At 65.2% G+C, this 56,017-nt stretch carries 55 protein-coding genes and 1 tRNA gene (2 of these 56 only partly in view); 27 read left to right on the forward strand and 29 right to left on the reverse strand.

All coding sequences use genetic code 11. The annotated features are described in order from the left end of the window. A protein-coding gene (locus DPM35_RS18755; protein WP_425373392.1) for a sensor histidine kinase crosses the window boundary here: on the reverse strand, positions 1-325 show its start. It extends 1,175 nt beyond the left edge of the window; 325 of the gene's 1,500 nt are visible here — the first part of the coding sequence; it begins with the start codon at positions 323-325; the stop codon falls past the left edge of the window. 59 nt (positions 326-384) lie between these two features. Then, positions 385-1,083 carry a response regulator transcription factor gene (locus DPM35_RS18760; RefSeq protein WP_112128757.1) on the reverse strand — a complete coding sequence of 233 codons (699 nt, stop codon included), beginning with the start codon at positions 1,081-1,083 and terminating at the stop codon, positions 385-387. Between the two features lie 530 nt (positions 1,084-1,613). Between DPM35_RS18760 and DPM35_RS18765 the strand changes: the two genes are divergently transcribed. Beyond that, positions 1,614-2,492, forward strand: coding sequence for an HpcH/HpaI aldolase/citrate lyase family protein (locus DPM35_RS18765; protein ID WP_112128758.1), 879 nt, complete (start codon positions 1,614-1,616; stop codon positions 2,490-2,492). Positions 2,493-2,582: 90 nt separating this feature from the next. Then, positions 2,583-2,789 carry a DUF1737 domain-containing protein gene (locus DPM35_RS18770; RefSeq protein ID WP_095820644.1) on the forward strand — a complete coding sequence of 69 codons (207 nt, stop codon included), beginning with the start codon at positions 2,583-2,585 and terminating at the stop codon, positions 2,787-2,789. A 284-nt stretch (positions 2,790-3,073) separates the two neighbouring features. Here the strand turns inward: DPM35_RS18770 and DPM35_RS18775 are convergent, their stop codons facing one another. After that, positions 3,074-3,511 (reverse strand): metallopeptidase family protein, encoded by a 438-nt coding sequence (locus DPM35_RS18775; RefSeq protein WP_112128759.1) that lies wholly within the window; start codon positions 3,509-3,511, stop codon positions 3,074-3,076. Between the two features lie 183 nt (positions 3,512-3,694). Between DPM35_RS18775 and DPM35_RS32860 the strand changes: the two genes are divergently transcribed. The 3 genes from DPM35_RS32860 to DPM35_RS18790 are packed head-to-tail and all read left to right on the forward strand — an operon-like array spanning position 3,695 to position 9,454. After that, positions 3,695-4,687 carry an ImuA family protein gene (locus DPM35_RS32860; RefSeq protein WP_112129097.1) on the forward strand — a complete coding sequence of 331 codons (993 nt, stop codon included), beginning with the start codon at positions 3,695-3,697 and terminating at the stop codon, positions 4,685-4,687. Beyond that, positions 4,629-6,119, forward strand: coding sequence for a DUF6504 family protein (locus tag DPM35_RS18785; RefSeq protein ID WP_112128760.1), 1,491 nt, complete (start codon positions 4,629-4,631; stop codon positions 6,117-6,119). The genes DPM35_RS32860 and DPM35_RS18785 overlap by 59 nt, the downstream gene beginning before the upstream one ends. Beyond that, complete coding sequence (locus DPM35_RS18790; protein WP_112128761.1) at positions 6,116-9,454, forward strand: error-prone DNA polymerase; 3,339 nt, start codon at positions 6,116-6,118, stop codon at positions 9,452-9,454. The genes DPM35_RS18785 and DPM35_RS18790 overlap by 4 nt, the downstream gene beginning before the upstream one ends. Positions 9,455-9,580: 126 nt before the next feature. Here DPM35_RS18790 and DPM35_RS18795 read toward each other — a convergent pair whose 3' ends face one another. From DPM35_RS18795 to DPM35_RS18810, 4 genes are all read right to left on the reverse strand, one after another. Next, positions 9,581-9,829 (reverse strand): Trm112 family protein, encoded by a 249-nt coding sequence (locus tag DPM35_RS18795; protein WP_112128762.1) that lies wholly within the window; start codon positions 9,827-9,829, stop codon positions 9,581-9,583. A gap of 89 nt (positions 9,830-9,918) precedes the next feature. After that, on the reverse strand, positions 9,919-10,590 hold the full coding sequence (locus tag DPM35_RS18800; RefSeq protein WP_112128763.1) for an LON peptidase substrate-binding domain-containing protein: 672 nt from the start codon (positions 10,588-10,590) through the stop codon (positions 9,919-9,921). 325 nt (positions 10,591-10,915) lie between these two features. After that, a complete protein-coding gene (gene trxA, locus DPM35_RS18805) occupies positions 10,916-11,908 on the reverse strand; it encodes a thioredoxin (protein ID WP_112129098.1) in 993 nt (330 codons plus the stop codon). A 103-nt stretch (positions 11,909-12,011) separates the two neighbouring features. Then, positions 12,012-12,506: a prolyl-tRNA synthetase associated domain-containing protein gene (locus DPM35_RS18810; RefSeq protein ID WP_112128764.1), complete on the reverse strand. Its 495-nt coding sequence runs from the start codon at positions 12,504-12,506 to the stop codon at positions 12,012-12,014. Between the two features lie 219 nt (positions 12,507-12,725). On the opposite strand from DPM35_RS18810, the gene DPM35_RS18815 reads away from it, so the two are divergent. The 3 genes from DPM35_RS18815 (at position 12,726) to DPM35_RS18825 (ending at position 14,481) form a co-directional block, all read left to right on the forward strand. Further along, a tRNA-Gly gene (locus DPM35_RS18815) sits at positions 12,726-12,800 on the forward strand. Between the two features lie 467 nt (positions 12,801-13,267). Next, a complete protein-coding gene (locus DPM35_RS18820; RefSeq protein ID WP_112128765.1) occupies positions 13,268-13,639 on the forward strand; it encodes a hypothetical protein in 372 nt (123 codons plus the stop codon). Positions 13,640-14,091: 452 nt separating this feature from the next. Next, on the forward strand, positions 14,092-14,481 hold the full coding sequence (locus tag DPM35_RS18825; protein WP_112128766.1) for a hypothetical protein: 390 nt from the start codon (positions 14,092-14,094) through the stop codon (positions 14,479-14,481). A 155-nt stretch (positions 14,482-14,636) separates the two neighbouring features. Here the strand turns inward: DPM35_RS18825 and DPM35_RS18830 are convergent, their stop codons facing one another. Next, the gene (locus DPM35_RS18830) at positions 14,637-14,936 is read right to left on the reverse strand and encodes an adenylate cyclase (RefSeq protein WP_112128767.1); all 300 of its coding nucleotides are present in this window, start codon (positions 14,934-14,936) and stop codon (positions 14,637-14,639) included. 166 nt (positions 14,937-15,102) lie between these two features. Further along, positions 15,103-15,543 (reverse strand): Lrp/AsnC family transcriptional regulator, encoded by a 441-nt coding sequence (locus DPM35_RS18835; protein ID WP_095820631.1) that lies wholly within the window; start codon positions 15,541-15,543, stop codon positions 15,103-15,105. Between the two features lie 132 nt (positions 15,544-15,675). Between DPM35_RS18835 and rocF the strand changes: the two genes are divergently transcribed. Together rocF and DPM35_RS18845 are read left to right on the forward strand one after the other, a co-directional pair. Next, positions 15,676-16,608: an arginase gene (gene rocF, locus DPM35_RS18840; RefSeq protein ID WP_112128768.1), complete on the forward strand. Its 933-nt coding sequence runs from the start codon at positions 15,676-15,678 to the stop codon at positions 16,606-16,608. A 2-nt stretch (positions 16,609-16,610) separates the two neighbouring features. Then, positions 16,611-17,669, forward strand: a complete 1,059-nt coding sequence (locus tag DPM35_RS18845) for an ornithine cyclodeaminase (RefSeq protein ID WP_112128769.1) — start codon at positions 16,611-16,613, stop codon at positions 17,667-17,669. A 328-nt stretch (positions 17,670-17,997) separates the two neighbouring features. On the opposite strand, the gene DPM35_RS18855 is transcribed toward DPM35_RS18845, so the two are convergent. From DPM35_RS18855 to DPM35_RS18875, 5 genes are all read right to left on the reverse strand, one after another. Beyond that, on the reverse strand, positions 17,998-18,996 hold the full coding sequence (locus DPM35_RS18855) for a LacI family DNA-binding transcriptional regulator (protein ID WP_112128770.1): 999 nt from the start codon (positions 18,994-18,996) through the stop codon (positions 17,998-18,000). 22 nt (positions 18,997-19,018) lie between these two features. Then, the gene (locus DPM35_RS18860; RefSeq protein WP_112128771.1) at positions 19,019-20,035 is read right to left on the reverse strand and encodes an ABC transporter permease; all 1,017 of its coding nucleotides are present in this window, start codon (positions 20,033-20,035) and stop codon (positions 19,019-19,021) included. After that, the gene (locus DPM35_RS18865; protein WP_112128772.1) at positions 20,032-21,534 is read right to left on the reverse strand and encodes a sugar ABC transporter ATP-binding protein; all 1,503 of its coding nucleotides are present in this window, start codon (positions 21,532-21,534) and stop codon (positions 20,032-20,034) included. The genes DPM35_RS18860 and DPM35_RS18865 overlap by 4 nt, the downstream gene beginning before the upstream one ends. 136 nt (positions 21,535-21,670) lie before the next feature. Continuing rightward, the gene (locus tag DPM35_RS18870) at positions 21,671-22,636 is read right to left on the reverse strand and encodes a sugar ABC transporter substrate-binding protein (protein ID WP_112128773.1); all 966 of its coding nucleotides are present in this window, start codon (positions 22,634-22,636) and stop codon (positions 21,671-21,673) included. 79 nt (positions 22,637-22,715) lie between these two features. Beyond that, positions 22,716-23,582, reverse strand: coding sequence for a LysR family transcriptional regulator (locus DPM35_RS18875; RefSeq protein WP_181592067.1), 867 nt, complete (start codon positions 23,580-23,582; stop codon positions 22,716-22,718). A 98-nt stretch (positions 23,583-23,680) separates the two neighbouring features. On the opposite strand from DPM35_RS18875, the gene DPM35_RS18880 reads away from it, so the two are divergent. Beyond that, positions 23,681-24,325: an FMN-dependent NADH-azoreductase gene (locus tag DPM35_RS18880; protein ID WP_181592068.1), complete on the forward strand. Its 645-nt coding sequence runs from the start codon at positions 23,681-23,683 to the stop codon at positions 24,323-24,325. After that, positions 24,322-24,648: a DMT family transporter gene (locus DPM35_RS18885; RefSeq protein WP_112128776.1), complete on the forward strand. Its 327-nt coding sequence runs from the start codon at positions 24,322-24,324 to the stop codon at positions 24,646-24,648. Before DPM35_RS18880 ends, DPM35_RS18885 begins: the two co-directional genes overlap by 4 nt. Positions 24,649-24,682: 34 nt before the next feature. Here DPM35_RS18885 and DPM35_RS18890 read toward each other — a convergent pair whose 3' ends face one another. After that, positions 24,683-25,702: an LLM class flavin-dependent oxidoreductase gene (locus DPM35_RS18890; RefSeq protein WP_112128777.1), complete on the reverse strand. Its 1,020-nt coding sequence runs from the start codon at positions 25,700-25,702 to the stop codon at positions 24,683-24,685. A 163-nt stretch (positions 25,703-25,865) separates the two neighbouring features. On the opposite strand from DPM35_RS18890, the gene DPM35_RS32460 reads away from it, so the two are divergent. The 3 genes from DPM35_RS32460 to DPM35_RS18900 are packed head-to-tail and all read left to right on the forward strand — an operon-like array spanning position 25,866 to position 26,964. Beyond that, positions 25,866-26,009 (forward strand): hypothetical protein, encoded by a 144-nt coding sequence (locus tag DPM35_RS32460; RefSeq protein ID WP_181592069.1) that lies wholly within the window; start codon positions 25,866-25,868, stop codon positions 26,007-26,009. Beyond that, positions 25,997-26,752, forward strand: coding sequence for a COG4280 domain-containing protein (locus tag DPM35_RS18895; RefSeq protein ID WP_112128778.1), 756 nt, complete (start codon positions 25,997-25,999; stop codon positions 26,750-26,752). The genes DPM35_RS32460 and DPM35_RS18895 overlap by 13 nt, the downstream gene beginning before the upstream one ends. Further along, positions 26,749-26,964, forward strand: a complete 216-nt coding sequence (locus tag DPM35_RS18900) for a hypothetical protein (RefSeq protein ID WP_112128779.1) — start codon at positions 26,749-26,751, stop codon at positions 26,962-26,964. The genes DPM35_RS18895 and DPM35_RS18900 overlap by 4 nt, the downstream gene beginning before the upstream one ends. A gap of 271 nt (positions 26,965-27,235) precedes the next feature. Here the strand turns inward: DPM35_RS18900 and DPM35_RS18905 are convergent, their stop codons facing one another. After that, on the reverse strand, positions 27,236-27,868 hold the full coding sequence (locus DPM35_RS18905; RefSeq protein WP_112128780.1) for a methyltransferase family protein: 633 nt from the start codon (positions 27,866-27,868) through the stop codon (positions 27,236-27,238). 209 nt (positions 27,869-28,077) lie between these two features. Between DPM35_RS18905 and DPM35_RS18910 the strand changes: the two genes are divergently transcribed. From DPM35_RS18910 to DPM35_RS18950, 9 genes are all read left to right on the forward strand, one after another. Further along, positions 28,078-28,335 (forward strand): hypothetical protein, encoded by a 258-nt coding sequence (locus DPM35_RS18910; protein WP_112128781.1) that lies wholly within the window; start codon positions 28,078-28,080, stop codon positions 28,333-28,335. Positions 28,336-28,361: 26 nt separating this feature from the next. Then, entirely contained in the window at positions 28,362-29,147 is a 786-nt protein-coding gene (locus tag DPM35_RS18915; RefSeq protein WP_112129099.1) for a COG4705 family protein, read from the forward strand. 195 nt (positions 29,148-29,342) lie between these two features. Next, positions 29,343-30,020 carry a winged helix-turn-helix domain-containing protein gene (locus DPM35_RS18920; protein WP_112128782.1) on the forward strand — a complete coding sequence of 226 codons (678 nt, stop codon included), beginning with the start codon at positions 29,343-29,345 and terminating at the stop codon, positions 30,018-30,020. Positions 30,021-30,065: 45 nt separating this feature from the next. Then, positions 30,066-31,454, forward strand: coding sequence for a sensor histidine kinase (locus DPM35_RS18925; protein WP_112128783.1), 1,389 nt, complete (start codon positions 30,066-30,068; stop codon positions 31,452-31,454). Positions 31,455-31,570: 116 nt separating this feature from the next. Then, the gene (locus DPM35_RS18930) at positions 31,571-32,176 is read left to right on the forward strand and encodes a hypothetical protein (protein WP_198419720.1); all 606 of its coding nucleotides are present in this window, start codon (positions 31,571-31,573) and stop codon (positions 32,174-32,176) included. A 1-nt stretch (position 32,177) separates the two neighbouring features. After that, positions 32,178-32,840: an ABC transporter ATP-binding protein gene (locus DPM35_RS18935; RefSeq protein WP_112128784.1), complete on the forward strand. Its 663-nt coding sequence runs from the start codon at positions 32,178-32,180 to the stop codon at positions 32,838-32,840. Further along, complete coding sequence (locus DPM35_RS18940; protein WP_112128785.1) at positions 32,833-33,501, forward strand: ABC transporter ATP-binding protein; 669 nt, start codon at positions 32,833-32,835, stop codon at positions 33,499-33,501. Before DPM35_RS18935 ends, DPM35_RS18940 begins: the two co-directional genes overlap by 8 nt. Beyond that, entirely contained in the window at positions 33,498-36,149 is a 2,652-nt protein-coding gene (locus DPM35_RS18945; protein ID WP_112129101.1) for an ABC transporter permease, read from the forward strand. The genes DPM35_RS18940 and DPM35_RS18945 overlap by 4 nt, the downstream gene beginning before the upstream one ends. 180 nt (positions 36,150-36,329) lie before the next feature. Beyond that, a complete protein-coding gene (locus DPM35_RS18950) occupies positions 36,330-36,584 on the forward strand; it encodes a DUF1344 domain-containing protein (protein WP_112128786.1) in 255 nt (84 codons plus the stop codon). Between the two features lie 242 nt (positions 36,585-36,826). Here the strand turns inward: DPM35_RS18950 and DPM35_RS18955 are convergent, their stop codons facing one another. Next, a complete protein-coding gene (locus DPM35_RS18955) occupies positions 36,827-37,693 on the reverse strand; it encodes a helix-turn-helix domain-containing protein (RefSeq protein WP_112129102.1) in 867 nt (288 codons plus the stop codon). A 190-nt stretch (positions 37,694-37,883) separates the two neighbouring features. Here DPM35_RS18955 and DPM35_RS18960 point away from each other — a divergent pair, with 190 nt between their 5' ends. Next, positions 37,884-39,911, forward strand: coding sequence for an aldo/keto reductase (locus DPM35_RS18960; RefSeq protein ID WP_112128787.1), 2,028 nt, complete (start codon positions 37,884-37,886; stop codon positions 39,909-39,911). 223 nt (positions 39,912-40,134) lie between these two features. Here the strand turns inward: DPM35_RS18960 and DPM35_RS18970 are convergent, their stop codons facing one another. Beyond that, positions 40,135-40,563, reverse strand: coding sequence for an Lrp/AsnC family transcriptional regulator (locus DPM35_RS18970; protein WP_112129103.1), 429 nt, complete (start codon positions 40,561-40,563; stop codon positions 40,135-40,137). Between DPM35_RS18970 and DPM35_RS18975 the strand changes: the two genes are divergently transcribed. After that, a complete protein-coding gene (locus tag DPM35_RS18975; protein ID WP_281004615.1) occupies positions 40,556-41,800 on the forward strand; it encodes a saccharopine dehydrogenase family protein in 1,245 nt (414 codons plus the stop codon). The two genes, DPM35_RS18970 and DPM35_RS18975, sit on opposite strands and share 8 nt — an antisense overlap. 172 nt (positions 41,801-41,972) lie before the next feature. Here DPM35_RS18975 and lpdA read toward each other — a convergent pair whose 3' ends face one another. The 4 genes from lpdA to DPM35_RS18995 all read right to left on the reverse strand — a co-directional run bounded on the left by lpdA (position 41,973) and on the right by DPM35_RS18995 (position 47,142). Then, the gene (gene lpdA, locus DPM35_RS18980; protein WP_112128788.1) at positions 41,973-43,370 is read right to left on the reverse strand and encodes a dihydrolipoyl dehydrogenase; all 1,398 of its coding nucleotides are present in this window, start codon (positions 43,368-43,370) and stop codon (positions 41,973-41,975) included. Between the two features lie 196 nt (positions 43,371-43,566). Next, positions 43,567-44,880 (reverse strand): dihydrolipoamide acetyltransferase family protein, encoded by a 1,314-nt coding sequence (locus tag DPM35_RS18985; protein ID WP_112128789.1) that lies wholly within the window; start codon positions 44,878-44,880, stop codon positions 43,567-43,569. Between the two features lie 13 nt (positions 44,881-44,893). Beyond that, positions 44,894-45,907 carry an alpha-ketoacid dehydrogenase subunit beta gene (locus DPM35_RS18990; RefSeq protein WP_112128790.1) on the reverse strand — a complete coding sequence of 338 codons (1,014 nt, stop codon included), beginning with the start codon at positions 45,905-45,907 and terminating at the stop codon, positions 44,894-44,896. 2 nt (positions 45,908-45,909) lie between these two features. Further along, entirely contained in the window at positions 45,910-47,142 is a 1,233-nt protein-coding gene (locus DPM35_RS18995; RefSeq protein WP_112128791.1) for a 3-methyl-2-oxobutanoate dehydrogenase (2-methylpropanoyl-transferring) subunit alpha, read from the reverse strand. A gap of 404 nt (positions 47,143-47,546) precedes the next feature. Here DPM35_RS18995 and holA point away from each other — a divergent pair, with 404 nt between their 5' ends. Then, a complete protein-coding gene (gene holA, locus DPM35_RS19000) occupies positions 47,547-48,593 on the forward strand; it encodes a DNA polymerase III subunit delta (protein WP_112128792.1) in 1,047 nt (348 codons plus the stop codon). Positions 48,594-48,688: 95 nt separating this feature from the next. Here holA and DPM35_RS19005 read toward each other — a convergent pair whose 3' ends face one another. From DPM35_RS19005 to mnmE, 7 genes are all read right to left on the reverse strand, one after another. Then, positions 48,689-49,492, reverse strand: coding sequence for a DUF2182 domain-containing protein (locus DPM35_RS19005; protein ID WP_112128793.1), 804 nt, complete (start codon positions 49,490-49,492; stop codon positions 48,689-48,691). A gap of 25 nt (positions 49,493-49,517) precedes the next feature. Then, positions 49,518-50,144 (reverse strand): DUF1326 domain-containing protein, encoded by a 627-nt coding sequence (locus tag DPM35_RS19010; protein ID WP_112128794.1) that lies wholly within the window; start codon positions 50,142-50,144, stop codon positions 49,518-49,520. A 459-nt stretch (positions 50,145-50,603) separates the two neighbouring features. After that, a complete protein-coding gene (locus DPM35_RS19015; protein WP_112128795.1) occupies positions 50,604-51,497 on the reverse strand; it encodes a ParB/RepB/Spo0J family partition protein in 894 nt (297 codons plus the stop codon). Positions 51,498-51,561: 64 nt separating this feature from the next. Then, positions 51,562-52,359, reverse strand: coding sequence for a ParA family protein (locus tag DPM35_RS19020; protein WP_112128796.1), 798 nt, complete (start codon positions 52,357-52,359; stop codon positions 51,562-51,564). Between the two features lie 17 nt (positions 52,360-52,376). After that, positions 52,377-53,018 (reverse strand): 16S rRNA (guanine(527)-N(7))-methyltransferase RsmG, encoded by a 642-nt coding sequence (gene rsmG, locus DPM35_RS19025; RefSeq protein ID WP_112128797.1) that lies wholly within the window; start codon positions 53,016-53,018, stop codon positions 52,377-52,379. After that, on the reverse strand, positions 53,015-54,889 hold the full coding sequence (mnmG, locus tag DPM35_RS19030; RefSeq protein ID WP_112128798.1) for a tRNA uridine-5-carboxymethylaminomethyl(34) synthesis enzyme MnmG: 1,875 nt from the start codon (positions 54,887-54,889) through the stop codon (positions 53,015-53,017). The genes rsmG and mnmG overlap by 4 nt, the downstream gene beginning before the upstream one ends. A gap of 165 nt (positions 54,890-55,054) precedes the next feature. After that, positions 55,055-56,017: the 3' portion of a tRNA uridine-5-carboxymethylaminomethyl(34) synthesis GTPase MnmE gene (gene mnmE / locus DPM35_RS19035; protein ID WP_112128799.1), read on the reverse strand. It continues 345 nt past the right edge of the window; only the last 963 of its 1,308 coding nucleotides appear in the window; its start codon lies beyond the right edge, outside the window; its stop codon occupies positions 55,055-55,057.

A 56,017-nucleotide genomic window follows, 5' to 3' on the forward strand; every position in this document is an offset into this window, starting at 1 on the left:
CGAGAATGCCGTCGAGCCGGGCGCCGATGGCCGCGAAGGCCGGGTCGGGGGCGGCCGGGGCCGCCGCCGGCCGCATCGGCATCACGTCGTCCGAAGCGAGATCGAGGCGAGGCTCGATCGGTTCATAGGGATAGTTGTTGTCCCGCGCGGGATCGGCCGAGATCGGCGAACCCAGCCTGTCCTGGGAAATGTCGGCGGCGCGAACCTCCTTTGCATAGACGGCCGCGACGACCGCCCCTTGCGCGATCAGTTCGCCCTCGGTCTGGCGGATCAGCTGGTTCTCATAGAGCCGGAAGAAGAACAGCCCGACCAGCGGCAGCGCCATGACCACGATGAGGATGGCGATGACGACGGTGGCGAGCCGCGGCCGCCACCTTTCCTTGCTCAACCACCGCATCGGCCAAGCCGGAAACCGACGCCATGCACCGTCGCGATCGCGTCGAGGCAGCCGACCGCCGCCAGCTTGGCCCGCACGTTGCGGATATGGCTGTCGACCGTACGCTCCGAGACATGGATGTTCGAGGCATAGGCATTGGCCATCACCGCGTCGCGGCCAAGCACATGAAGCGGGCGCGCGAGAAAGCCTTTCAGGATGGCGAACTCGATCGCCGTCAAGGTGAGCGGCTTGCCGTCGAAGCTCGCTTCATGGCTTGCCGGAACAAGCATGAGCTTGCCATGCGCGAATTCCCGTTCGTCCGCCTCTTCCTCGACCGGCGCCGGACGCGCGCGCCGCAGGATGACGTTGACGCGGGCGACCAGCTCGCGCGGGCTGAACGGTTTTGTCACATAATCGTCGCCGCCCATCTCCAGCCCGAGGATGCGGTCGATCTCCTCGTCGCGCGCGGACAAAAACAGCACCGGCACGTCGGATTTTTGCCGGAGCCTGCGGCAGACCTCCAGCCCGTCCATCTCCGGCATGCCGATGTCGAGCACGATGAGGTCGGGCGCGCGCCGCTCGACCGCCTGGAGCGCCGCGGCGCCGTCGGCCACGGCGGCCGTCTTCATGCCGGCCTTTTCCAGCGCGAAGCAGATGATCTCGCGGATATGCGGGTCGTCGTCGGCGACGAGGATGTTGTGCGGCATCGATCAGAGGTCCGGCGGATAAGCTTGGTGACGGCAGGATTAGAGCAATTCCAAGGACAAGTGCGAAATTGTTTTCGGTCCGGAGCTGCATCGGGACAAGGAGATGAATCGACAAAGGCCTCGTGCATTTGCGCATGCCTGGGCAGAGCCCTTGGCAAGGTTGGCAAAGAGCCTCATCGCCGGAGCGGCGTGTCCGCTCCCACCATCTGGACCAACCTCGGGGCGAAAGGCAGGATGCCCGCCTCATGGCACGGCCTTTGCGGCTCGACGAGCCACCAGCCTTCGTTGCGGAGCCGGCGCGGCAGGGACCAGCGGGATGTGTGACGTGTTCGCATGACGCCGGTTTCGCTGGCCCCTGCGGAAAGCGCGCGGCGGAATCCCGGAGCTTTTCAGCAAGGATTTGCAGATTTGGTGCAGGGCCAAATCACTTCCGTTGGCGCTGCACCGACGTCGACGATTTTGCTTGTTCCCGGCAGGTCGGCAGTTGCCTCCGCCTTGCCTCCCTCGCCGTCACCCGGCATAGATCGGCCATGACCGTCGACATCTACCGGCCGCGCCGTTCGGTGCTCTACATTCCCGCCTCGAACGACAAGGCGCTCGCCAAGATCGGCTCGCTTGCCTGCGATGCCGTCATCATCGATCTCGAGGACGCCGTCCTGCCCGCCGACAAGGCTGCCGCGCGCGACAAGGTCGCAGGCATCCTTGCCGGGCGCGAAAGGCGCTGCGAGATGGTGGTGCGCATCAACCCTTTGGCTAGCGAATGGGGCGCCGACGATCTTCTGGCCGTGGCCAAGGCCGGGCCCGACGGCATTCTTCTGCCCAAGATCGGCACGCCGCGCGACATCCTCGAAGCCGGCGACCTGCTCAACGACAATTTCGCGCCGGACAGCGTCAAACTATGGGCGATGGTCGAGACGCCGAAAGCGCTGCTCAACATCGGCGCGATCGCCGAGCTCGGCCGCGACCCAGCCTCACGCCTTGCTTGTTTCGTTGCCGGAACGAATGACCTGGTGAAGGCGACCGGCATTCTGGCGACGCCCGACCGGCGCTATCTGATGCCTTGGCTGATGCAGCTGGTGCTGGCGGCGCGGGCCGGCGGGCTCGACGTCATCGACGGCGTCGCCAATGATTTCCGCGACCTCGATGCTTTTGCCGGCGAATGCTCGGAAGCCGCAGCCATGGGCTTTGACGGCAAGTCGCTGATCCATCCGGCCCAGATCGAGCCGGCGAACCGCGCCTTTTCGCCGTCGGCGGAAGCGCTCGCCACGGCCCGCGCGATCCGGGATGCGTTCGCGCGGCCCGAAAATGCCGGCAAGGGCGTGATCGCGCTGGATGGCCGCATGGTCGAGCGGCTGCATCTGGCGCAAGCCGAGAAACTTCTGGCGAAGGCCGCGGTCATCGGCGCATGATGCGCAGGGCTGATGCATGTCGGCCAAAGCGCGCGGCGGTTTTGGGAAACGACATGCATGGGCTGAGACAATCACGATCAGAGACGAAAAATGAAACTCTACCGCTTCCTGTCCGGTCCGGACGACTCCACCTTCTGCCACAAGGTCACCGCCGCGCTGAACAAGGGCTGGCACCTGTTCGGCTCGCCGACCTACGCCTATGACAAGAAGACCAAGTCGATGCGCTGCGGCCAGGCCGTGGTGAAGGATGTCGAAGGCCAGGAATACACAGCCGACACCAAGCTCAGCGACTGGTAGGTAAAGCGCACCCTCACCCCGCCTCCGCTTCGCTCGGCTGACCTCTCCCCGAGGGAGGGCTTTGCACGGGGGAGAAGGTGGCCGCGAAGCGGCAGATAAGGGGGTGTCGCCACGAAGAACGATGCGGATGACGAGGTGCTTTAAGGTGTGTTGAGATTCAGGTCAGGCCGCGCCGAAAATGGTGGTTTCCGAGAACCGGAGCGGAGCGTACTTTTCGTACGTGAGCACCGGAAGCGCAGGAAACCGCCATTTGCAGGCCGGTCTCACCTAAATATCAACACACCTTAGCCCGCTGCCGCCTGCTCGGCCGCCTCCTCGATCCGCTCCATGTCGTCGTCCGACAGGCCGAAATGGTGGCCGATCTCGTGGATCAGGACATGGGTGACGATGTCGCCCAGCGTCTCCTCGTTCTCGGCCCAGTAATCGAGGATGGCGCGGCGGTAGAGCGTGATGCGGTTCGGTCCTTCGCCGGTCTGCGGGTTCCAGCGCTCGGCAATGCCGCGTCCCTCGAACAGGCCGAGCAGGTCGAAGGGCGTCTCCAGCGACAGGTCGTCCATGATCTCGTCGGTCGGGAAGTCGGCGATCTGGATGACGATCTCGCCGGTGAGCTGGCGGAACTCCTCCGGCAGATGGGCATAGGCCTCCAGCGCCAGAAGCTCCAGCTCGTCCATCGACGGCGAGAGCTGATCGTGCCAGGTACGTGTCTTGTAGATGCGGGCCATGAACTGTCCTTTGACCCCGGCATATAGGCTTTCGCGCCGATAGAGGCAAATGAGCCGGCTGGCCGTGCGCTTTCAGGGTAAAAGCTGAAGGAATAAATTCCTTGTGAGTCTGCTTGACTCTTCCGGGCGCCTCTGGAATCTATAAGAACATAACAGGAACAATTGCTGCCGGAAGTGAACGTCATGGCGATAAGCGCCGTGGCGCGGGACACTGTTTTTGCCCTGCGCCGCCAGATCGCGAAGATCGAGGGAACGCTGCCCGAGCGCCTGGAGGCGCCGGCGGCTGGCGTCCCTGCTGATGTTACCGGACCGGACAGGACGATCATCCGGCGCGGCCTTGCGGTGGCCTCGCCGGACGCCTTCATGCACACCGGCATCGAACGCTTCGACACCGCCCTCGGCGGCGGCCTGCCCAGGGCGGCGCTCAGCGAAATCCATGGGCTGGAGACCCGCGATGCCGGCGCGGTCGCCGGCTTCGCGCTCTCGCTGGTAAGCCTGATCCTCAAGGAGAAGCAGGGCCTGCCGATCCTGTGGGTTGGCACGTCGGAGATCTTCCACGAGGCCGGCCTCCCCTATGCCAGGGGCCTGCATGCCCTGTTCGGCATCGAGCCGGAACAATTGCTCTTTTCCGAGGCCCCGAAACTGCTCGACGCGCTTTGGATCGCCGAGGAAGCCGCCCGCATGACCGCCTTCGCCGCGGTCATCCTCGAAATCCGCGGCAGCCCGCGGCTTCTCGACCTCACCGCCACGCGTCGCCTGCATGCGCGGGCCCAAAGCGCCAACCGTCCCGTATTGTTGCTGCGCCAGGCCGGCGAGGCCGATCCCACCGCTGCCCCGGTGCGCCTCATCGTCTCGGCGGCGCCCGCGGCAAGCCGCGAGACGGTCGCCGGACCGCTCGCCGGCTCGATCGGCCGCCCCGCCTTCAAGGTCGATATCGGCAAGAGCCGCACGGCCTTGCCCGGACAATTCACACTGGAGTGGAACCCAAATGAGCACGCTTTTGCGGAAAGAACAGAGAATCCTGTCGCTGTGGTTCCCGCATCTCAGCGCGGAGCGGATCCTGCGCCAGCGTCTGGGGCGATCCTGGCGTTCCCGGCCCTCGCAACACCTGCCTCTGGTGATCAGCCATCGCGACAACAACACCCAGCGCATCGCAGCCCTCGACGAGCGGGCTGAGGCGCTGAAGCTGAAGCGCGGCATGGGCATTGCCGATGCCCGCGCCATGCACCCCATGATCGATGTGGTCGAAGCCGACCCGGAAGCCGACCGCCGCCTGCTCGAAGGCCTTGCCGACTGGTGCGACCGCTACACGCCGCTGGTGGCGATCGACGCCGAGGACGGGCTGTTCCTCGACGTCACCGGCTGCACGCATCTGTTCGGCGGCGAGCGCGCCATGCAGGACGAGATCCTCACCCGCTTCTTCCAGCAGGGCTTCGATGTTCGCGCCGGGCTGGCCTCGACGCCGGGCGCCGCCTGGGCGGCGGCGCGCTTCCACGGCAACCGCATCATTGCCGGCGGCGAGGAGGAGGCGCTGCTGGCACCGTTGCCCTTGTCGGCGCTGCGCATCGCGCCGGAGACCCGCGCCCTCCTTGAGAGCGTGGGCCTGCGCACCGCCGGCGCGGTGATGGCCGCACCGCGCGCGCCGCTCGCCCGCCGCTTCGGCGCCACTCTGCTTCTGCGCCTCGACCAGGCGCTCGGCCGCCTCGACGAGGCCGTGTCGCCGCGTCTCCCCGTCGCGCCGCTCTCAGTCGAACGCCACCTTGCCGAGCCGGTCATGCTCACCGACGACATCGAGCGGCTTATAAGCCGGCTTTCCGTCGCCCTGAAGACCGACCTCGAGCGCCGCGGCGAAGGCGCAAGGACGCTGGCGCTGCTTCTCTTTCGCGTCGACGGCGCCGTCAGCCGCATCGCCGTCGGCACCTCGCGCCCGATGCGCGAGCCGCGGCTGATCCAAAGGCTGTTCCATGAGCGGCTCACCGCGCTGGAACAGAACATCGACGCCGGCTTCGGCTTCGACCTCGTGCGGCTCTCCGTGCTGTCGGCCGCCGCCTTCGACTTGGTTCAAGGCGACCTCACCGGCGAGGCGGAGGACGATGATGCCGACATCGCGCTGTTCGCCGACCGCGTCCGCGCCCGCCTCGGCGAGGCTGCCGTGCTGAAGCCGGTGGTCGTCGAGAGCCATCTGCCGGAGCGCGCCGTCAAAACCGTGCCTTTCGCCGAAGCCCCGCAACGGCGCGCCCCGGCGGGCGGCCGGGCGGCGCCGCCCCGAACAGCCCCGCCGATGACCATCTATCCGCCGGAGCGGCCGGTGCGCCTGTTCCGCTCGCCGGAGCCGATCGAAGTGCCGGCGACCGAAATCCCGGAGGGTCCGCCGATGAATTTCCGCTGGCGGCGCGCGCTCTACCGCGTCGCCCGCGCCGAGGGGCCGGAGCGCATCGCCGCCGAATGGTGGCGGCAATTGCCCGGCGAGGAAGAGGCGCCGACCCGCGACTATTACCGCATCGAGGACAGCGAGGGACGCCGCTACTGGCTCTACCGCCAGGGTCTTTACAGCACCGCTCCGCAGGCCGCGCCGCCGCGCTGGTTCATGCATGGGGTGTTCGCATGAACGCGCTGACCGCCATCCCCTATGCCGAGTTCGGCATAAGCTCGAATTTCTCCTTCCTGCGCGGCGCCTCCAAGCCCGAGGAGCTGGTGGTCACGGCGAAATTCTACGGTTTTGCCTCGATCGGGCTTGCCGACCGCAACACGGTGGCCGGCGTCGTGCGCGCCTGGCAACAGGCCAAGGTGGAGAAGATGGCCTATCATCCCGGCTGCCGCCTGGTGTTCGGCGACGGCACGCCGGACATTCTCGCCTATCCCCGCGACCGCCAGGGCTGGGGGCATCTGTGCCGCATGCTGACCCAAGCCAATCTGCGCGACGAGAACGAGAAGGGCGCGACGCTGCTCGAGCTCGACGACCTGCTCGAATGGGGCGATCGGATGTCGCTGGCGATCCTGCCCAACCTCTCCGGCGGCGCGGAAGAGAATCTGGAGTTTATTAGCCGGCTTAAGGATCGCTTCGGCGCGGCGCTCCGATTGGCCGTGGTGCCGGATTATGGCGGCAATGACCGCTTCCGTATCGAGCAGGCCGCGGCGATGGCCGACCATGCGCGTATCCCGCTGATGGCGACCAACGACGTGCTCTATCATGCCGCCGACCGCCGCCCGCTGCAGGATGTGCTCACCGCGATCCGCCTCAACACGCCGGTTTCCGAGGTCGGGCTGGAGCTGACCGCCAATGCTGAGCGCCATCTGAAGCCGCCCCTGGAGATGGCACGCCTTTTCCGCCGTCACCCTGAAGCGCTGGCCGAGACACTGCGCTTCGCCGACGAATTGACCTTCTCGCTCAGCGACCTCGAATACAACTACCCGGACGAGCCGACAGAATCCGGCCTCGGGCCACAGGCCGAGCTCGAGCGTTTGGCCTATGAAGGCGCGGCGAGGCGCTACCCGGCCGGCATCCCTTCGCATGTCACGCAGCGCATCGAAGAAGAACTCGCCCTGATCGAGCGCCTGAACTATGCGCGCTATTTCCTGACCGTCCACGACATCGTGAAATTCGCCCGCAGCAAGGACATTCTCTGCCAGGGGCGCGGCTCTGCCGCCAATTCGGTCATCTGCTTCTGCATCGGCATCACCGAAGTCGGCCCCGACCGGATCGATGCGCTGTTCGAACGCTTCATCTCGGAGGAGCGCAACGAGCCGCCCGACATCGACGTCGATTTCGAGCATGAAAGGCGCGACGAGGTCATCGCCTATATCTACGAGAAATACAGCGCCAAGCGCACCGCCTTGGCCGCCGCCGTCATCAGCTATCGCGGCCGCTCCGCCCTGCGCGAGGTGGCCAAGGCCATGGGCCTGTCGGAGGATGTCCGCAGCGCGCTGTCCAGCACCATCTGGGGCTGGTCGACCTCCGAACTCGGCGAGAGGGAAGCCAATGCCGGCGGCCTCGACCGCGCCGACCCGCTGTCGCGCCAGGTGCTGGAGCGCGCCAACGAGATCATGGGCTTCCCCCGCCACCTCTCCCAGCATGTCGGCGGCTTCGTCATCACCCGCGACCGGCTCGACGAGGTCGTGCCCATCGTCAAGACGGCGATGGAGGAGCGCAAGATGGTCGAATGGGACAAGGACGACCTCGACGCGGTGAAGATCCTCAAGGTCGACGTGCTGGCGCTCGGCATGCTGACCTGCCTGAAGCGCGCCTTGTCCCTGCTCACGCATCATTATCCGAAGGCACGGGACGATTACGGCCGACCCTATAGCTTGGATTCTATCCCCCCGGAGAACCAACGCGTCTACGACATGATCTGCCGTGCGGATACGTTGGGCGTCTTCCAGATCGAATCCCGCGCGCAGATGTCGATGCTGCCGCGGCTTAAGCCACGCGAATTCTATGATCTCGTCATCGAGGTGGCGATCGTGCGTCCCGGCCCGATCCAGGGCGACATGGTGCATCCCTATCTGCGCCGCCGGCAGAAAAAAGAGGCGGTCCATTACCCCAGCCCGGATCTGAAAAAGATCCTCGGCAAGACGTTGGGTGTGCCGCTGTTCCAGGAACAGGCGATGAAGATCGCCATCGTCGCCGGCGGCTTCCGGCCGGGCGAGGCCGACGAGCTGCGCCGCGCCATGGCGACCTTCAAGCGCACCGGCACGATCGGCAATTACCGCCAGCGCATGATCGACGGCATGGTCGGCAATGGCTACGACAAGGAGTTCGCCGAGCGCTGCTTCAAGCAGATCGAGGGTTTTGGCGAATATGGCTTTCCCGAAAGCCATGCCGCCTCCTTCGCGCTGCTGGTCTACGCCTCCTGCTGGTTCAAGACCTTCTATCCCGATGTCTTCTGTGCCGCGATCCTGAACGCGCAGCCGATGGGTTTCTACCAGCCGGCCCAGCTGGTGCGCGACGCGCGCGACCATGGCGTCGAGGTGCGCGAGGTCGACATCAACCATTCCGTCTGGGACTGCACGCTGGAGGCCGCCGCCTTCGATCCGTCCCGCATCCTCGAGCGCCACGCCTCGATGCGCGGCGTGGTCCGGACCGCGCATGCCGTGCGCCTCGGCTTCCGCCAGATCAAGGGCCTGTCCGAGGAACGCATGGAAGCCGTCGTCGTGCAGCGCGGCGACGGTTATCGATCGGTCAGGGATGTCTGGCTGCGCTCCGGCCTTGATGTCGGCGAGATCGAAAGACTGGCTGAGGCCGACGCCTTCCGTTCGATCGGCCTCGACCGCCGTGCCGCGCTCTGGGAAGTCCGTGCCCTCGACGGCAGGAGCGCCGCCGAGAAACTGCCGCTGTTCGACCAGCCGTCACTCGGCCTGCGCGAGCTGGAGCCGGAAACGAAACTGCCGAAAATGCCGCTCGGCGAGCATGTCGTGCATGACTATCGCGCGCTCGGACTGTCGCTGAAGGAGCATCCCGTCGCCTTTCTGCGCGAAAGGCTGACCCGCGCCGGCGTCACCCCCAACGCCCACCTGCCGTCGGTGCGCGACGGCCGCCGGGTTTCGGTCGCCGGCCTCGTGCTGGTCCGCCAGCGCCCCGGCAAGGGCAATGCGATCTTCGTCACCCTCGAGGACGAAAAATCGATCGCCAACGTCATCATCTGGCCACGCGTCTTCGACCGCTTCCGCTCTGTCGTCATGGGCGCCCGCTTCATCCGCGTCACCGGCAAGCTGCAGCATGAATCGGACGTCATCCACATCGTCGCCGATAGGATCGAGGATTTGACCCCCTGGCTGAGCGTGCTGCTGGAATCCGCCAATCGCCCGGCCATCGAGCACAATCCCGCCGACCGGCCGGTTGGATCGGCTCCCGCCGCAAGCCGAGGCCTGCCGGTCCGCCAGGATCTTGAAGCCCTGTCGGGTGCCGCGCAGCAGGTCATGCCCAAGGGGCGGAATTTTCAGTAGGATGACACGGGGAAGGCAGGCGCCCGACTGCGTGTGCCGTCACGATGCACAACTTTGATGTCGGCGGGACAGAGGGGGGCGCGAAGGATCGCCAACTTACGTCGCGCTGCACCTGTAAGCCGCTCTCTACGACGGCCCGCTGAGCCGTGGCGGCGGTGGCGCCAGCATGTCCTCGGCCGAGATCGTGCGCGCCTCCGAGGGCAGCATGATGGGGATGCCGTCGCGCACCGGATAGGCGAGCTTGGCCACGCGCGAGACCAGCTCGCCGCGCTCCGGGTCCCAGGTCAGCGGTCCCTTGGTCAGCGGGCAGGCCAGCAATTCAAGCAGCTTCGGGTCGACCTCGGCCTTCCGCCCGTCACGTCCGTCCGCTGGCATCGCAATTTTCCATTGTCCAATTCCCTCGGCCCTAAGTGGGCGCAGGAAGCCGCCATTTGCAGGCCGGCCTCACCTGAATATCAGCACACTTACTGCAGACTTGACCCAAACTCGTCATCCTCGCGCGCCAGCGTCATTTCGGTGATGGCGATCAGCGTTTCGGCGCGCGTCTTCAGGTCCGGCGCTTCCAGCAACGCCTGCTTCTCGGCCGGCCCGTAGGGCGCCATCATCGACAGCGCATTGACCAGTATGCCGTTTTCGGCGCGGCTGACGCTTTCCCAGTCGGCTTCGAGATCGTTGGCCTGCAGATAGGCGCGAAACGCCTTGAGCAGCGCCGGCCGGTCGACCTCGGCGGCGACCGGGTCCTCCTCGAGGTCGGCGAGAAACGGCCTGATCTTGCACTGCCGGAACGGCACCTTTGCCGCGAGTTCCTGCACGATGCGGAACCTGCACACGCCCTGCAGCGAGATCAGGTAGCGGCCGTCGCCGGTCTCGGCGAGAGAGATGATGCGCCCGGCGCAACCGACGTTGCAGAGCTCCGGCTCGCCATCGTCGCGCAACGCGCCGTCGAGACTCGGCTGGACCATGCCGATCAGCCGCGAGCCGGCCATCGCCTGGTCGATCATCTGGAGATAGCGCGGCTCGAAGATGTTGAGCGGCATGCGGCCACCGGGCAGAAGCAGCGCTCCGGCGAGCGGAAACACCGGGATTGCCGACGGCAGATCCTTGGCGAGCCGGTAGAGTGCGTTACCGACGCGCACCGCGACCCTCCCAAAGCAACGCCGTCAAGCGCATCACCCTGCAACCTCCTCTCGCCCGGCAAGCTCGTCCCGGACTGGCGGCGAACCGCCAGCCTGCCCTTATCTGGCGCTGACAATCCTTTGCTCAAGCCTGCCGGCCACAACAGCTGACAAAAAAGGCTTGAGCGCAATTCCGGGACCAGCGCGAGTCTGTTTCCCTCCGGAATTGCGTCAGAACAGATACCTAGAGCAATTCCAGGGAAAGTGTGAAACGGTTTTCCGTCCGGAATTGCGTCAGACAACGACTTGGAGCGATTCGGCGAATCCGCGAGACGCCGAAACCGCTCTACGAGAACAGCAGCGACGACAGCTTGCGGCGGGCCGCCAGTGTCGCCTCGTCGGTCATGCCCCAGGCCTCGAACAGCTTCAACAGCTGCGCCCTGGCGCCATCGTCGTTCCAGCTGCGGTCGGCCTTGACGATCGCCAGCAGATTGTCGGCGGCGGCATTGCGCTCGCCGCGCGCGTTCTGGATCATCGCCAGGTCGAACCGCGCCTGATGGTCGGCCGGATTGGCGGCGAGCCGGCGCTCGAGCTCGGCCGGATTGCCGAGCGCGGCCGCTTCGGCCGCCAGGGTCATCTTGGCGCGCAGCGCCGCGAGCGCCGGCGCGTCCTTCTTGTCCTCGGGCGCCCGGGCGAGCACGGCCTCGACGCCTTCCGCGTCGCCGGCATCGAACAGGATCTCGCCCAGCCCCGCGATCGCCTCGAGCGCCTCGGGCGCCTGCTCGAGGATCGCGTCGTAGATGTCGGCCGCGGTCTGCACGTCGCCGGCCGCGCGCGCCTCGGCGGCGGCGGCCAGCGCGTCGGCGATCTGCGGCGCGCCGCCGCCCTTGCCGCCGACCTTCTGGATGAATTGGTTGATCTGGCTTTCGGGAATGGCGCCCATGAAGCCGTCGACCGGCTGGCCGTCCTTGAAGGCGATGACCGCGGGGATCGACTGGATGCCGAGCTGGCCGGCGATCGAGGGATGGTCATCGATGTTCATCTTGACCAGCTTGACCTTGCCACCGGCCGCCTGCACCGCCTTTTCGAGCTGCGGCGTCAGTTGCTTGCAGGGCCCGCACCATGGCGCCCAGAAGTCGACCAGCACCGGCTGGCGCCGCGATTCCTGGATGACGTCGGCGGCGAAGGTGGCGGTGGTGGTGTCCTTGATCAGCTCGGCCGCCGGCGGCGCCTCGCCCAGCGAAACCTTGGGGCGGTCTCCGCCGCCATATTGCACCGTCTGGGCGTACTGGCCGCCATTGCCGCCGAACCCGCCGCTATACGGATTGTTGTCGCTCATCGTGTCGCCCTTTCGGTCGCGCTCCCAGGCGTCGGCGCCCGGCGCGTCATTGTCGGATTTTGGAACCGCCTTCCATGTGGCGATCAAGCCCTGACTTTCAAGATTATGAGACTTTCAGGATAACAGGATCGTGGCCGGTTGCCTCGACGAATCTGATCAGATCGGCGGCGGCGATCGAGGTCGTCGCCTCATTGGTCAGCGGATGGCCGTTGATGACGTCGTGGCTCATCAATTCCTGGTCGAGCACCACCTTGACCTTCCCTTCCGTGTCGTTGATCAGGCCGAAGACCGTGACCGCGCCAGGGATGACGCCGAGCAGCTCCATCAGCATCTCGGGTTTACCGAAGGAGACCCGGCTGGCGGCGCCGATGAGGTGATGGATCTGCTTCAGGTCGACGACGGCGTCCTCGCCGACGGTGACGAGGAAATAATTGTCCTTCTTGTCCTTGAGGAACAGGTTCTTGGTGTGGCCGCCATGGATTTCGCCGCGCAGCGCCTGCGAATCGGCGACCGTGAACAGCGGCGGGTGCCTGACCGTCGAGACGGAAATGCCCAGATCGGCAAGAAATTGGTTGAGCTCGGCTTCGGTCTTCGGCATCGGTCCTCTCGTCGTCGGGAAACGTCATGCCGTTTACGGCGAACGACACCATTCCGGCAAGGCCGTGCCGGCTCGGGCAGCCCGGCGTTTGACCGAAACGCTGAATTGCGGCCCTGCCTTCAGGCGCTTTCAGGCCGTGGAAAAAAGACCGTCATTTCCCTGTTGCAATCGCCGCGCTCTTCGGCCATATAGGCCCGGCTTGCGGCCAAGGCCGCTTGAGCGGGTGTAGCTCAGGGGTAGAGCACAACCTTGCCAAGGTTGGGGTCGGGCGTTCGAATCGCCTCACCCGCTCCAGTTTCCCTCCGGGGATCAAGCAATCGAAAAGCCGCGGTTCGCCGCGGCTTTTTCGTGTTCGGGCCTTGCAACGAGCCCGCCGCGCCAGGCGCCAGAGCAGTTCCAGGAAAAGTGTGAGCGGTTAGGTTCGGCGCCTTCGCCGTGGCTTTCCGACCGGGAACTGCGTGAAAACAAAGTCATATGCGTGAACGCCCCGGAGAAGCTTCGATCCGCGTCCCGACATCTATATCCCGCCAACATCAAGCACACCGCTGCCCGATGACTTTCAGGTAGCGTTCGCCACCGACACAGTGTCAACGCCTCCTCGGACTTGAGTCGTATGGCCAAGGGACTGCAGGGCCTCTTTTGCCGAGCGCCGCACAACTATATGTTTTGGTGAAAGTGCTGGAGACAATTCAGCCGGGCAGTTTCGCGGGATGATTCCCGTGAAATGAATACGTTGGGGCATAGCCAGAATAAAGACGGACATGAGGTTTACCGCCTTACAGGATCCGTGCGGCCAGTGGATGGTGTATGATCTCTTGTCGGACTACCCGGCACGGATACCGGATATTTTGCTGCTTGGGTTGACGCGCGAGCAGGCCGAGCGGTTTGCCGGCCGGGCAAATGAAATTCTCTCGGTGCTGCAGCCGATAGCGCCACCGAGATTCGCGGCGGTGCAGGATCCGTGCGACGACTGGCTCGTCTGCGACCTGGTTCTTGACCTCCCGGCGGAGCTGGAAGACCTGTTGCTGATCGGGCTGGCGCGAAGCGAGGCCGAGCAGCTTGCCGGCCTGGCCAACGCTGGAATCATCAGGCGTGCCGGCTATTTGTCGGTCCCATTCGCCAGCGTCGCCTGAAGGCCACCGGTCCCGGCGAGCCGGATCGCCGCGCCCGCTGCAGCGAGCGTCATGAAAGTGTCGGATCGACTGGTCCTTTTTGTATTCAGGAATGCCTGCCGGCTTTTTCTGGCTCGCCTCATGCGAGGCGATCGGCTTCATCAAGGCCGCGCAGGAGGGGTCTCGCCTTCGCGCTCTCGAAAGCGGGAACCCGTTCCCAGGGGAAAGACACACGTAAAATCAGAAGGTTAAAGCGTACGGCCTTGGACTGACGCGCAGCCACGACTCGGCACCGGATCACATCGGATAACGTTTGCGTTCCACCTCCGTTTCGACGCCGAGGTGGCCGCTATATCCCATCGCGGGCCGAGAACCGCCGGCGATGAGTGACTGACACCGCGACACGACGCGACCAGACGGCCCATTTCGGGAAAGCGGTTTCTACCGCTTCCTCCATCATAGGGAATGTCATCATGCGCTCTTTCATGCCAAAGATCATCGCGGCCGCATCGATCCTCGCGGCCATGCCGCTTTCGAATGCCTACGCGGTGCACCGTCACCACCGGGCACAGGTCGACACCATGACCACGGCCTCAGTGCCGGCGGATCCGGACGCGAGAGCGGCCATGCAGCAGTTGCTGGGCGTAAAACAGGGTATCCGTGAGGCCAGGGAGACCGGCAAGATCTCCCAGGACCAGGCCAGCGCTCTGATGCGGCAGGCGGACAGCATCCAGCGCACCGGGTCTTCCGGCCGGTCCATGCTGGGGCAGATCAATGAGCTGGACCAGCGGCTTCAGGATGCCACCGGCCAGGGGACCTATATCGGCAGCGGCGGCGATGGCGGGTATTATCCGAACGGCTGACGAACATGCGCTCCTCATGAAGCCGCGGCCGGTGCGATCAAGCCTTTTCCGGCCTCGCACCGGCGTCGCCTTGCGGCTTTCCATCCGGAATTGCGCAAAAACAAGAGTTGGAACAGCCAGCGATTCCTTCAAACGCTGAGCTACTCTACCGCCTCCTAGTGGTTGTGGGACTGCTGGAACCCGGCGACGTCATACTGCGACACGCTCTTCGGGTTCTTCGAATTCTGCGGCTGGGTGCCGGCATAATGTGTTCCCGCGTTGCCGTCCGGGTTGAAGGCGGAACCCGGAGCCGAGGCGGCATTGCCCGGCGTGGCATCCCCTGTCTGAGGAGTGCCGATGGTTTCGCTCGGCTGGCCTGTCGTGCCGGTGACGGTGTGGACGTTGGCGGCAAAAGCCATGCCGGTGGCAGCTATGAACAATCCGGCGATCATGGGCGTCAGGAGAAGTTTCATCATGGTCTCCTAAAAGCACTGCGTTTCAGGAGGGCGCTCGGGTCTATGGAGCACCCGGCGAGTTGGACATCCATGTCACTAACGCTTTTCCGCGCCACCGATCGTCCCCGGTGTCACGAAGCTGTGATGTCACGCGCGGCTGCCGGCCGGACTCTGATTGATGGGCAAGCTATGCCAGCCGCGCCCGCGTCGTCCTCGGCGTCGCCAGCAGAAGGCTTGTTTCGCTGCCCGTGATCCCGGGGATCAGCCGGATGCGGCGCAGCACCGCATCGAAATCGGTGAGCGAGGCCGTGCCGAGCTCCACCACCAGGTCCCAGCGGCCATTGGTGGTGTGGATGGTGGAAACTTCGGGAAGGCCGCCCAGCGCCCGGATGACGCGGTCGGCGGCATGGCCCTCGATCTCGATCATCATCACGCCGCGTATCCTTTGATCGACCGCGTCGGCGCGCAGCACCACCGTGTAGCCGATGATCTCGCCGGATTTTTCCAGCCGCTCCATGCGCGCCCGGACCGTGGCGCGCGAGACGCCCAGATCGACGGCGAGGTCGGAGACGCTGCGCCGAGCATCGTGCCGCAGCAGCGTGACCAGTCTTTCGTCGAGCGCGTCCATGACTGTCCATTTCGATCAAATTGCTTGTGCAAAATGATAGATCATTCTTCTCGAAATGCCAATTTCGCCTGTTCAAACCGCCAGCGCTTGGTGATCCAATCAAGCCAATCAATCGTAAGGGCTGAGGAAATCATGCGCTGCAGGATCGTCGGCGCGCCGGTGCAGGACGGCGCGGGCAGGATGGGATGTGAGATGGGGCCGAGCGCGCTGCGCACGGCAGGCCTCGTCTCGGTGCTTTCGGAGCTTGGCCATGAGGTCGAGGACTGGGGCGCGGTCGAGAAGGTCGCGGCGCGCCCGGTGGTGCACGGCAACCTCGCGCTGAAGGCGCTGCCGGAGATTTCCGCCTGGACCGCCGCGATCGCCGAAACCGCCTACGCCGCTTCCCGGGACGCCATGCCGATCTTCCTCGGCGGCGACCATTCGATCTCCGCCGGCACGGTGTCCGGCGTGGCGCGCCGCGCCGCCAAACGCGGCCGGCCGCTTTTCGTGCTGTGGCTCGACGCGCATCCGGATTTCCACACGCTCGACACCACCACCAGCGGCAATCTGCACGGCGTGCCGCTCGCCTATGCCAGCGGCCAGGCCGGCTTCAAGGGCTATTTCCCGGATCTGCCGCAAGCGGTCGACCCGGCCCGCATCTGCGCCATCGGCCTGCGCAGCGTCGATCCGGCCGAGCGCCGCGCGCTCGCTGAAGCCAGCGTCACCGTGCACGACATGCGCGCCATCGACGAGCACGGCATCGCGCCGCTGCTGCGCGCTTTCCTGGCTCGCGTCGAGCAGGAGAACGGGCTCTTGCATGTCAGCCTCGACGTCGACTTCCTCGACCCGTCGATCGCGCCGGCCGTCGGCACCACCGTCCCCGGCGGCGCCACCTTCCGCGAGGCGCATTTGGTCATGGAGATGCTGTCCGACAGCTGCCTTGTTTCCAGCCTCGACCTGGTCGAGCTCAACCCTTTCCTCGACGAGCGCGGCCGCACCGCGACCCTGATGGTCGACCTAACCGCCAGCCTGATGGGTCGCCGCATCATGGACCGCCCGACCCGCAGCCACTCCGGAAGCCTCTGATCATGACCCAGCCTTCGCGCCTCGCCATCGTTCCCTTCGTCAGCGTCGACCGCATGATGAAGCTGGTGCTCGCCATCGGCGTCGAGCGCTTCCTCACCGAGCTCGCCGCCTATATCGAGGAGGATTTCCGCCGCTGGGAGCTGTTCGACAAGACGCCGCGCATCGCCTCGCACAGCCATGACGGCGTCATCGAGCTGATGCCGACCAGCGACGGCAAGATGTACGGCTTCAAATATGTCAACGGCCATCCGAAGAACATGCGCGAGGGCCGCCAGACCGTCACCGCCTTCGGCGTGCTCGCCGATGTCGGCTCCGGCTATCCGATGCTGCTCACCGAAATGACCATCCTGACGGCGCTGCGCACTGCCGCCACCTCCGCCGTGGCGGCAAAATATCTGGCGCCCAAGGGCTCGCGCGCCATGGCGATCATCGGCAACGGCGCCCAGTCCGAGTTCCAGGCCATCGCCTTCAAGGCGCTGCTCGGCATCGACCGGCTGCGGCTCTACGACATCGACCGCTCGGCCTCGGAGAAATGCGCCCGCAACCTCGCCGGCAAGGGCTTCGACATCACGATCTGCGCGACCGGCCAGGAGGCGGTGGAAGGCGTCGACATCATCACCACGGTGACGGCGGACAAGCAGTATGCCACGATCCTCACCGACAACATGGTCGGCTCCGGCGTCCACATCAACGCGGTCGGCGGCGACTGCCCCGGCAAGACCGAGCTGCACCGCGACATCCTGCTGCGCTCCGACATCTTCGTCGAATTCCCACCGCAGACGCGCATCGAGGGCGAGATCCAGCAGCTCGACGCCGACCATCCGGTGACCGAGCTGTGGCAGGTGATGACCGGCAAGGCTGCGGGCCGCAAGGCGCCGGAGCAGATCACGCTGTTCGATTCCGTCGGCTTCGCCACCGAGGATTTTTCAGCGCTGCGCTATGTCCGCGACCAGCTCCAGGCCACCGGCCTTTATGAGGAGCTCGACCTGCTCGCCGATCCCGACGAGCCGCGCGACCTCTTCGGCATGCTTGAGAGGGCCGCCATGCAGCCGGCGGCGTGAGTTTTTCCCTTCTCCCCGTTTCACGGGGAGAAGGTGCCCGAAGGGCGGATGAGGGGCAGCGCAGCGGTCGAAGATGGGCGCGTGCGGCGTCCTCGGATGGCTTTTGAAGCCAATTCCCGCAGCGTCGCCGCCGCCCCTCATTGCCCTGCCGGGCATTTCTCCCCGTATAGTGACGGGGAAAAAGACGCTGGCATCAGCGCTTTCGCCAATTACCAACGGTGCAGGATGAGCGCCGAGGCTGCGGCCAGTCATCTTCTTCCCGTGAGACGGGGAGAAGATGCCCGAAGGGCGGATGAGGGGGCAGCGCCTACGTCGACGATTACCGACACTACCCCCGCGCAGCGCAGCTTTCCCTCTCCACCAGCACGGGCGCCAGCACCTCGCGCCTTGAGGGCGCTTCCGGTTCGCCCAGCCTCTCGAGCAGCAGGCTCACCGCGCGCGTGCCGATCTTCTCGACCGGCTGCGCGATGGTCGTCAGCGGCGGCCAGGTGGTGACGGCATAGGGGATGTCGTCGAAGCCGACCATCGAGATATCGTCGGGAACCCGCAAGCCGCGCGACCGCAGCGCCGTGACCGCGCCCATCGCCATCAGGTCGTTGCAGGCGAACACCGCCGTGATGTCCGGCGCCTGCGCCATGAGCTGCTCCATCGCAATCCGGCCGCCGGCGAAATGATAGTCGGAATCGACGATCGAGGACGCTGGCAGCTCGAGGCCTGCTTCGCCAAGCGCCCGCGCGAAACCGCGCAGGCGTGCCGGGCTGGAGCTGGAATCGCGCGGACCGCCGATGACGCCGATCGTCTTATGCCCGAGCCCGGCCAGATACCGGCCGGCGAGATAGCCGCCATGGTTGTGGTCGACCAGCACCGAATCGACATTGACCGACTGGATCTCACGGTCGAGCAGCACCGCCGGCACGCTGGGCAGGAGGCGGGCGAACACCCGCGCATGGTCGGACGAGCCGGCAAAGATCAGCCCGTCGATCTGCTTGGCCATCAGCACCGAGAGATAGCGCTCCTCCTTTTCGGCGTTGCCGTCGGAGTTGCACAGGATCACCGTGTAGCCGGAGACGAAGCCGGCGTCTTCGATCTGCCGCGCGACGCTGGCGAAGAAGGGGTTTGAATTGTCCGGCAGCAGCAGGCCGATCGTCTTGGTCTCGCCGCGCCGGAGACTCCGCGCCACCGAGTTCGGGCTGTAGCGCAGCGCCGTGATCGCGGCGCGCACGCGCTCGGCCGTTTCCGGCTCGACATGGCGGGTATGGTTCATCACATGCGAGACCGTTGCGACGGATACCCCCGCATAGCGTGCGACATCGGCAATCGTCGTCATGGCCCTTAGCCCCTGGTGCCCCCTAGCGGATCCTCCGCAACAGCCTCTCCCGATACGCGTCTAGGATGACGGCGAGCACGATGACAAGGCCAATCACGATCGGTTTGAAGTTGTCGCCGACGCCGAGCAGCTGCAATCCGGTGCTGAGTACCTGCAGGATGCAGGCGCCGACCAGCGTGCCGATGATCGAGCCCTTGCCGCCGCTGAGGCTGGTGCCGCCGATGATGACGGCGGCAATGGCATTGAGCTCGTAGCCGACGCCGGCGATCGGGCTGCCGATGTTGAGGCGCAAGAGATAGACCATGGCCGCGATGCCGGCGGTGAGCCCGCTGATGGTGAAGGCGGCGACCTTGTAGAAATCCGGATTGTGACCCGACAGCCGCACCGCCTCGTCATTGGTGCCGACGGCGAAGATCATGCGGCCGAAGACGGTGAAGCGCAGCACGAACCAGCCGGCGGCGATCACCAGGACCGCGACCAGGAAGATCGACGGCAGGAAGCCGCCGATGATCAGGTTGCCGAAATCCACAAAACTCTGCGGCAGGCCGGTGATGGTCGAATTGTCGCTGACGACGCGGGCCGCGCCCGCCGCCATGTTGAGCATGCCGAGCGTGACGATGAAGGAGGGGATCTTCCAGCGCGTCGAGATCCAGCCATTGAGGAAGCCGCACACCGCGCCCGTCGCCATGCAGGCCAGCAGCGACAGCGTGATTGCCGCGGCCGGCGACAGGTCTTCGTTGATCATGATGGTGGCGCCGACCACGGTGCACAGCGCCAGCACCGAGCCGACCGAAAGATCGATGCCGCCGGTCAGGATGACGAAGGTCATGCCTGCCGCCAGTACCGTGTTGATGGCGATCTGCACGAAGATTTTCAACGCATTGTCGGGGGTCGCGAAATAGGGCGCCGTGGCCGAGAAGAACAAGGTGATCAGCACCAGCGCCAGGAGCACGCCGGCGTCGCGGATCAGGAAGCGCAGGAATTTCGCCCGGCCGGGGGAAACAGGCGCCGACACCAGCGGTTCGGACGTCTCGGTCATGGTCGCACATACTCCTGATAGGCGAGCGACAGGATGCGCTCCTGGTCGAATTCGGCGCGCGGCACCTCGCCGACGATCCTGTTCTTGGAAAAGACGATGATGCGGTGGCACATGCCCATGAGTTCGGGCAGGTCGGACGAGACCATGATGATGCCCTTCTGTTGCGCCGCCAGCATCCAGAGCAGCTGGTAGATCTCGCGCCGCGCGCCGATATCGACGCCGCGCGTCGGCTCGTCGAGGATGAGCGTCGAGGTGCCGCGGAACAGCCACTTGGCCAGCACCACCTTCTGCTGGTTGCCGCCGGAAAGATTGCGCACCGCCTGCTCGATCGAGCTTGCCTTGACGCGCAGCTGGCCGACGAGATCGTTGGCCGCCGCCGCCTCGGCCCGGCGGTTGAGCAGCCCGTTGCGCGAGACTTTGCTCAGGTCGGTGATGGTGATGTTCTTGTCGACGGCCAGGTCGAGCAGCAGGCCCTGACCTTTGCGGTCCTCGGTAAGCAGGCTCAAGCCATGCCGCACCGCGTCCTTGGGGGCGGCGATCGCCACCGGTTTGCCGTCGATCTCGATCACGCCGTCGAGTTTGGGATCGGCGCCGAACAGCACCCGCATCGCTTCGGTGCGGCCGCTGCCGACCAGGCCCGCAACGCCGAGGATCTCGCCATGACGGACGTCGAAGGAAATGGCGGGCGTCGCGGCATTGCGCTTCAGATTGGCGACGCTGAGCGCGACCTTGCCCGGCACGATCGTGTCGTCGAAGCTGTACTCGTCGGCAATGTCGCGGCCGATCATCATGCGCACCAGGTCGGGCACGGTGAGGCCGTGGAGGTCGCGCGTCGCGACCAGCCTGCCGTTGCGCAGCACCGTCACCCGCTCGCCGATGTCGAACACCTCGTGCAGCCGGTGCGAGATGTAGATGATGGTGACGCCCCGGGCTTTCAGCCGCTTGATGATGGAAAACAACCGTTCGATCTCCGGCGGCGTCAGCGTCGCCGTCGGCTCGTCCAGCACCAGAAGCTTCGAGTCGTAGCTCAGCGCCTTGGCGATTTCGACCAGCTGCATCTGCGCGACGCCGAGCGCCTCGACCCGCGTCCTCGGATCGACATCGAGGCCGACTTCCTTCAGCAACGTAACGGCGCGGCTGTTCAGCGCCTTGCGGTCGACGATGCCGAAGGCGCGTCGCGGCAGGTTTTCCAGCATCAGATTCTCGGCGATGCTGAGATAAGGCAGAAGATTTAATTCCTGATGCACGATGCGGATGCCGCTCTGCTGCGCGTCGTGCGGCGATTTCGGCTGGTAGGCCGCGCCGTTGAAGGCGATGGTGCCGGTGTCCGGTTCGTAGATCCCGGCGAGCAGCTTGATCAGCGTCGACTTGCCGGCGCCGTTCTCGCCGAGCACGATATGGGTTTCGCCGCGCGCGATCGACAGCGAGACGTCGCTCAGCGCCACGACGCCCGGAAAAACCTTTCCGACCCCTTCAAGGGAAAGAATCACATCGTTCATGCAGCAATCCTGAATGGCGCTCTGCCGCCGCAAGGCGGCGTTAACGCGCCGCCATCGCCGCCGGCAACTTGCCGGCGGCGATGATGAGACAAGCGAAAGGATGGCGCCAGAGGGAGTCCCGGCGCCCTTGCTCGCCTCAGGCCGTAATCAGCTTGACGTCCGTCTTGACCCAGCCGGTGAACTTCTCGCCGGCGAGCTCGCGCAGGCCGTAGTCGATGCCCATGGCAGCCATCTGCGCGCCATACTGCTCGACGGTGGCGAGCATCTTGCCCTCCTTCAGCAACGGGCCGACGGCCGGGATGTTGTCGAAGCCGACCACCTTGATCTTGCCCGACTTGCCGGCGGCGTCGATCGCCTTGACGACGCCGAGCGCCATCGAATCGTTGGCCGCCATCACGCCCTGGATATCCGGATGCTGGGTGAGGAAGTTGGTCATCAGCGTGTTGGCTTCCTCGGTCTCCCAATGCGCCGTCTTGGAGTCGAGCAGCTTCAGCCCGTACTCCTTCACCGAATCATCAAAGCCGAGCTTGCGCTGCTTGGCGTTGTCGGCCTCAGGATTGCCCTCGAGGATGACCACCTTGCCGCCCTTGCCCAGCGCCTTGCCGAGCGCGTCGCCGGCGAGCTTGGCGCCGGCGCGGTTGTCCGGGCCGAAGAAGGCGAGGTCGATGCCGGCCTTCTTCTTGGCTTTCTCGTCGAGCGCGACGTCGATGTTGATGACCTTGATGCCGGCCTTCAGCGCCTTGGCGATCGGCGTCACCATGGCCTTGGAGTCGGCCGGCGCCACGACGATGATGTTGTACTTCTGGGTGATGAAGTTCTCGATCGCGTCGACCTGGGCCGCGAAGTCGCGCTCGTCCTTCATGCCGACGGCGGCGAAATCGAACTTGTCCTTGTTCTTGGCCGCATACGCCTCGGCGCCGGCCTGCATCTGCTTGAAGAACTCGTTGGCCAGCGACTTCATCACCAGGCCGACCTTCGGCTTGTCTGCCGCGAGAGCCGGGCCGAGCGGCAGAGCGAGCGCGCCGGCGGCGAGCGCGCTGGTCTTCAGGAACTGGCGCCGCGAGAACGGGACAAGCCCGTGCATGTTCGAAATCTTGCTCATTAGTCTCCTCCACTTGATTGAGCCGTAATCGGTTACGTAACCGATTACGCGACAAAGTAGAGCCGGAATTTGCCGGGTGTCAATATCGGGCGGAGCCCCCGGCTGGAGGGTTGGCCGTATTCAGCCGCGTCTTCAACCACTTGGCCGAAAAGTCACTGAAGGCGCGCACGCGCGGATTGCCCTTGAGGTCCGGGTGGGAGAGCACCCACAGCTCCGAGGCGAGCTCTTCGACCGTTTCGCCGAGGCGCCGCAGCCGGCGCGCTGCACCCAGATAGTCCGGCAGCAGCGCCTTGCCCCAGCCGGCCTCGGCGGCGGCCGCCGCGGCCGTGAGGCTGTTGACCCTCAGGCGGATCTCGTCCTCTTCGACATTCGCCTTCAGCCATTGCGCCGCCGGCAGGGCGGACAGGGTCGCGTCGAAGCCGATCCATCCCTCCAGGGACGTATCGCTGGCAAAAACCGCATAGGAGAAACGCGCCACGCGCCGGCCGACAAGCGTTTCGGGCGGCGTCAGTGTCGGGCGGATGGCGACGTCGGCCTCGCGCCGGCCGAGATCGGCAAAACTGTTGTTGACCTCCAGCGACAGCGCGATGCCGGGATGGGCCTTGCCGAAGGATTTCAGGCAGGCGCAGGCGATATCGAGCAGCGTGTCCGCGGTCGTCACATTCAGCGGCCCGACCAACCGGTCGTCCTGCGCCGCCACGCGCCGCTCGACCTCGGCGAGGCGGTCGCGCAGCTCTTCGGCGGCCTCGAGGAAAGGCCCGGCCCTGCCGGTCGGCACCAGCGCGTCGCCGAGGCGCTCGAACAGCGCGCCGCCGGTGCGCTTCTCCAGTTCCCTGAGCTGCCGGTAGATCGTCGCGATATGCGTGCCGAGCCTTGCCTGCGCGCCGCGCACCCCGCCGGCCCCTGCGATCGCCGCCACCAGCCGCACGTCGTCATAATCGATCATCTTCGCATCCATGCGAATGAGAGTAGCAGAATCGCTCAATGCGCTCGCAATGCCGCGAACATATATCGCGCTCCGGAAACGAACCAGCGGAGAAGGACATGAGCCGCATCCTGCACATCGAGGCCTCGCCGCGCGCCGACCGCTCCTGGTCGAGCAAGGCCGCCGGGAATTTCCTTACGCAGCTGAAGGAACACCTGACCGAGCTCGAAATCGACCACTTCAACATCTGGACAGCGATCCTGCCGAGCTTCGACGGCGCGGCGATCGAGGCCAAATACGCAAAGCTTTCCGGCACGCCGCTGACCGATGCGCAGAGCCGGGCCTGGAAGCTGATCGGACACTACGTGGCAAGGCTCGACGCCGCCGACGCGATCCTGATCTCGACGCCGATGTGGAATCTCGGCGTTCCGTACAGGCTGAAGCATCTGTTCGACCTGGTGACGCAGCCGGGCCTCAGCTTTTCCTTCAACCCGGCCACCGGCTACACGCCGCTGCTCAGCGCCCGCCCCACTGCCGTGCTGATGGCAACCTCGGGCGACTTCACCGAAGGCCCGAGCTACGGCCGGACGGATCTGGCGACGCCTTATCTCAGCACCGCGCTGGCCTTCATCGGCCTGAAAGATGCGGCAATCGTCCATGTCTCGCCGACCATCGGCCAGCCGGAAGCGATGGAGGCCGGCGTCAGGCGGACGGAAGCCGAACTGCAGCGCCTTCCAGCAAGCTTCGCCGGGAGGCTCGCATGAGCCAGTCCGTTGCATGGCTGCTGCTGATCATCTCCGGCATCACCGACGTCGCCTGGGCGCTCGCGACCAAGAAATCGGCCGGCTTCACCGAGCCGCTCTGGGCGGCGGTGTCATTTGTGCTCCTGGTCATCTTCATCGCGCTTCTGACCAAGGCGCTGACCGTCCTGCCGCTCGGCACCGCCTATGCGGTGTGGACCGGCATCGGCGCCGTCGGCTCGCTCATCGCCGGCATAGCGCTGTTCGGCGAAAGCACCGACGCCGTGCGACTCACCTTTGCGGCGGTGACCATCCTTGGCGTGGTCGGGCTGAAGGTGAGTTCCTAGGGAAGGCGCACCACGCCTTCCCTAGCTTTGCGAGTTACCGCCACCCCAGCGCCGGCGCGACGTGCTTCAGGATCGACTCGATGACATGGGCATTGTAGTCGACGCCCAATTGGTTGGGCACGGTGAGCAGCAGCGTATCGGCCTCGGCGATCGCCTCGTCTTCCCTGAGCTGTTCCACCAGCTTGTCGGGCTCGGCGGCATAGGTGCGGCCGAACACGGCGCGCTTCTCGGGCTCGATATAGCCGAAATGGTCCTCGCCCTCGCTGCCGCCGAAATAGGCGCGGTCCATGTCGTTGACGAGGGCAAAAATGCTGCGGCTGACCGAGACGCGCGGCTCCCGCGCGTGGCCGGCTTCCTTCCAGGCGGCGCGGTAGGCTCTTATCTGCTTGGCCTGCTGGACATGCAGCGGCTCGCCGCTCTCGTCGAATTTCAGCGTCGAGCTCTGCAGGTTCATGCCGAGCTTGGCCGCCCACACGGCGGTGGCGTCAGTGGCCGCGCCCCACCAGATGCGGTCGCGCAGGCCGGCCGAAAACGGCTCGAGTCTCAACAGGCCGGGCGGGTTGGGGAACATCGGCCGCGGGTTGGGCTGGGCGAAGCCTTCGCCGCGCAACAGGTCGAGGAAGATTTCGGCGTGGTTCCGCGCCATGTCGGCGTCGGTCTTGCCTTCTTGCGGCACGTAGCCGAAATAGCGCCAGCCATCGATCACCTGCTCGGGCGAGCCGCGGCTGATGCCCAGCTGCAAGCGCCCGCCGGCGATGAGGTCCGCAGCACCCGCGTCTTCGGCCATGTAGAGCGGATTCTCGTAGCGCATGTCGATGACGGCGGTGCCGAGCTCGATACGCTTGGTCTTGGCGCCGGCGGCGGCCAGCAGCGGAAACGGCGAGGCGAGCTGCCGGGCAAAATGGTGGACGCGAAAATAGGCGCCGTCGGCGCCAAGCTCCTCTGCCGCGACCGCGAGGTCGATCGACTGCAGCAGCGCGTCGGCGCCCGAGCGCGTGCCCGATTGCGGCGAGGGCGACCAATGCCCGAATGACAGAAATCCGATCTTCTTCATGTGCTCCGTTCCTGCTGGAGCGGCCCATCGGCCGCTCAAATGCCTTGTTGCTCCCGCAGATAGCCAGGGCGGCGCCGCGATACAACGGACACCGAACGGATACAGACCGTCAATGAGTTCTTCGAAATGTCCGGTCCCGCTCGCGTCAGAGCGCGATCAAACCATGGCGCATGTGGCGCATATCGATGCCAGCGCGCCGACCGGCCCTGCGATCATCTCCGGCATTCTCGCCGCCGCCGGAGCGCTGTATCGTTCCCGCCAGTCGATGATTCCCCAGCATTGGACGAAGCCTGCATGCATGGCCTGACGCCCATATTTTCCACCGTGACGGCCTCTTTCCTGGCCTCCTTCGTCGAAGTGGTCGAAGCCTTCACCATCGTGCTTGCCGTCGGGCTGACGCGCGGCTGGCGCCCGGCGCTCTCCGGCGCTGCCCTGGCGCTCATCCTGCTTGCGGCGCTGGTGCTCATCTTCGGGCCGCTGCTGGCGCTCATCCCCATCGCCGTCCTGCAATTCGTGGTCGGCGTGCTCCTGATCCTGTTCGGGATGCGCTGGCTGAGGAAGGCGATCCTGCGCAGCGTCGGCGTGATCGCGCTGCATGACGAGGAGCAGGCCTTTTCCAAGGAGACGGAGGTGTTGCGGCGGCAGGCCGGCGACCGCCGCGCCGACTATCTGGCCGCTGTCGCGTCGTTCAAGGCGGTGCTGCTCGAGGGTGTCGAAGTGGTGTTCATCGTCATTGCCGTCGGCGCCGCGCATGGGCAGACGCTCTATGCCGGGCTTGGCGCGCTGGCGGCCTTCGTGCTGGTGATGCTGATCGGCCTTGCCGTGCACCGGCCGCTGGCGCGCGTGCCCGAGAATGCGCTCAAATTCGTCGTCGGGCTGATGCTGACCAGCTTCGGCGTGTTCTGGACCGGCGAAGGCCTCGGCGCCGATTGGCCGGGCGCCGATCTCGCTCTGCTCGCCATCTTCGCCGTCATCGCCGCCGCATCCTTCGCCATCGTGCGCTGGCTGCGCGGCGCCTATCCGGCGCCCGCCAAGGGAGTTGCCCGATGACCGTCATCCGCCTCGTCTTGAAGGAACTCGTCGGCATGTTCGTCGACGACGGCAATCTTGCCCTGCTGGCGCTGATCCTGATCGCGCTCGTCACCGCCGCGGTGAAGGTCCTGGGGCTGCCGCCGCTCATCGGCGGTTTCCTGCTCCTCGCCGGCTGCCTGGCGATTCTCCTCGAGAGCGCGCGCCGCGCCGCTCGCGACAAGGCGCGCTGATTAGCGTTGAACCTCGTCATCCACGGGCGGAGCGACGCGAAGCGGAGCGCAGACCCGGAGGATCCATTCCGTGACCTTGGCCGTAGAGTGCACCGGAGCAGAATTCTGCACCGTGGCAACGCCTCGACGTAACGGAATGGATTCTATGGTCTGCGCGCGTCGCTTCGCTCCTTGCTCCGCCATAGAATGACGAGGTGATAGGCGTCTCGGCCAATCTCCAACCTATGTCGCCAGGCAGGCAACATAGCCGTCGGTCATCTGTACCGGAGAACTAATAGACCGTGAAAAGCGTCGGCAGATGGCCGCTGAGGCGGGCATACTCGACCGCCTCGATGACTGGAAACAGCGCCAGGAAATAGAGCCCGTCGCGGAACGTTCTCCTCAGCGCGCCGGTCGAGAACAGCCACTGGTCCTCGTCGCGGTAAAGCAGCGGGTTCGGCCAGAAGCGCGGCGTGCGTTGGGCATAGGCCGCATGGACGGCACCGAACTTGCCGGCGAGAAACTCGGCCTCCTTGCGCGCGGTGAACCGGAAGACGAGGAAGCTTGCCAGGCCGAGCATCGCGGCCGCCAGCACCGAGCCAAACATCAGCCCGATGCCGACCGCGCCGACCGTCGAGAAGAAATAGAGCGGGTTCTGGGTCATCGAGAACGGGCCGGAAACGACCAGCTGATCATTCTTCCTGCCGCCGACGAAGAGAATGCTCCACAAGCGGCCGAGGAAGCAGGTCAGCACCATCACAAAGCCGATTGTTTCCAGGGCTTCATGTCCGTTCGATCCTTCGGCCAGCGCCGGTCTGCTGAAGAGAAGCAGGATGACGGCAAGCACGGCGGCCACCTGCACGACGATCAGGCGCTTGTGCTGGTCGAACGCTTTCGGCGCCGCCTTGAGGGACGTGTAGGCCATTCTTCTCACCGCTCCGGCGCCGGACGGGCGCCAGGCTTTCTCTAGCTCTTCCGCCGGGCGATGACGAGACCCGGCGAATGTTTTTGGCCGACCTTACGAATTTGTAAGGACGCGGACAGGCTGCGGTGAATTCGCCTGCCTAAACCTGACGACGGCCGCACCGATTTTGAAGCGGCTCGAACAGGCGCCTCCAACGTCAGGATAAAATCATGAACAAATTTGCCCTTGTTTTCGCCTTTTCCGCCATCGCGACCATCGCTCCCCTGGCTTCTGCCATTGCCGCCCCGACGCCTTGCGAGACGGCGCTGAAGGACCTGCGCGCCGCCGAAGCCACGGCGAAGCCCAGCGACGCCGACAAGAACAAGGTTTCCGAACTGGAGACGAAGGGCATCGAGCGCTGCAACGCCGACGACGACAAGCGCGCCGACGACTTCTTTGCCCAGGCCATGAAGGTTCTCGGCAAATGAGCGCCCGGTTCGGAGAGGACGCCGCCATGATCATCGGCACCAACGAACACGGATCCGCGTTGAACAGGGTCCCGGAAGTCACCCTGGATTTCTGGCTGATCAAGATCATGGCGGTGACCATGGGCGAAACGGCGGCCGACTATCTCGCCGTCAATCTCGGCCTCGGCCTCGCCGTCACATCCCTGATCATGAGCGGCATTCTCGTCGTCGCGCTCATCCTGCAATTCGCGCAGAAGCGCTACGTGCCCTGGGCCTACTGGCTGGCGGTCGTGCTGATCAGCGTCGTCGGCACCCTGGTCACCGACAACCTCGTCGACAATTTCGGCGTGCGGCTGGAGACGACGACGATCGTCTTCTCCGCCGTGCTGGCCCTCACTTTCAGCGTTTGGTACGCAAGCGAAAAGACCCTGTCGATCCACACCATCTTCACCACCCGGCGCGAGATCTTCTACTGGCTGGCGATCCTCTTCACCTTCTCGCTCGGCACGGCCGCCGGCGATCTGGTCGCCGAGCGCTTCGACATGGGTTATCTCACCACCGGCCTCATCTTCGGCGCCGTCATCGCGGCGATCGCGCTTGCCTGGTTCTTCCTCGGCCTGAACGGCATCCTCGCCTTCTGGCTCGCCTATATCCTGACCCGGCCGTTCGGCGCCTCCTTCGGCGACCTGCTCTCGCAGCCGGTCGAATATGGCGGCATGGGCTTCGGCACCACCGTCACCAGCCTGACCTTCCTCGGCTGCATCGTGGCTATCGTTCTTTATATGACCCTGAAGAACCTGATCGACGAGGACGAGCAGGCCCTGCTCGACTGAGCGTGATCCTGAAACGCCCCTCTCGCAAAAATGTGTAGCGGTCTTAGGCCCTCGAACGCGTAAAAAGCAGATGGTTAGAGCAATCCGCCCGGAATTGCGCCAAAACGACGAGGTGGGGCATGATGCCATCCAGGAAAGAGCCCGGCCGGCGCCGCCATGCCGGCGAGGCTGAGGCGGCAAGGACAGCACGGGGCGATGCGACTTCTGCTTGTTGAAGACGATCCGAGAACCGCCGACTATATCGTTCGCGGGCTGACCGAGGCCGGCCATGTCTGCGATCTCTTGCGCGACGGCCATGACGGCCTCTTCGCCGCGACCCGCGACGCCTATGACGTGATCATCGCCGACCGCATGGTGCCCGGCCTCGACGGCCTGTCGATGATCAAGGCGGTGCGCGCCGCCGGCATCCATACCCCGGCCATCTTCCTCACCTCCATCGGCGGCGTCGACGACCGCGTCGAGGGGCTCGAGGCAGGCGGCGACGACTACCTGGTCAAGCCCTTCGCCTTTTCCGAGCTGCTTGCCCGTATCCATGCGCTCGGCCGCCGGCCGGCGGCGCAGGAGCAGAAGACGGCGCTGCGTGTCGCCGACCTCGAAATGGACCTGATCCAGCGCCGCGTGACCCGGCAGGGCCAGCCGATCGACCTGCAGCCGCGCGAGTTCAGCCTGCTCGAAGTGCTGATGCGCGGCGAGGGCCGCGTCATCACCCGCACCATGCTTCTCGAACGCGTCTGGGATTTTCACTTCGACCCCAAGACCAGCGTCGTCGAGACCCATATCAGCCGGCTGCGGGCCAAGGTCGACAGGCCCTTCGACGTGCCGCTGATCCACACCGTGCGCAACACCGGCTACAGCCTGCATGTTCCGGCCTGATCCCGCATCCGCGATTGCCGGGCGACCAAGCGCCTTCGCGATCGCATGAGCGAGACGCGCTCCAGCCTGCTGCGCAGCACGCCGTTCCGGCTGGCGCTGACTTTCGCCTTCCTGTTCCTGCTGGCCTTCGTCCTGTCCGGCGCGATCGTCTATCAACTGATGAGCGCCTCGCTTGCCAGGCAGCTCGATCAGTCGATCAAGGAGACCTATTCGCTCATCGCCTCGACCCGTGCCGAGAGCGACGAGGAGGATCTTGTCTCGACCGTCAAGGACCATGCCCAGTTCAGCCAGGATAAGGACCAGATCTTTTCCCTCACCGACAAGGACGGCAACCGCCTCGCCGGGGATTTCACCGCCGCCGGCCTGCCGGACGGCTTTTCCATGTTCACCGCCAGCCTGCCGGGCGTGCCGCCCGACACCGAATACCGCGCCTATTCAGGCACGGTCGGCGACAACCGCCTGACGGTCGCCTTCTCGCTCTCGGAAACCGAGGATCTCGAAAGGATCGTGTTGATGAGCTTCGGCTGGGCGACGCTCGTCATCACCGTTCTGGCCATCGGCGGCGGCGCCGTGCTTGCCTCGCGTGTCCAGCGGCGCCTCGATGGCATCGCCAGCACCATGGTCGACGTCTCGCATGGACGGCTCGACGCCCGCATCCCGCTGATCGGCAGCGGCGACGACATTGACGCCGTCTCCGCCCAGGTGAATGCCGCGCTCGATCGCCTCTCGGCGCTGGTCGACGGCATGCGCGAAGTGAGCGCCAACATCGCGCATGACCTCAAGACACCGCTCAACCGGCTACAGATGATCCTGGAATCCGCCGCCGACAAGACCGCGTCGGGCGAGGATGTCTCGACCGAGCTGACCGACGCCCGCGTCGAAAGCCAGCAGATCAACAGCACCTTTGACGCGCTGCTGCGCATCGCCCAGATCGAAGCCGGCGCCCGCAAGGCCCGCTTCGTCGATCTCGACGTCGGACCGATCGTCGAGACCATCGGCGACGTCTACGCCGATGTTGCCGAGGATGACGGCAAATCGCTGTCGACGACCATCCTTCCGGATACGAAATGGTACATCCACGGCGACCGGGACCTGCTGATGCAGATGCTCGCCAATCTGGTCGAGAACGCGCTCCGGCATTGCCCGCCGGGCACCGAGATCGAGCTTTCGGTGACCCGGGGAGGGAGCCACATCCTCATCCATGTCCGTGACAATGGCCCGGGCATTCCCGCCGAGGAACGCGAGAAAGTCTTCCGCCGTCTGTACCGGCTGGATGCAAGCCGCACGACGCCGGGCAGCGGCTTGGGGCTCAGCCTCGTCAAGGCGGTGGCGGACCTGCATGGCGCGGCCATCGCGCTCGAAGACCGCAACCCCGGCCTGGCCGTGACCGTCAGCTTTCCAACAGCGAAGTCACCGGGCGGCCAAGCGATATGATTTTTTCGCTTCGATGCCTTTGAAGCTTACCGATCCGTATGGATGGGGCGACTTTCCCGTAAACTTGACACTTTATAGTGCCATCATATGCCCCGCTCTATCGGAGGTCGCGTGTCATGATCTCTCTCCATTGGAAGGTCGGCTGGCTCGCATCGAGCATTGCGGTGGGCGCATGCCTCTTCGCAACGGGCTTGCAAATTCTCCAGTCTGGCATCGGTCCGGCTTTCGCCGCGGAAAAAGCTGTCCCTGCGGAAAAGAATCCGCCGGGTGACATTCCCGATAGCCAGGTCTTTATCGACTACGTCTCACCGCTAGGCTTCACGCTGAAAGTACCGGAGGGGTGGGCCAGGTCCGATCGCCCCGACGGAGCCAGCTTCGTCGACAAGCTTGACGGCGTCTCCGTCACGGTGTCGAAGGCCGACGCCGCGCCCACCGCGGAGAGCGCCAAGACGGACTATGTGCCGAAGCTCGAGGCGGGCGGCAGGGCCGTCAAGGTGACCGCGATCAAGCAGGTCAAGCTGCCCGCCGGCCCTGCGATCCGTATCGTCTACACGTCCAACTCCGAGCCGAACGCCGTCACCAGCAAGCAAGTGCGTCTTGAAAACGAACGCTATCTCTATTTCACGGACGGCAAGTTGGTAACGCTCGATCTCTACGCGCCCAAGGGCGCCGACAACGTCGACCAGTGGCAACTGATGTCCAATTCATTCCGTTGGAAGTAAAATGCACGCGCTGGAAGCGCACGAGCTCTACCGGTTCTTCCACATAGGCGACGACGAGACCGCCGCGCTGCGTGGCATCAGCTTTCATCTTTCGGCTGGCGAGATCGTTGCCCTGGTTGGACCGTCCGGCAGCGGCAAGTCCACGCTGTTGTCCTGCGTCACCGGGTTGGATGAACCCGACGGCGGCCATGTCGAGGTGGCCGGCATGCGTTTGACCCGTCGGTCGGAAACCGAGCGGACCCGCATCCGCGCCGCCAATTTCGGCATCCTTCCGCAGTCCGGGAACCTGTTTGGCCATCTCAATGTGGAACAGAACCTGCGCCTCCAGATGCAGCTGGCGGGGAAGCCGAACGAGATCCGGATTGGCGCGCTTCTGGAAAGCGTCGATCTTCAGCACCGCGCCCGGGCCTTTCCCACGGAACTCTCTGGCGGCGAGACGGCGCGGGCCGGCCTTGCCGTGGCGCTCGCCTCGGACCCGCCGATCCTGGTTGCCGACGAGCCGACCGCCGAGGTCGACCGCGACACCGAACTCCGTTTGATCGCGCATTTCGAGGCGCGGCGGCGGGCTGGCTTGGCGACTTTGCTCGCCACCCACAGCCAGGCGCTTGCGCATAGGGCCGACCGCATCATCGGCCTGAAGGACGGGAGGATCGACGATGAGTGACACGCTTGTCGTCGGCAAGCATCTCGGCCGCGACTTCCAACGTGGCGTTGTCGCGCTTCGCGATGTCAATTGCAGGATCGCTTCCGACGCGCGGATCGCTGTGGTCGGGCCGTCCGGCAGCGGCAAGACGACTTTGCTGCATATACTTGGCGGGCTGGACAAGCCGACGTCCGGCACCGTCGAATGGCCCGGGCTCGGCCCATTCGAGGAGTTGAGGCCGCGCCATATCGGCCTTGTGTTCCAGACGCCCAGCCTGTTTCCGGCGCTCACCGTCGCCCAGAATGTCGGTCTGCCGCTGGTATTGGCCGGCGACCCGGCCTCGGCTGGGGCGGCCGCCGCGGCCTTGTTAGATTTGTTTGGCCTCGGCGAGCTGCGCGACAAGCTGCCGGAGGAATTGTCCGGCGGACAATCGCAACGGATTGCGATGGCCCGAGCCCTCGTCATGAGGCCGAAGCTGATCCTGGCCGACGAGCCGACCGGACAACTCGACAGCATTACGGCGCAGTTCTTCTTTGACACGGTCATGGAACAGCTGGAGGGCACCGGCATCGCTCTGGTCGTGGCGACGCATGACGAGGCGGTGGCCGCCCGGATGGCGACCAGATGGACGATGGACCATGGGCGGCTGGTCTCCGAATGGCCAAGGCAGGACGCGGCATGATGCTTCTTCTGTGGATGCGCGGTATCCTCGCCCGCCGCTTCACGCGTGTCGCCGGCGCCGCGGCGGGCGTGGCGGTGACCGTCGCGCTCCTGGCCGCCATGGTCCTTTTCCTCGCCAATGCGAGCGCCTCGATGACGGCCCGCGCGATCAGCGCCGTCCCGGTCGACTGGCAGGTTCAGGTGATTTCCGGCGCCGATCCGGAAACGATCGGCAAGGCGATCGCTGAAGCAACACCCGTCAAGGCTGCTCACCGCGTTCGCTATGCTGACGCGGCGGGTTTCGAAGCCTTGGCGGGCGGCACGACGCAGACCACCGGGCCGGGGCAGGTCATCGCCTTGGACGAAGGTTATTCCAGGGATTTTCCGGCGGAAATCCGGCTGCTTTCCGGCAGCGCCGACGGCGTTCTGGTCGCCCAGCAGACGGCGGCCAACCTTCATGTCCGCCCTGGCGACGCGGTGTCGATCAAGCGCATCGGCCTGCCAGCCGTGGAGGTCAAAATCGCCGGGGTCGTCGATCTGCCCGATGCTGATTCGTTGTTTCAGGCAGTGGGCTTGCCTGCCCAGGCCGCGCCGCAGGCGCCTCCGGACAACGTGCTCGTGCTTCCCTGGCAGGATTGGCAGCAGTTCTTCTCCCCGCAGGCGGAGCAGCGCCCGGATACGGTCCGGCTGCAATGGCACGCGCGGCTGGACCATGCAGGCCTGCCATCCGATCCCGTCCAGGCCCATATCTTCGTCACCGGCGCGGCGCGCAATTTGGAGGCTAGGACCGTCGGCCAGGCCTTGGTTGCCGACAATCTCGGCTCCCGCCTCGCAGCCGTTCGGGAGGATGCGCTTTATGCTTCGGTGCTGTTCCTGTTCCTCGGACTGCCAGGCGCGGCGCTGGGTATCGCGCTTACCTATGCCGTGACCTCGTCCGGCGAGCAGCGCCGGCGGACGGAGCAGGCGCTGCTTCGCGTTCGCGGCGCCACAACCAGCACGATCCTGTTGCTTTCAGCCGCCGAGGCCGCGGTCTCCGACGTCGCCGGAGTTGCGCTCGGCATGGGTGGAGCCTTGCTTTTCAGCCCTGTTTCCACGCTTGGCCGGTACGCAGCCCTCCGCGATCCATCCCTCCTTCTCCTCGCCCTGCTCGGCCTGCTGCTGGGGTTCGCCGCTCTCCTGCTGCCGGCCTGGCGCGACGCGCGCTGGACCACCGTCGATGCGGCGCGGCACGCCGTCACGCGGGCAAGGACGCCGCTCTGGCAACGCTTGCGGCTGGATTTGCTGCTGCTTGCCGGAGCCGGCCTTTTCTTCTGGTTATCCGCCAGCACCGGGTACGAGATCGTGCTGGCGCCGGAAGGCGTGGCGGCGACCTCGGTCGACTACAAGGCTTTCATCGCCCCTGCCTTACTCTGGATGGGCATGACGCTGCTGGTCATGCGGCTGTCGGGCATGATCATCGCGCACAACAGCGGACTGTTACGGGTGATCCTCACCCCGGTGGCGGGTCGTCTGACGCCGATCGTGTCGGCGGCACTATCGCGGCAGTCAGAGCGCCTGACGATCGGCATCGCCATGACCGCGCTGGCCGTCTCCTTCGCTGCTTCGACCGCTATTTTCAACACCACTTACAACGCCCAGGCGCGCGTCGACGCCGAGCTGACGAATGGATCCGACGTCACCATCTTCGGAACATCGGACAAACCGGCCGGCGTGCATCTGGCGGCCTTGACCGCGCTGACGGATGCGCTCGCCGTCGAGCCGATGCAGCATCGTTTTGCCTATGTGGGCGCGGATCTACAGGACCTCTACGGGATCGACCCCGGACGCATCGGGCGCGCCACGACCCTTTCCGACGCTTATTTCAGCGGCACCGGCGCCGAAGGCATGCTCGGTCAGCTGGCCACCACGCCCGACGGCGTCCTGGTGTCGGAAGAGACCGTGCAGGATTTCCAGCTTCAGCAGGGCGATACGATCAATCTGCGGCTCCTCGATGCAAGAGACCATCAGTACCATCCGGTAGCCTTCAGATTTATCGGCGTCGTGCGCGAATTTCCGACGGCGCCGAAGGATTCCTTCCTTGTCGCCAACGCCGCCTACGTAGCCCGCATGACAGGGTCGGACGCTTCCGAATATGTGCTGATGAGAGCGAAGGGCAATCCTGCCGAATTGGCACGCCAGGTCGCTTCCGTGCTTGCTCCCTACCCCGCCTTGAAAGTCTCCGATATCGGCCAGGCCGCACATCTCATCGGATCGAGCCTTACCGCGGTTGACCTTCGCGGGTTGACGCGGATCGAGCTTGGATTTTCCGTGCTGATGGCCGCCGCTGCCGCTGGACTGATGCTGGCTCTGGGATTCGCCGAGCGGCGCCGGGCCTTCGCGATCCTCGACGCCATAGGCGCCAAGCCGCCGCAACTGGATGCCTTCCTATGGAGCGAGGGTCTCGTCATCATTGTCGGTGGCGTGGTCTTCGGATTGTTCTCGGGAACACTGACCGCCTGGATGCTGGTGAAGCTGCTGACCGGCGTCTTCGATCCACCGCCGCAAGCGCTGTCGGTGCCATGGCTCTATCTGGCGATCATGCTTGGCCTCGTCGTCGCGTCCGTTGCCGCCGCCGTTCGGACCGCCAGGCCGTCCCCGGCGCTGACCGCCGAGCAATTGCGGGATCTGTGACCGCTCGCAGCGCGCTTACGCATTTGTAAGGCTGCGGCCAACCCGTCGAAAACTTCCCGTCTTAAGCTTAGCTTCGCTTCACTTTGGCTCCGGGGTTCGTGATCCGGCGGGGCTGGGGCGTTCCGGATTGAAGCCGCCCCGGGCAACCGCCCTCGGCAGACGAGAGAAAGGAACCGAACGATGAAAAAATCCGTCATCACAGCCGCAATGATAATCGCGATCGCATCCGCCAACGTCGCCTATGCGAAGGCGACGACCGGCACGATCGCCAGCATCGACAAGAAAGGCGATTCGATCACGCTCTCCGACGGCAAGACATTCTCCCTGCCGGAAGGCATTGAAGCCGAAACGTTGAAGGTCGGCGAGAAGGTCACGATCACCTACTCGACGAAGGCCGGCAAACTGGCGGCCTCGAGCATCCAACCGGCCAAATAGGCGCGTTTGCGGCCGGGAATCTGCGGCGGGGCTGGTGAATCACCAGGCCCGCCGATGAACCGCACCGCGGAAACCAGATCCCGGGCGGGGGTCGCGTCACAGGCGACGCAACAACCGGCCTATGCCTAGAGCAATTCCAGGAAAAGTGTGAGCGGTTTTCCGTCAGGAATTGCGTCAAAACAAAGAGTTAGAGCGGCTCGCCGTTTCCGTGAAAGGGTGAAACGCTCTAAGCGAGATTCTGCCTATCTGACACCCGCCCGGCGAAAGTCGGAAGGCGACATGCCGGCGAGCTTGCGGAATGATTTGTTGAAGGCGCTGAGCGAGCCGAAACCGGAGTCCATCGCGACCCTCAGCACATTGGCGTCCTCATGCATCAGAAGCGCCTGCGCATAGCTCAGCCGCAAGAGATTGACATATTCGTTGAGCGTCATGCCCGTCGATTTCTTGAACAGGCTCATGGCGTATTTGGGATGGATGTCGGCGGCGCAGGCGATGGTCACGCAGTCGATGTCGTAGAGGAAATTCTCGGCGATATAGTCGCACATGCGCCCGACATTGCGCGAGGATTGCTGGTCGAAGGCGCTGCCCGCGCCTTGTCCGGCGGCGGTTCCCGACACCAGGCGGTAGGGCTCGAAACGCACCCGCTCGAGCCGAAGCAGCAGCTCGTTGACGGCATGCTCGGCCTTGGCCGCGTCGCCCGAACGCGCATACTCGTTCCAGCGCTTGAAGCTGTCGTTGTCGGATTGATCGGTGGCATCCGTCACCAGCGTCGCGCCGGTCATCAGCCGGTGCCTGACATCGGCCGGCAGATGCAGCCTGAAGAAATGCACCAGAGGCAGATGCGCGCCGGCATAGATGGCGTCGTCGGAGAGGTCGTCCATCTGGTGCGGCAGGCCGCCCCAGAACAGGCACATCTCGCCGGCCGACAGCGAAATCTCGTGCTCGGCCATGCGGTAATGCACGCGGCCCTGCACGATGAAGTTCACCTCGACCTGGGCGTGCCAATGCGGCTTCAGCATCACCAGCGGATAGTTGTGAAACATCTGCAGCACAAGCGGCAGTCCTTCGACGCTGCTTGCACCCGGCTGATAGAAGGGACGCTCGGGCATCTTACTTTCCGCCAACTTCTTCTTCCCTTCGACGGCGACAAGCCTTCCGCGCCGCATAGTCTAGCCAGGCTCAGGGCGGGAGAGCAAATGGGAGGATTTCAATGTGCACGACACTGACCCGCGCCGCGCTTTTCCTTGCCCTAGGTTCAGGCCCATCGCTGGCGTGGCGCTGACTCGCGGAGGAATCGACATGACATCTGGAAAAATCCGCTGGGGCATCCTCGGACCCGGCAGCATCGCGAAATCCTTTGCCGGCGGCGTGGCGGGGTCGCGCACCGGCACGCTTGAGGCGCTCGGCGCCCGCAATCCCGCCAAGCCGGGCCTCGCCGAGACTTTTCCGGGCGCGCGCATCCTCGACGGCTATGAGGCGCTGCTCGCAGACGGCCAGGTCGACGCGGTCTATATTTCGATCCCGCATCCCGGCCATGCCGAATGGGCGATCAAGGCCGCCGAAGCCGGCAAGCATGTCCTGTGCGAGAAGCCGTTGGCGCTCACCGCCTTCGAAGCCGATGCCATGATGCATGCGGCGCGCAAGGCCGGCACGTTCCTCGGCGAAGCCTTCATGTACCGGCTGCATCCGCAGACGCTGCAGCTGGTCGACCTGATCAAATCCGGCGCAGTCGGCGAGGTCCGCATGATCAAGTCGAGCTTCGGCTTCGCCATGCCGGGCTTCATGCCCGAGCACCGGCTCTACGCCAACGATCTCGCCGGCGGCGGCATCCTCGATGTCGGCGGCTATCCTGTCTCGATGGCGCGGCTGATCGCGGGCGCGGCGATTGGCCAGCCTTTTGCCGAGCCCGACAAGGTGGCGGGCACCGCGCATCTCGGCCAGTCCGGCGTCGATGAATGGGCCTCGGCCTTGCTGCACTTTCCCGGCGGCATCGTCGCGGAGGTCTCCTGCAGCATCTCGCTCGACCAGGACAATGTACTGCGCATTTTCGGCACCAAGGGCCGGATCGAGGTGCCCGATTTCTGGTTCGCCGGTGGCAACCGCGATGTCGGACCGGGCCGGATCGAGGTGATCCGGTCCGGGGCGGCTCGCGAGGTGATCAGCCTTAACGAGACGCGTCACCTCTATTCCTTCGAGGTCGATGCCGCCGGCGAAGCAATCCAGGCAGGGCGGCAGGAATTCGCCTGGCCGGGCATGTCCTGGGCCGACAGCCTCGGCACGCTGCGCGTGCTCGACAAATGGCGCGCCGCCGTCGGCCTCGAATATGGGATCGAAAAACCGGCTAAGCGCATCAACACGATCTCCGGCCGGCCGCTGCGCACCGACGGCGATACCATCGGCAAGCGCACCATTCCCGACCTGCCGAAACCCGTTTCGCTTCTGGCGCTTGGCTTCGAGGATTTCCGCAGCTTCTCCTCCGGCTCGATCCTGCTCGATGCCTATTTCGAGGCCGGCGGCAATCTGTTCGACACCGGCTTTGTCTATGGGGGTGGTTACACCGAGACGCTGCTTGGGGAGTGGCTGAAGAATCGCGGCGTGCGCGACCAGTCGGTGATCATCGCCAAGGGCGCGCATTCGCCGCTCTGCTACCCCGACGTGATCGCAAAACAGCTGGCGCAGTCGCTCGACCGGCTGCAGACAGACCATGTCGACATCTATTTCATGCATCGCGACAATCCGGACGTGCCGGTCGGCGAGTTCGTCGACGCGATGGACGCGGAGGCGAGGGCCGGCCGCATCCGTGGGCTGTTCGGCGGCTCCAACTGGACGATGGAGCGCGTGGACGAAGCGATTGCCTATGCCGAGAAGAACGGCAGGCAAAAACCCGGCGCGCTCTCCAACAATTTCTCGCTGGCCGAGATGCTGGAGCCGATCTGGCCGGGCTGCATCACCTCCTCCACCGATGCCTGGAAGGCCTGGCTGACGGCGCGGCAGATGCCGAACTTCGCCTGGTCGAGCCAGGGCCGCGGCTTCTTCACCGACCGCGCCGGCCGCGACCGGACCGACAATGAGGAGCTGGTGCGGGTCTGGTATTCGGAAAAGAATTTCGGCCGCCGCGACCGGGCGATCGAGCTGGCCCGAAAACTCGGCAAGAGCCCGATCCATGTCGCGCTGGCCTACGTGCTGGCGCAGCCCTTCCCCTCCGTCCCGCTGATCGGCCCGCGCACGCTGGACGAGCTGGAGGACAGCCTCAAGGCGCTGGACGTCAAGCTGACGCCGGAGGATGTGGCGTGGCTCGACGAGGGGCCGGAGAGAAGAAGGGCGTAGGGAAGAAAACCAGAGGCATCGCGTTCCTTCGCCCCCCTCTCTGCCCTGCCGGGCATCTCCCCCTCAAGGGGGGAGATCAGATGCCACGCCGGCTTTCGCCAATCACCAATGTTGCAGAAAACGCCGGCATCGAAGCTGCCAATCTCCCCCCTTGAGGGGGAGATGTCCGGCAGGACAGAGAGGGGGGCCTCGCGCCGGCGCCTTGAAATGAGCGGCAGTCCCCTTACCGATCCACCCGCGTCGACAAAATGATCGACGACGACGTCCGCTCCACGCCCTCCATCGCGCCGATCCGATCGAGCAGCGCGTCGAGATCGCGGATCGACGGCGCGTCGACGATGACGATCATGTCGAAATTGCCGCTGACCGAATGCACCGTGCGCACCGGCGGCATGGCCTCCAGGCTGCGCACCACCTTGTCGGCGAGTTTCGGCGTGACGGTGAGCAGCACATGCGCCTTGACCAGCCCCTGCTCATAGTCGGGCGAAAGCCTGACCCCATAGCCGGCGATGATACCGCGCTGCTCCAGCCGCTCGATCCGGCTCTGCACCGTCGTGCGCGAGACGCCCAGCTTTCTCGCGAGCTCGGCCGTGGAGGCCCGCGCGTTAGCGCGCAGCAGGGTGAGCAGGGCCTGTTCGGCTTCAGTGATCATTTCGACGAAACCTTTCGGCAGATCGTTCAAAGTTCAGCTTCATATTGCCAGATTCCACGCTTCCTTTCGACAGGCAAGCTGCGATGATTTCCGCCAAATCGAATTGGCCCAAATCAGGATTGCAGGGGAATTGATCATGAAGAACATCGTTGTCGTCGGCGCCGGCAAGATCGGCTCGACCATCGCGGAAATGCTGAGCGCCACGGGCGACTACCGCGTCACGCTCGTCGACCGCTCGGCCGCCCAGCTCGCCGCCGAATTGCCGGCTGGCGTCGCGACGCAGGAACTCGACATCGCCGCCGCCGGCGAACTGGAAAAGGTCCTTGCCGGCAAGTTCGCCGTGCTGAGCGCCGCGCCCTTCCATCTCACCACGCGCATCGCCGAGGCTGCCGCCGCCACCGGCGTGCATTATCTCGACCTCACCGAGGACGTCGTCTCGACCCGCCGTGTCAAGGAACTGGCGCGCGGGGCGAAAAACGCCTTCATCCCGCAATGCGGCCTGGCGCCGGGCTTCATCTCGATCGTCGCCAACGATCTCGCCAGCCGCTTCGACACGCTGGAAAGCGTGCGCATGCGCGTCGGCGCGCTGCCGCAATATCCGTCCAACGCGCTGAACTACAACCTCACCTGGAGCACCGACGGGGTCATCAACGAATATTGCGAGCCCTGCGAGGCGATCGTCGAGGGCGAGCTGATCGAAGTGCCGCCGCTGGAGGAGCGCGAGGAGTTCTCGCTCGACGGCGTCACCTATGAGGCCTTCAACACCTCCGGCGGTCTCGGCACGCTGGCCGAGACGCTGAAGGGCAAGGTGCGCACGCTGAATTACCGCACCATCCGCTATCCCGGCCACGCCGCGATCATGAAGGCGCTGCTCAACGACCTCGGGTTGCGTCACCGCCGCGACGTGCTAAAGGACATTTTCGAAAGCGCCCTGCCGTCCACGCTCCAGGACGTGGTCATCGTCTTCGTCACCGTCTCGGGCCGCCGCAACGGCCGCCTGCTGCAGGAGACCTACGCCAACAAGATCTATTCGCACCGCGTCGGCAACATCGTGCGCAGCGCCATCCAGATCACCACCGCCTCCGGCATCTGCGCCGTGCTCGACATGCTGGCCGACGGCTCGCTGCCGGCGAAAGGTTTCGTGCGCCAGGAAGACATCGCCCTTGACGCCTTCCTCGCCAACCGCTTCGGCCGCGCCTACGCGCAACATGAAATGGTAAGCCGGCTGGCGAGCTGAGCGTCCAGGCTCCCCCTTCCCCCCTTGTGGGGGAAGGTGGCCGCGAAGCGGCCGGATGAGGGGTGCTCCAGGGAATGCCGACGCCTCGCTCCGCTGGAACACCCCTCATCCGTCTCGGCGCTATCGCGCCGATCCACCTTCTCCCACAGGGGGAGAAGGAAAAGGCGTTTCCCTAAACATGCAGCACGTGGCCCAGCGCCTTCAGCGCCGCTTCCTGGAACCCTTCGCCCTGCGTCGGATGCGCGTGGATCGTGCCGGCGATATCCTCCAGCCGCGCGCCCATCTCCAGCGCCAGGCCGAAGGCCGCTGACAGTTCCGACACGCCCTGCCCGACCGCCTGGATGCCCAGCACCAGATGATTGTCGGCGCGCGCCACCACCCGCACGAACCCGTCCTCGCCCTGCCTGGTCATGGCGCGGCCGTTGGCGGCGAACGGGAACTGGCCGATCTTGATTTCGCCGGCGAGCGCTTTCGCCTCCTCTGGTGACAGGCCGGCGGTGACCAGCTCCGGATCGGTGAAGCAGATCGCGGGAATGGCGCGCTTGTCCCAGCTTCTTTTATGGCCGGCGACGATCTCGGCCACCATCTCGCCCTGCGCCATGGCGCGGTGCGCCAGCATCGGCTCCCCGGTGACGTCGCCGATGGCAAAGATGCCACGCATCGAGCTGCGGCACTGGTCGTCGATGCGGATGAATTTTCCCGTCCTGTCGAGGTCGATCTGCTCCAGCCCCCAGCCTTCGGTGAGCGGCTTGCGTCCGACCGTGACCAGGATCTTGTCGGCGGCGACCTTGGCACTCTTGCCGTCGGCCGTCTCGACCAAAAGCGCGTCGCCCTTGGTCGACAATCCCTTCGCCTTCGCTCCCGTCATCACTTCGACGCCGAGCTCGCCGAGCCGCTTCAACACCGGCCGCGTCAGTTCGGCATCATATTGCGCCAGCACGCGCGGCAGCGCTTCGACCACGGTAACCTTCGAACCCATCCTGGCGAAAGCCATGCCGAGCTCGAGCCCGATATAACCGCCGCCGACGACCGCGAGCTTCTTCGGCACATCACCGAGCGCCAACGCCTCGGTGGACGAAATCACGGGACCGCCGAAGGGCAGGAACGGCAGTTCGACCGGCGCCGAGCCGGTGGCGATCACCACCGTTTCGGCGCGGATGACTTGTGTCCCGATTTCGGTTTCGACCTCGACGGTCTTGCCGTCGCGGAACGTCGCCCAGCCCTGCACGGTCTTCACCCTGGCCTTCTTCAGCAGCCCGGCCACGCCACTGTTGAGCCGGCTAACGATACCGTCTTTCCAGGCGACGGTTTTCGCGAGTTCCAGCGTGGGCGCGGCGACCTTGATGCCGAGCGGGTCCTTGCCTGAGGCCATATGCGCGATCTTCTCGAATTCCTCTGCAGCGTGGATCAACGCTTTGGACGGGATGCAGCCGACATTGAGGCAGGTGCCGCCCGGCTTGCCCGCCTCGACGATCACCGTGTCAACGCCGAGCTGGCCGGCGCGGATAGCGCAGACATAACCGCCCGGACCGGCGCCGATGACGAGCAGCTTGCAGGAGATTTCTTTCATAGGGTCACACTATTTTGGTTGGAGGAGACCCCCTCATCCGGCCGCTTCGCGGCCACCTTCTCCCCAAGGGGAGAAGAGGACAGCGGAGGCGCTGGCGACCACCTCTCCCCTCGGGGAGAGGTCGGATTGCCCCGAATTGCCCTTCGCAATTCGGCTGGCAATCCGGGTGAGGGGGTCTTTGCGACCATTGTCATTGTCAATCCACAAAGATCAGCGCAGGCGTCTCGAGCAGCGCCTTGATGCGCTGGACGAAAACCGCGGCATCCCAGCCGTCGATGACGCGATGATCGAAGCTGGACGACAGGTTCATCATCTTGCGCGGGATGAACTGGGTGCCATCCCAGACCGGCCGCACCATGATCTTGTTGACGCCGACGATCGCCACTTCCGGATAGTTGATGACCGGCGTGGTCGCCACGCCGCCCATGGCGCCGAGCGAGGTAATGGTGATGGTCGAGCCGGAAAGCTCGTCGCGGCTCGCCGTGCCGGCCTTGGCCGCATCGGCCAGCCGGTTGACTTCCACGGCACTATCCCAGAGATCGCGCGCCTCGGCGTGCTTGACCACCGGCACCACCAGCCCGTTCGGCGTCTGCGCGGCGATGCCGATATGGATGCCTTCATGCTGGTGGATGACGCCGGCCTCGTCGTCGAACAATGCGTTGAGGTTGGGCTGCTCGGCGATCGCCTTGACCATCGCCCGCATCAGGAAAGGCAGCAGCGTCAGCTTCGGGCGATCGGCCCGCTTCTCCTTGTTCAGCGTCGCGCGCAATTCCTCCAATGAAGTGACGTCGATCTCCTCGACATAGGTGATGTGCGGGATGCGCGATTTGGCCAGCGACATCTTTTCGGCGATCTTGCGCCTGAGCCCGACGACCTTGATGTCCTCGACGCCGTCCTTGCGGGCAAGTCCGGTGGCGCGGGCCAGCTGCGGGCCTCGCGCCACGAACGCGTCGATGTCCTCATGGCTGATGCGCCCGGCCGGACCGCTGCCCGGGACCTGACGCAGGTCGATGCCGGCTTCCCTGGCGCGCAGCCGCACCGCCGGCGAGGCCAGCGGCTTCTCACCCTCCGCGCGCGGCGCGCCGGAAGTGGAGGCAGGGCGCGCTGCCTTCGGCGCGGCGGCCGGCGAAACCTTGGCCGGCGGATCGGCTGGTTTTGGTGCGGGCTTGGGAGCGCTCGGCTGAGGTTCCGTTTTCGGCTCGGCCGACTTGGCGGGAGCCTCGACCTTCGCGTCGCCGCCACCGGTTTCCGCCTTCACATTGCCTTCGCCGGCCACCTTCAGCCGCACGATCGGCGAGCCGATCGCCACCGTGTCGCCGATCTCGGCGCCGAGCCAAAGAATCTCACCGTCGACGGGCGACGGGATTTCGACGGTTGCCTTGTCGGTCATGACGGCGGCCAGCACCGTGTCCTCGCGCACGAGGTCGCCGACCTTGACGTGCCATTCGACGAGCTCGGCCTCGGCGACGCCTTCGCCGACATCGGGAAGCTTGATGACGTGTTCGCCCATCTCAGGCCTCCCCCTAAGCTTCCAACGTTTCGATCAGGGCACGGCCGACCCGCGCCGGTCCGGGGAAATAGTCCCATTCCTGCGCGTGCGGATAGGGCGTGTCCCAGCCGGCGACCCGCGCGACCGGGGCTTCCAAGTGATAGAAGCAGTTCTCCTGCACCAGCGAGACCAGCTCGGCGCCGAAGCCGGAGGTCAGCGTCGCCTCGTGCACGACGACGCAGCGCCCGGTCTTCTTCACCGAGGCGACGATCGTGTCGAGGTCGAGCGGCAGCAGCGTCCTCAGATCGACCACCTCGGCGTCGATGCCCGTCTCCTCGGCCGCGGCCTGCGCCACATAAACCATCGTGCCATAGGCGAGCACGGTGACGGCCGAACCCTGGCGGCGGATCGCCGCCTTGCCGAGCGGGATCGTGTAATGGCCGTCAGGGACCTCGCCGAGCTCATGCTTCGACCAGGGCGTCACCGGCTTGTCGTGATGGCCGTCGAACGGCCCGTTATATAGCCGCTTCGGCTCGAGGAAGATCACCGGGTCGGGATCCTCGATCGCCGCGATCAGCAACCCCTTGGCGTCGTGCGGATTGGAGGGCACGATCACCTTCAGGCCGGAGACATGGGTGAACAGTGCTTCCGGGCTCTGGCTGTGCGTCTGGCCGCCGAAGATGCCGCCGCCGGTCGGCATGCGCACCACGATCGGGCAGGTGAAGTCGCCGTTCGAACGGTACCGCAGCCGCGCCGCCTCCGACACGATCTGGTCGTAGGCCGGATAAACATAGTCGGCAAACTGCACCTCGACACAAGGGCGCAGCCCGTAGGCGGCCATGCCGATGGCCGAACCGACGATGCCGGATTCGCTGATCGGCGCGTCGAAGCAACGGCTCTTGCCGTATTTGGCCTGCAGGCCTTGCGTGGCGCGGAAGACGCCGCCGAAGAAGCCGACATCCTCGCCATAGACGATGACGCGCTCGTCGCGTCCCATCGACACGTCCATGGCGTCACGGATCGCCTCGATCATGGTACGCCTGGGCATGGTCAGACCCCCGCCTGCTGGCGCTGGCGCCTGAGATGCGGCGGCATCTCGGCATAGACGCCCTCGAACATGTCTCGGGTCGACGGCTTGCCGCCGGCATGCAGCGTGCCGTGGCCCTCGGCCTCCTTCTGCGCCGCGATCACCGTTTCGAGGATCTCGGCTTCCGCCTGGGTGTGGCGATCCTCGGACCAGATGCCTTTGTGGATCAGGTGGTTCTTCAGCCGGATGACCGGATCGCCGAGCGGCCAGGCGTCGGACTCGGCCTTCGGCCGGTAGGCCGACGGATCGTCCGAGGTCGAATGCGCGCCGGCGCGGTAGGTGACATATTCGACCAGGGTCGGCCCGAGATTGGCGCGCGCCCGCTCCGCCGCCCATTTCGCCACGGCATGCACCGCGAGATAGTCGTTGCCGTCGACGCGCAGCGAAGGAATGCCGAAGCCAAGGCCGCGCGCGGCGAACGTGCCGGAGCCGCCGCGCGCGATGCCCTGGAAAGTCGAGATCGCCCACTGGTTGTTGACGACGTTGAGCACGACAGGGGCCTTGTAGGTCGAGGCGAAGACCAGCGCCGCATGAAAATCGGACTCCGCAGTCGAGCCGTCGCCGATCCAGGCGGCGGCTATGCGCGAATCGTTGGAGATCGCCGAGGCCATCGCCCAGCCGACCGCCTGGATATATTGCGTCGCCAGATTGCCCGAGATCGAGAAGAAACCGTGCTCCTTCGAGGAATACATGACCGGCAGTTGCCGGCCCTTCAGCGGATCGGCCTCGTTGGAATAGATCTGGTTCATCATCGTGACCATCGGATAGCCGTCGGCGATGAGAAGGCCTGCTTGTCGATAAGTCGGGAAATTCATGTCGCCCGGCTGAAGCGCCTTGCGGAACGCGCAGCTCACCGCCTCTTCGCCGAGATGCTGCATGTAGAAGGAGGTCTTGCCCTGGCGCTGCGCCATCTGCATGCGCGCATCGAAGGTCCGAAGCGTCATCATATGGCGCAGGCCTTCGAGCAGTTCCTGGTCGCTGAGCAGCCCCGCCCATGGCCCGACCGCTTCGCCGGCGCGGTTGAGCACGCGGATGATGGAGAAAGCCATGTCGCGGATGGTGCGCGGATCGACGTCGATCTCGGGACGCGGCACCGAGCCGGCCTTCGGGATGGTCACATTCGAGAAGTCGGGCGTGCCGCCGGGCCGCACCTCTGGCTCGGGCACATGAAAGCGCAACATTCCAGCATCGGCCATGAGCTCACATCCTCCAATGTTGCCGGTGCGATCTTTGCACATCCGCGCCGCCAGACCAGTGCCAATTCGCCGGGTCTGGGCACGGCCTTCCTCCCCGGCGCCGGCCTCGGCAAGCCGATGCGGCGCGCAGGCTCAAGATGCAGATATGGCGACGAAATTTCTTGTCGATGTTTTTGCCCGGCGCGCAATTTGGTGAATGCCGGCAGGGCTTTAGGCGCAAGAGGCGGTAAGGCCGGGCTGGTTCGCTTCAGAACAGACCTTCAACGCTGGCACCGGCTTTCGACATTTGCCACCAGGCTTGGGCAATCGCCTCGGCGTGAACCGAAATCCCGTAGCGCATGCGCCCCGCACCCGGTTCACTGAACGCTGGTTCCCGCGCCCCGCCTCATGCTAACTCACCCCGCATGGCACAGAAGAAAGGATACGAGGTCGATTCGTGGCTGGCGAGGCCGGATCCGGCCATGGGAATCGTCCTGCTTTACGGCCCCGATCGCGGCCTTGTCGCCGAGCGGGCGAAGACCTTCGCCGTGAAAACCGGCCTGCCGCTCGATGATCCCTTCTCGGTGGTGAAGCTCGACGGCGCGGAGGTTGACCGCGATGAGGGCCGGCTGCTCGATGAGGCGCGCACGGTGCCGATGTTTTCCGACCGGCGGCTGCTTTGGGTGCGCAATGCCAGCGGCCAGAAGGCGCTGGCCGACGACATCAAGGCGCTGACCACCGAACCCGCGCGCGACGCCGTCATTCTCATCGAAGCCGGCGACCTGAAGAAGGGCACGGGCTTAAGGGCCATCGTCGAGGCCGCCGGCAACGCCATCGCCTTGCCTTGCTATGCCGACGAGGCCCGCGACCTGGATTCGGTGATCGACGACGAATTGCGCAAGGCCGGCATGTCGATGACATTGGACGCGAGGCAGGCGCTGCGCCGCAATCTTGGCGGCGACCGCCTTGCCTCGCGTGGTGAGATCGAAAAGCTGGTTCTTTACGCGCATGGCCGCAAGGAGATCGGCATCGAGGACATCAACGCGCTGTCAGGCGACGTCTCCGGCGCCTCCTTCGATGACGCGGTCGACGCGATGCTGGACGGCAAGGTCGGCGATTTCGACATCGCCTTCACCCGCCATTGCCAGTCCGGCGGCCATCCATTCCTGGTTCTGTCCTCGGCGATGCGGCAATTGCAGGCGATTCAGGCAATGCGCGGCCAGATGGAGAGCGGCGGCCGCAACGCCGCCTCGGTCGTTGCCGGTGCGCGCCCGCCGGTTTTCTTTTCCCGACGCAAGCTGGTGGAAAAGACGCTGGAGCGCTGGAATGTCGATGCGCTCGGCCGTGCGCTGGGACGGCTGCAGACGGCGGTGCTGCAAACCCGCAAGCGGCCCGACCTGTCGGAAGCGCTGGCACGGCAGGCGCTGCTGGGCATTGCGATCGAAAGCGCGCGGCTCGGGCAGCGCGGCTAATCTCCCCCTCGAGGGGGAGACGCCGCCGAAGGCGACAGAGGGGGTCTTTGCGCAAAAGCGCCAACGCCTTCCCGGCCAAAAGCCGCTTCCCGTCGTCAATTCATGATCATCGTATCCATCGGCATCATCGCGTCCGTCGGCTGGAAGGTGGGCAGCACCTGTGGAAAAACCAGCACCACCGTGCCGTAAAGAAGCAGGGCGACGCCCGACACCTTTGCGATCCGCTCTCCATACGGGAATGTCTTCTCCGCAAAGACCAGCAGCGTGACCACCGCCATTGCGGCGACGTTCATGATCCCGAGTGGAAAAAGAGCGGCGAACAACAGCCAGCAGCAACCCAGGCAAAAGAGCCCATGCCGCAGGCCCATGCGCACGGCGCCTAGCCGCCCGTCGCGCCACGAGGTCAGGATGAAGCCGATCGGCGAGCGGCATTTGGCGAGGCACAGATCTTTCAGCGGCGAGAGCTGATAGGCGCCCGCCACCATCAGCAGCGCGCCGCCGATGCGCGCGGCCGTCGCGGCAGACAATCCCGCACGCCCGGCAAGCATCTCCGCGCCCGCCGCGCCGGCAAATGCGAGAACGCCCGTCGCCGTCCAGACCAGCATGTAGCCGGCCACGAACACCCAGGTCGAGACAAAGGCCTGGCCGCGGCCCCGTTTGCCGCTCTGGACCTGGTGAAAGGTCAGGATCATGGGCGCGGCCGCCGGAAACATCATGGCAATCATCATGATCAGCCAAACGGCAAGAAACAGCGCGGCCGTCATGCCCATGGTGGGGGAGTCCATGCGCATGCCTGGATCCATGCCGGTCTGCTGCCAGGTAAGCAGCGCCCACCACGCCACCGCGGCCGCGGCGATCAGCAGCGCGAGAATGACGTTTCGCTGCAGCGTCAGCGGCATGAGCGGTCCGTTCTGCAGCCAGGCGCTAGTGCTGGCCGGACCAGTTGATCGGCGCGTAATGCCCGTTGCGGCGGGAATTGTCCCAGCTCATGCCGTGGTCGCTGAAGGTGCTGCCTTCAACCCCCATCGCCATGCCGAGCCAGTCGGGATTGACGGGATGGCCGGAGGCAACCCACATCTCGCCGTCCTCGCGCATTGTCGGCAGCGGCTCGACCGCCATATGCATCACGCCGTCAATCTCCGCCGACCGCTTCTTGCCGTCGACCCGATAGTCGATCGGCAGCTTCTTCACTCCAAGGTTGGTGCTGATCATCGGCGCGAAGGCCGCCATCGGACCGCCCGCGGCGCCGGTGAAAATCGCGCCCAGCGCTTCCGTTTGCCGGTCATCGGCGCGTCCGTCGATATAGGCGGCGGCCGTCCAATTGCCTTCCGCCATCGGGCCTGGCGTGTGCGCAACCATCGCGACGTTGAGCCCATCCAATCGAACGTCGCCGTAATTGCCCTTGTCGATATGAAAGACCAGAGCGACGTCGCAATCGCCTTTGGTCGGCTTCGACGTCAGCTGCGCGTTGGTGGATATCAGGCAGGGACATACTACATCGCAGCTGCAATTCTCGAAGTAGCTTCCGGACAACTGCCAACTGACCGCCATTTGCTCCTCCCGTTAGCGTCAGGCGCGTCGGGCATATCGCTTTGCAGGGCGGTGCCGTTTCGCGAACGCTATCGGAACGGCAGATAGCCCTCATCGCGATTGATCGGCACGCCGGGGCATAATTTAAGTTAAGGCTAATAGAAGGTACGCCGTTACCCCCGGCTGTCAAGCGGCGGGGCGACGCTGAAGGAATTGCTCGGCACCAGATGAAAGTCGGCGATTGGCGAATGCAAGGGTACCGGCCGGCTGATAAGCCGGAGGAGTGCCGCAAGCACCGCTGGACAGCACCCTCCCCCAGGGCGGAAATTAGCCGTCCCCGCCGCTTTCGCTAGCCTCCGCCGTCAGGGAAAAAAGGCCAGCGTAACGCCAGCCCTTCCTCGTCTATCACCAATATATCAGACGTATCCAGCGTTCAGCCAAAACCTCAGCTACGGCCGAATGCCGTTACGCGACAGCCGGCTATCGCTCGTCCTTCAGCCGTCGGCAGAGCTCGTCGAGTTGCTCCAGCGAGCGGTAATCGACGCGCAGCGTGCCGCCCTTGCCCTTGTGCTCGATGCTGACGATCATACCCAGCGTATCGGTCATCAGCTTCTCCAGCGCCAACGTATCCGGGTCCTTTTCCGTCGAACTCGGCGCGGACTTTGTCTTGGCCGGCGTCGGTCCGGCTGGCATCTGCGCCAGCGCTTCGGCCTGGCGCACGGAAAGCCCCTCCTTGACGATGCGCTTGGCAAGCCCGGCCGGATCCTCGGCGGTGACCAGCGTGCGGGCGTGGCCGGCGGACAGATCGCCGTCGACCAGCATCGAATGGATGACGGGGGGCAGCTTCAGCAGCCGCAGCGTGTTGGCGACATGGCTGCGGCTCTTGCCGATCACCTGGCCGAGGTCGGCCTGGGTATAACCGTGCTCGTCGATGAGTTGCTGGTAGCCTTGCGCCTCCTCGACCGGATTGAGGTCGGCGCGCTGCACGTTCTCGATGATCGCCAGCTCCAGCGCCGTGCGGTCGTTGACGTCGCGCACGATCAGCGGGATCTCGGTCAGGCCGGCGCGCTGCGCCGCCCGCCAGCGCCGCTCGCCGGCGATGATCTCGTAGCGGCCGGGCTGCGAAGGCGAGGGGCGCGCCACCACCGGCTGCACCACGCCATGCTCGCGGATCGACTGGGCAAGGTCGGTGAGCTCGGCATCGCCGAAATGCCGGCGCGGATTCTTCGGGTTCGGGCTGACGAATTCGATCGGCACCTTGCCGTCCGCCGCCACCACGGCGCTCGGCTTTTCCGGCGCCGCCGGACGGTCGATTTCCCCGATCAGCGCCGCGAGGCCGCGGCCCAGTCTTTTTCTCGATTGGTCTTCGCTCATTATAATGTCCAGATCGTTTCGGAATCGAATCGGCTGATTAAACAACCTGCCGGGCGGCTGCGGCTCAGGCGGCGCGCAGCTTGCGCTCGCGGCGGATCACTTCGGAGGCGAGCTGCAGATAGGCCTGGCTGCCCGAGCATTTCAGGTCATAGAGGATCGCCGGCTTGCCGTAGGACGGCGCCTCGGAGACGCGCACATTGCGCGGGATGATCGTCTCATAGACCTTGTCGCCCATATGGGTGCGCACATCCTGCACCACCTGGTTGGCGAGGTTGTTGCGCCCGTCATACATGGTGAGCACGATGCCCTGGATGGTGAGATCCGGATTGATCGTGCCGCGCACCTGCTCGACCGTCTCCAGCAACTGGCTGAGACCTTCGAGCGCAAAGAACTCGCACTGCAGCGGCACGAGAACGGAATCGGCTGCCGCCATTGAATTCAAAGTCAAAAGATTGAGCGAAGGCGGGCAGTCGATCAGCACATAGCCGAACGGCGCCGACCGCTCTGCCGCGGCGCGCAGCGCGTTGCGCAGCCTGAGCACCCGGTCTGGCGCCGAGGCGATCTCCATCTCGATGCCGAGCAGGTCGAGCGTCGAAGGCACAATGGACAGGCCCGGCACCGCCGTCGGCACGGCGGCCGCTTCCAGCTCGAGCTCGCCGGTCAGCACGTCATAGGACGAGACGGTCCGGTCCTTGCGGTCGATGCCGAGCCCGGTGCTGGCATTGCCCTGCGGATCGAGGTCGACGATCAGCACGCGCTCGCCGATCGCAGCCAGGGCCGTCGCCAGGTTGATGGCCGTCGTCGTCTTGCCGACGCCACCTTTCTGGTTGGCAACAGTGATGATACGCGGTGCTGTGCTCATGGGCCTATGCCAGTAATTCATTGCTGTTTCGCCGGGCGCAAGTCGCTGATTTGGAGGATGACGCCATGGGGGTCGGTCATGCTCGAATGTTCTACCAGATCGAAGGCCCAGCGGTGAGTGCTTTCTTCCACTTCTGCCCGGTAATCCCGGCCTTTGTGGAAAAGCGCCCGCGCCCCTTTGGTCAGCCACGGCGCGGCCAGATCGAGCAGGTCAGGGAGCGCCGCCAGCGCCCGCGCCGTGACGATTTCAGGAGCAGGAACAAGCGGATAGCTGTCGTCAATACGCTTCGCCAGGACCCGCGCCGGCAAATCGAACTGACCCACGACCGACTGCAGGAACGAGGCCTTCTTGCGGTTGCTTTCGACGAGATCGATCGAGGCGCCGGGACGCTCTTTAAGCAGGAAGCCGAGCACCAATCCGGGAAATCCGCCGCCTGAGCCAAGATCGACCCAGCGTGTGGCAGTGGGCGCGATTCGCGCGAGCTGGGCGCTGTCCAGGATGTGGCGCCGCCAGACGTCATCCAGCGTCGACGGCGCCGCCAGATTGATGCTGCGGTTCCATTTCAGGAACAGCTGTTCGAAGGCCTGCAGCCGCTCGAATGTTTCACGTGAAACCGGACCCGCTGCCTTCTGCAGGTCCGCCCAGCCATCCGCGCTCACGCCACGGACCTTCGCGCAGCAAGCTCCGCATTGCGAACATGCGCGACAATGATGGCAAGCGCCGCCGGCGTCATGCCTTCCATGCGCTGGGCGTCGGCGATCGAACGCGGCTGGCGCGTCTTCATCTTCTGCTTCAACTCATTCGACAGGCCCGGCACATCCGCGAAGTCGATTCCCTCCGGGATGAGCCGCGATTCCTCATGCCTGATCTGCGCGACATCGGCCTGCTGGCGGTCGAGGTAAACCGAGTATTTCGCTTCCGTTTCAAGCCGCTCGGCGGTCTTGGCGTCAAGCGCGGCAAAGCGCGGCTCGACACGAGAGAGCCAGGCCATGTCGACGCCCGGATGCGCCAGCAATTCATAGGCCGAGCGGCGCACGCCGTCTTTGTTGATCTCCAGCCCGTGCCGCGCCGCTTCGTTCGGCGTCCAGGCCACCGACTTCGCCAGGATACGGGCCTCGTCAAGCTTCTGGACCATCCCCCCGAAACGCTTCGACCGCTCCGATGACACGATGCCGAGCTTTTCCGCCAGCGGCGTCAGTCGCTCGTCGGCGTTGTCGGCGCGCAGCGAAAGCCGGAATTCGGCGCGCGAGGTGAACATGCGGTAGGGCTCGGCAATGCCGCGGCTGGTCAGGTCGTCCACCATCACGCCGATATAGGCTTCGGTTCGGCTGAGCACGACGTCGCCATCACCAGCCGCCTTGCGTGCCGCGTTGATGCCGGCGAGCAACCCTTGCGCGCCGGCCTCCTCGTAGCCTGTCGTCCCGTTAATCTGCCCGGCCAGGAACAGGCCTTCGACGCGCTTCGTCTCCAGTGTCGTCTTCAGCTCGCGCGGGTCCACATGATCATATTCGATCGCATAGCCCGGTTGCAGCATCGTCGCCTTTTCAAGCCCGGGAATGGTCTTCAGGATCTCGAGCTGAACGTCCTCCGGCAACGAGGTCGAGATGCCGTTCGGATAGACCGTGTCGTCATCGAGCCCCTCCGGCTCGAGGAAGATCTGATGACCTTCGCGATCGCCGAATTTGACGATCTTGTCTTCGATCGATGGGCAATAGCGCGGGCCGACGCCTTCGATCGAGCCCGAATACATGGCCGAGCGGCCGAGATTGGCGCGGATCAGCTCATGCGTCGCCGGCATGGTGCGCGTGATGCCGCAATGGATTTGCGGGTTGGCGATTGCTTCTGTCATCAGCGAGAACGGCACCGGATCCTCGTCGGCGGCTTGAGCGTCCAGCGAGGCCCAGTCGATGGTGCGGCCGTCGAGGCGAGGGGGCGTGCCTGTCTTGAGGCGCCCGAGTTGGAAACCCGCGCGAGTCATGGTCGCCGACAGGCCCATGCTCGCCTGCTCGTTCATGCGGCCGGCGACGATTTTCTTTTCGCCGATATGGATCAGGCCCCGCAGGAAGGTGCCGGTGGTCAGCACGACGGCCCCGCAGGCAAGCCGCCGGTCACTTGAAACCAGCACCGCCACCACGCGGCCGTCCCGGATTTCGAGGTCGAGAACTTCGCCTTCAACAACATCGAGATCGTTCTGCTGCCGAATCGCTTCCTGCATGGCGAGCCGATAAAGCTTTCGATCGGCCTGGGTGCGGGGACCGCGCACGGCCGGGCCCTTGCGGCGGTTGAGCAGGCGGAACTGGATACCGGCGGCGTCGGCAATGCGGCCCATCAGCCCGTCCATGGCGTCGATCTCGCGCACGAGATGGCCCTTGCCGAGCCCGCCGATCGCCGGATTGCAGGACATGACCCCAATCGTGTCGAAACGCAGCGTTACCAGCGCGGTCCTGGCGCCGGCGCGCGCGGCAGCACCAGCAGCCTCGCATCCGGCATGGCCGCCGCCCACCACCACCACATCATAGTGATCGGTCATTTTCCAAGAATCCGCTTTCAGAGATGGATTGACACATGTCCCCGCTACCCCGTGCTGTCAAGGACGAAGACCGGACTCGTTTCACGTGAAACACGGATCCGGCCGATTGCATGGTGTTTCACGTGAGTCACTGCCGGCCAGGGGTCGACCAGTGTTTCACGTGAATCACTTACCAATGCAGAACTGCGAAAAGATGACGTCGAGCAGATCCTCGACATCGACGGCACCGACAATGCGCCCGAGGCGCTCGGCCGCCAACCGCAATTCCTCGGCCCGCAGCTCCTGACTATGCCCGGACAGCGCCGCCCGCAGGAAATCCATCGCCTCTTGCAGCAGCTCGACATGGCGCATCCTGGATGGCAGGACGTCACCCGCCTCGCCAACCGCGGCAGCGGCGCGGCTACCGATCTCTCCGAGAAGGCGCACCAGTCCGGTCCCCTCTTTGGAAGAAATCACAAGGTCGTAGGCGCCGTCGCCCGCATCGGCGATATCAGACTTCGTGCCGATCCTCAGCAACGGAACCCCAGCCGGGACTCCCCTAACAGTCGACGGATTGGCCATATCTTCCAGCAGCAGAACAAGATCCGCCACGTCAGCCTTGGCCCGCGCCCTTTCGATGCCGATCGATTCCACCTTGCCCGCGGCGTCGCGCAGCCCGGCGGTATCGACAAGCCGCACCTTCAGCCCGTTGAGGTCCATGACGACCTCGAGCAGGTCGCGGGTCGTGCCTGGTTCGTCGGTGACGATGGCAGCCTCGCGCCGCGCCAAGGCGTTGAACAGACTGGACTTCCCAGCATTCGGGGCACCGAGGATCACCACTTCGAACCCGTCGCGAATGATCTCCGCGGCCTTGAACCCCTGGATGTGCCGTTCGATCTCGCCGATCATTGCTGTCACGTCCGACCAGACCGCATCCGAAACGGAGCCGGGCACATCCTCTTCCTCAGCGAAATCGATCTCCGCCTCGATCATGGCGCGCGCATGGATCAGCCGGCGGCGCCATCCGGAATAAAGCTCGCTCTGCGCGCCATCGGCGTTGCGCACCGCGAAGCGGCGCTGCGCCTCGGTCTCGGCATTGACCAGATCGGCCAGCGCCTCCGTCTCCACCAGATCCAGCCTGCCGTTGAG

The sequence above is a fragment of the Mesorhizobium atlanticum genome (assembly GCF_003289965.1).
Classification (GTDB): Bacteria; Pseudomonadota; Alphaproteobacteria; order Rhizobiales; family Rhizobiaceae; genus Mesorhizobium; species Mesorhizobium atlanticum.

Coding starts and splice junctions, on each gene's coding strand:
- DPM35_RS18760 (WP_112128757.1), bottom strand. CDS start 1,083: ATGCCGCACAACATCCTCGTCGCCGACGACGACCCGCATATCCGCGAG.
- DPM35_RS18765 (WP_112128758.1), top strand. CDS start 1,614: ATGACCGTCGACATCTACCGGCCGCGCCGTTCGGTGCTCTACATTCCC.
- DPM35_RS18770 (WP_095820644.1), top strand. CDS start 2,583: ATGAAACTCTACCGCTTCCTGTCCGGTCCGGACGACTCCACCTTCTGC.
- DPM35_RS18775 (WP_112128759.1), bottom strand. CDS start 3,511: ATGGCCCGCATCTACAAGACACGTACCTGGCACGATCAGCTCTCGCCG.
- DPM35_RS32860 (WP_112129097.1), top strand. CDS start 3,695: ATGGCGATAAGCGCCGTGGCGCGGGACACTGTTTTTGCCCTGCGCCGC.
- DPM35_RS18790 (WP_112128761.1), top strand. CDS start 6,116: ATGAACGCGCTGACCGCCATCCCCTATGCCGAGTTCGGCATAAGCTCG.
- DPM35_RS18795 (WP_112128762.1), bottom strand. CDS start 9,829: ATGCCAGCGGACGGACGTGACGGGCGGAAGGCCGAGGTCGACCCGAAG.
- trxA (WP_112129098.1), bottom strand. CDS start 11,908: ATGAGCGACAACAATCCGTATAGCGGCGGGTTCGGCGGCAATGGCGGC.
- DPM35_RS18810 (WP_112128764.1), bottom strand. CDS start 12,506: ATGCCGAAGACCGAAGCCGAGCTCAACCAATTTCTTGCCGATCTGGGC.
- DPM35_RS18820 (WP_112128765.1), top strand. CDS start 13,268: ATGAGGTTTACCGCCTTACAGGATCCGTGCGGCCAGTGGATGGTGTAT.
- DPM35_RS18825 (WP_112128766.1), top strand. CDS start 14,092: ATGCGCTCTTTCATGCCAAAGATCATCGCGGCCGCATCGATCCTCGCG.
- DPM35_RS18830 (WP_112128767.1), bottom strand. CDS start 14,936: ATGATGAAACTTCTCCTGACGCCCATGATCGCCGGATTGTTCATAGCT.
- DPM35_RS18835 (WP_095820631.1), bottom strand. CDS start 15,543: ATGGACGCGCTCGACGAAAGACTGGTCACGCTGCTGCGGCACGATGCT.
- rocF (WP_112128768.1), top strand. CDS start 15,676: ATGCGCTGCAGGATCGTCGGCGCGCCGGTGCAGGACGGCGCGGGCAGG.
- DPM35_RS18845 (WP_112128769.1), top strand. CDS start 16,611: ATGACCCAGCCTTCGCGCCTCGCCATCGTTCCCTTCGTCAGCGTCGAC.
- DPM35_RS18855 (WP_112128770.1), bottom strand. CDS start 18,996: ATGACGACGATTGCCGATGTCGCACGCTATGCGGGGGTATCCGTCGCA.
- DPM35_RS18860 (WP_112128771.1), bottom strand. CDS start 20,035: ATGACCGAGACGTCCGAACCGCTGGTGTCGGCGCCTGTTTCCCCCGGC.
- DPM35_RS18865 (WP_112128772.1), bottom strand. CDS start 21,534: ATGAACGATGTGATTCTTTCCCTTGAAGGGGTCGGAAAGGTTTTTCCG.
- DPM35_RS18870 (WP_112128773.1), bottom strand. CDS start 22,636: ATGAGCAAGATTTCGAACATGCACGGGCTTGTCCCGTTCTCGCGGCGC.
- DPM35_RS18875 (WP_181592067.1), bottom strand. CDS start 23,582: ATGATCGATTATGACGACGTGCGGCTGGTGGCGGCGATCGCAGGGGCC.
- DPM35_RS18880 (WP_181592068.1), top strand. CDS start 23,681: ATGAGCCGCATCCTGCACATCGAGGCCTCGCCGCGCGCCGACCGCTCC.
- DPM35_RS18885 (WP_112128776.1), top strand. CDS start 24,322: ATGAGCCAGTCCGTTGCATGGCTGCTGCTGATCATCTCCGGCATCACC.
- DPM35_RS18890 (WP_112128777.1), bottom strand. CDS start 25,702: ATGAAGAAGATCGGATTTCTGTCATTCGGGCATTGGTCGCCCTCGCCG.
- DPM35_RS32460 (WP_181592069.1), top strand. CDS start 25,866: ATGGCGCATGTGGCGCATATCGATGCCAGCGCGCCGACCGGCCCTGCG.
- DPM35_RS18895 (WP_112128778.1), top strand. CDS start 25,997: ATGCATGGCCTGACGCCCATATTTTCCACCGTGACGGCCTCTTTCCTG.
- DPM35_RS18900 (WP_112128779.1), top strand. CDS start 26,749: ATGACCGTCATCCGCCTCGTCTTGAAGGAACTCGTCGGCATGTTCGTC.
- DPM35_RS18905 (WP_112128780.1), bottom strand. CDS start 27,868: ATGGCCTACACGTCCCTCAAGGCGGCGCCGAAAGCGTTCGACCAGCAC.
- DPM35_RS18910 (WP_112128781.1), top strand. CDS start 28,078: ATGAACAAATTTGCCCTTGTTTTCGCCTTTTCCGCCATCGCGACCATC.
- DPM35_RS18915 (WP_112129099.1), top strand. CDS start 28,362: ATGATCATCGGCACCAACGAACACGGATCCGCGTTGAACAGGGTCCCG.
- DPM35_RS18920 (WP_112128782.1), top strand. CDS start 29,343: ATGCGACTTCTGCTTGTTGAAGACGATCCGAGAACCGCCGACTATATC.
- DPM35_RS18925 (WP_112128783.1), top strand. CDS start 30,066: ATGAGCGAGACGCGCTCCAGCCTGCTGCGCAGCACGCCGTTCCGGCTG.
- DPM35_RS18930 (WP_198419720.1), top strand. CDS start 31,571: ATGATCTCTCTCCATTGGAAGGTCGGCTGGCTCGCATCGAGCATTGCG.
- DPM35_RS18935 (WP_112128784.1), top strand. CDS start 32,178: ATGCACGCGCTGGAAGCGCACGAGCTCTACCGGTTCTTCCACATAGGC.
- DPM35_RS18940 (WP_112128785.1), top strand. CDS start 32,833: ATGAGTGACACGCTTGTCGTCGGCAAGCATCTCGGCCGCGACTTCCAA.
- DPM35_RS18945 (WP_112129101.1), top strand. CDS start 33,498: ATGATGCTTCTTCTGTGGATGCGCGGTATCCTCGCCCGCCGCTTCACG.
- DPM35_RS18950 (WP_112128786.1), top strand. CDS start 36,330: ATGAAAAAATCCGTCATCACAGCCGCAATGATAATCGCGATCGCATCC.
- DPM35_RS18955 (WP_112129102.1), bottom strand. CDS start 37,693: ATGCCCGAGCGTCCCTTCTATCAGCCGGGTGCAAGCAGCGTCGAAGGA.
- DPM35_RS18960 (WP_112128787.1), top strand. CDS start 37,884: ATGACATCTGGAAAAATCCGCTGGGGCATCCTCGGACCCGGCAGCATC.
- DPM35_RS18970 (WP_112129103.1), bottom strand. CDS start 40,563: ATGATCACTGAAGCCGAACAGGCCCTGCTCACCCTGCTGCGCGCTAAC.
- lpdA (WP_112128788.1), bottom strand. CDS start 43,370: ATGAAAGAAATCTCCTGCAAGCTGCTCGTCATCGGCGCCGGTCCGGGC.
- DPM35_RS18985 (WP_112128789.1), bottom strand. CDS start 44,880: ATGGGCGAACACGTCATCAAGCTTCCCGATGTCGGCGAAGGCGTCGCC.
- DPM35_RS18990 (WP_112128790.1), bottom strand. CDS start 45,907: ATGCCCAGGCGTACCATGATCGAGGCGATCCGTGACGCCATGGACGTG.
- DPM35_RS18995 (WP_112128791.1), bottom strand. CDS start 47,142: ATGGCCGATGCTGGAATGTTGCGCTTTCATGTGCCCGAGCCAGAGGTG.
- holA (WP_112128792.1), top strand. CDS start 47,547: ATGGCACAGAAGAAAGGATACGAGGTCGATTCGTGGCTGGCGAGGCCG.
- DPM35_RS19005 (WP_112128793.1), bottom strand. CDS start 49,492: ATGCCGCTGACGCTGCAGCGAAACGTCATTCTCGCGCTGCTGATCGCC.
- DPM35_RS19010 (WP_112128794.1), bottom strand. CDS start 50,144: ATGGCGGTCAGTTGGCAGTTGTCCGGAAGCTACTTCGAGAATTGCAGC.
- DPM35_RS19015 (WP_112128795.1), bottom strand. CDS start 51,497: ATGAGCGAAGACCAATCGAGAAAAAGACTGGGCCGCGGCCTCGCGGCG.
- DPM35_RS19020 (WP_112128796.1), bottom strand. CDS start 52,359: ATGAGCACAGCACCGCGTATCATCACTGTTGCCAACCAGAAAGGTGGC.
- mnmG (WP_112128798.1), bottom strand. CDS start 54,889: ATGACCGATCACTATGATGTGGTGGTGGTGGGCGGCGGCCATGCCGGA.